Annotated in this window: 41 protein-coding genes and 2 tRNA genes (1 of these 43 cut by a window edge); 21 read left to right on the top strand and 22 right to left on the bottom strand. The window is 69.9% G+C overall.

The window, feature by feature from the left end; all coding sequences use genetic code 11:
- Window positions 1-536 precede the first annotated feature (536 nt).
- The gene (locus ACYVJJ_RS10485) at window positions 537-2,309 is read right to left on the bottom strand and encodes a 3-hydroxybutyrate oligomer hydrolase family protein (protein WP_460833325.1); all 1,773 of its coding nucleotides are present in this window, start codon (window positions 2,307-2,309) and stop codon (window positions 537-539) included.
- Between the two features lie 97 nt (window positions 2,310-2,406).
- On the opposite strand from ACYVJJ_RS10485, the gene ACYVJJ_RS10480 reads away from it, so the two are divergent.
- Window positions 2,407-3,171, top strand: coding sequence for a 3-hydroxybutyrate dehydrogenase (locus ACYVJJ_RS10480; protein ID WP_460833323.1), 765 nt, complete (start codon window positions 2,407-2,409; stop codon window positions 3,169-3,171).
- A gap of 3 nt (window positions 3,172-3,174) precedes the next feature.
- Window positions 3,175-3,840, top strand: a complete 666-nt coding sequence (locus tag ACYVJJ_RS10475; RefSeq protein WP_460833321.1) for a response regulator — start codon at window positions 3,175-3,177, stop codon at window positions 3,838-3,840.
- A 156-nt stretch (window positions 3,841-3,996) separates the two neighbouring features.
- Here ACYVJJ_RS10475 and ACYVJJ_RS10470 read toward each other — a convergent pair whose 3' ends face one another.
- Window positions 3,997-7,332, bottom strand: a complete 3,336-nt coding sequence (locus tag ACYVJJ_RS10470) for a hybrid sensor histidine kinase/response regulator (RefSeq protein ID WP_460833319.1) — start codon at window positions 7,330-7,332, stop codon at window positions 3,997-3,999.
- Between the two features lie 146 nt (window positions 7,333-7,478).
- Window positions 7,479-9,710, bottom strand: coding sequence for a TonB-dependent receptor (locus ACYVJJ_RS10465; RefSeq protein ID WP_460833317.1), 2,232 nt, complete (start codon window positions 9,708-9,710; stop codon window positions 7,479-7,481).
- A 170-nt stretch (window positions 9,711-9,880) separates the two neighbouring features.
- On the opposite strand from ACYVJJ_RS10465, the gene ACYVJJ_RS10460 reads away from it, so the two are divergent.
- Window positions 9,881-11,284 (top strand): GntP family permease, encoded by a 1,404-nt coding sequence (locus tag ACYVJJ_RS10460; protein WP_460833316.1) that lies wholly within the window; start codon window positions 9,881-9,883, stop codon window positions 11,282-11,284.
- A gap of 58 nt (window positions 11,285-11,342) precedes the next feature.
- On the opposite strand, the gene ACYVJJ_RS10455 is transcribed toward ACYVJJ_RS10460, so the two are convergent.
- On the bottom strand, window positions 11,343-12,170 hold the full coding sequence (locus tag ACYVJJ_RS10455; RefSeq protein ID WP_460833314.1) for an amidohydrolase: 828 nt from the start codon (window positions 12,168-12,170) through the stop codon (window positions 11,343-11,345).
- 7 nt (window positions 12,171-12,177) lie between these two features.
- On the bottom strand, window positions 12,178-13,326 hold the full coding sequence (locus ACYVJJ_RS10450; RefSeq protein ID WP_460833312.1) for a pyridoxal phosphate-dependent aminotransferase: 1,149 nt from the start codon (window positions 13,324-13,326) through the stop codon (window positions 12,178-12,180).
- 55 nt (window positions 13,327-13,381) lie between these two features.
- Here ACYVJJ_RS10450 and ACYVJJ_RS10445 point away from each other — a divergent pair, with 55 nt between their 5' ends.
- The 10 genes from ACYVJJ_RS10445 (at window position 13,382) to ACYVJJ_RS10400 (ending at window position 20,606) form a co-directional block, all read left to right on the top strand.
- Window positions 13,382-13,873 carry a DUF3293 domain-containing protein gene (locus tag ACYVJJ_RS10445; RefSeq protein WP_460833310.1) on the top strand — a complete coding sequence of 164 codons (492 nt, stop codon included), beginning with the start codon at window positions 13,382-13,384 and terminating at the stop codon, window positions 13,871-13,873.
- Between the two features lie 34 nt (window positions 13,874-13,907).
- The gene (gene ccmA, locus ACYVJJ_RS10440; protein ID WP_460833308.1) at window positions 13,908-14,552 is read left to right on the top strand and encodes a heme ABC exporter ATP-binding protein CcmA; all 645 of its coding nucleotides are present in this window, start codon (window positions 13,908-13,910) and stop codon (window positions 14,550-14,552) included.
- On the top strand, window positions 14,549-15,235 hold the full coding sequence (gene ccmB, locus ACYVJJ_RS10435) for a heme exporter protein CcmB (RefSeq protein WP_460833306.1): 687 nt from the start codon (window positions 14,549-14,551) through the stop codon (window positions 15,233-15,235). Before ccmA ends, ccmB begins: the two co-directional genes overlap by 4 nt.
- A 74-nt stretch (window positions 15,236-15,309) precedes the next feature.
- Window positions 15,310-16,059 carry a heme ABC transporter permease CcmC gene (ccmC, locus tag ACYVJJ_RS10430; RefSeq protein WP_460833304.1) on the top strand — a complete coding sequence of 250 codons (750 nt, stop codon included), beginning with the start codon at window positions 15,310-15,312 and terminating at the stop codon, window positions 16,057-16,059.
- Window positions 16,056-16,226: a heme exporter protein CcmD gene (ccmD, locus tag ACYVJJ_RS10425; protein WP_460833302.1), complete on the top strand. Its 171-nt coding sequence runs from the start codon at window positions 16,056-16,058 to the stop codon at window positions 16,224-16,226. The genes ccmC and ccmD overlap by 4 nt, the downstream gene beginning before the upstream one ends.
- Entirely contained in the window at window positions 16,223-16,711 is a 489-nt protein-coding gene (gene ccmE / locus ACYVJJ_RS10420; protein WP_460833301.1) for a cytochrome c maturation protein CcmE, read from the top strand. Before ccmD ends, ccmE begins: the two co-directional genes overlap by 4 nt.
- 8 nt (window positions 16,712-16,719) lie before the next feature.
- Window positions 16,720-18,645, top strand: a complete 1,926-nt coding sequence (locus ACYVJJ_RS10415) for a heme lyase CcmF/NrfE family subunit (RefSeq protein ID WP_460833299.1) — start codon at window positions 16,720-16,722, stop codon at window positions 18,643-18,645.
- Complete coding sequence (locus ACYVJJ_RS10410) at window positions 18,642-19,187, top strand: DsbE family thiol:disulfide interchange protein (protein ID WP_460833297.1); 546 nt, start codon at window positions 18,642-18,644, stop codon at window positions 19,185-19,187. The genes ACYVJJ_RS10415 and ACYVJJ_RS10410 overlap by 4 nt, the downstream gene beginning before the upstream one ends.
- Window positions 19,184-19,633: a cytochrome c-type biogenesis protein gene (locus ACYVJJ_RS10405; RefSeq protein ID WP_460833375.1), complete on the top strand. Its 450-nt coding sequence runs from the start codon at window positions 19,184-19,186 to the stop codon at window positions 19,631-19,633. The genes ACYVJJ_RS10410 and ACYVJJ_RS10405 overlap by 4 nt, the downstream gene beginning before the upstream one ends.
- 1 nt (window position 19,634) lies before the next feature.
- The gene (locus ACYVJJ_RS10400; RefSeq protein WP_460833295.1) at window positions 19,635-20,606 is read left to right on the top strand and encodes a tetratricopeptide repeat protein; all 972 of its coding nucleotides are present in this window, start codon (window positions 19,635-19,637) and stop codon (window positions 20,604-20,606) included.
- 71 nt (window positions 20,607-20,677) lie between these two features.
- On the opposite strand, the gene ppsA is transcribed toward ACYVJJ_RS10400, so the two are convergent.
- Window positions 20,678-23,050, bottom strand: a complete 2,373-nt coding sequence (gene ppsA / locus ACYVJJ_RS10395; protein ID WP_460833293.1) for a phosphoenolpyruvate synthase — start codon at window positions 23,048-23,050, stop codon at window positions 20,678-20,680.
- Window positions 23,051-23,180: 130 nt separating this feature from the next.
- On the opposite strand from ppsA, the gene ppsR reads away from it, so the two are divergent.
- From ppsR to ACYVJJ_RS10375, 4 genes are all read left to right on the top strand, one after another.
- A complete protein-coding gene (ppsR, locus tag ACYVJJ_RS10390; RefSeq protein ID WP_460833291.1) occupies window positions 23,181-24,002 on the top strand; it encodes a posphoenolpyruvate synthetase regulatory kinase/phosphorylase PpsR in 822 nt (273 codons plus the stop codon).
- An 87-nt stretch (window positions 24,003-24,089) separates the two neighbouring features.
- Window positions 24,090-24,596 (top strand): DUF1249 domain-containing protein, encoded by a 507-nt coding sequence (locus tag ACYVJJ_RS10385; protein ID WP_460833290.1) that lies wholly within the window; start codon window positions 24,090-24,092, stop codon window positions 24,594-24,596.
- A 43-nt stretch (window positions 24,597-24,639) separates the two neighbouring features.
- Window positions 24,640-24,715: transfer RNA gene (locus ACYVJJ_RS10380), tRNA-Ala, on the top strand.
- A gap of 27 nt (window positions 24,716-24,742) precedes the next feature.
- Window positions 24,743-24,818, top strand: a tRNA-Glu gene (locus ACYVJJ_RS10375).
- Between the two features lie 59 nt (window positions 24,819-24,877).
- Here the strand turns inward: ACYVJJ_RS10375 and ACYVJJ_RS10370 are convergent.
- Window positions 24,878-25,429, bottom strand: coding sequence for a hypothetical protein (locus ACYVJJ_RS10370; protein WP_460833288.1), 552 nt, complete (start codon window positions 25,427-25,429; stop codon window positions 24,878-24,880).
- Window positions 25,430-25,520: 91 nt separating this feature from the next.
- Window positions 25,521-26,093, bottom strand: coding sequence for an oligoribonuclease (gene orn, locus ACYVJJ_RS10365; protein WP_460833286.1), 573 nt, complete (start codon window positions 26,091-26,093; stop codon window positions 25,521-25,523).
- A 61-nt stretch (window positions 26,094-26,154) separates the two neighbouring features.
- Here orn and ACYVJJ_RS10360 point away from each other — a divergent pair, with 61 nt between their 5' ends.
- Complete coding sequence (locus tag ACYVJJ_RS10360) at window positions 26,155-26,610, top strand: DUF2721 domain-containing protein (protein WP_460833284.1); 456 nt, start codon at window positions 26,155-26,157, stop codon at window positions 26,608-26,610.
- A gap of 3 nt (window positions 26,611-26,613) precedes the next feature.
- On the opposite strand, the gene tadA is transcribed toward ACYVJJ_RS10360, so the two are convergent.
- The 13 genes from tadA to ndk all read right to left on the bottom strand — a co-directional run bounded on the left by tadA (window position 26,614) and on the right by ndk (window position 39,777).
- Window positions 26,614-27,117 (bottom strand): tRNA adenosine(34) deaminase TadA, encoded by a 504-nt coding sequence (tadA, locus tag ACYVJJ_RS10355; protein ID WP_460833282.1) that lies wholly within the window; start codon window positions 27,115-27,117, stop codon window positions 26,614-26,616.
- Between the two features lie 39 nt (window positions 27,118-27,156).
- On the bottom strand, window positions 27,157-27,726 hold the full coding sequence (locus ACYVJJ_RS10350) for a hypothetical protein (RefSeq protein WP_460833280.1): 570 nt from the start codon (window positions 27,724-27,726) through the stop codon (window positions 27,157-27,159).
- A gap of 4 nt (window positions 27,727-27,730) precedes the next feature.
- A complete protein-coding gene (gene guaA, locus ACYVJJ_RS10345) occupies window positions 27,731-29,296 on the bottom strand; it encodes a glutamine-hydrolyzing GMP synthase (protein WP_460833278.1) in 1,566 nt (521 codons plus the stop codon).
- 105 nt (window positions 29,297-29,401) lie between these two features.
- Window positions 29,402-30,859, bottom strand: a complete 1,458-nt coding sequence (gene guaB, locus ACYVJJ_RS10340; protein ID WP_460833373.1) for an IMP dehydrogenase — start codon at window positions 30,857-30,859, stop codon at window positions 29,402-29,404.
- A gap of 123 nt (window positions 30,860-30,982) precedes the next feature.
- Window positions 30,983-31,858: a bifunctional methylenetetrahydrofolate dehydrogenase/methenyltetrahydrofolate cyclohydrolase FolD gene (gene folD / locus ACYVJJ_RS10335; protein WP_460833277.1), complete on the bottom strand. Its 876-nt coding sequence runs from the start codon at window positions 31,856-31,858 to the stop codon at window positions 30,983-30,985.
- Between the two features lie 46 nt (window positions 31,859-31,904).
- Entirely contained in the window at window positions 31,905-33,080 is a 1,176-nt protein-coding gene (gene moeB / locus ACYVJJ_RS10330; RefSeq protein WP_460833275.1) for a molybdopterin-synthase adenylyltransferase MoeB, read from the bottom strand.
- A gap of 59 nt (window positions 33,081-33,139) precedes the next feature.
- On the bottom strand, window positions 33,140-34,537 hold the full coding sequence (gene der / locus ACYVJJ_RS10325; RefSeq protein WP_460833274.1) for a ribosome biogenesis GTPase Der: 1,398 nt from the start codon (window positions 34,535-34,537) through the stop codon (window positions 33,140-33,142).
- An 80-nt stretch (window positions 34,538-34,617) separates the two neighbouring features.
- Entirely contained in the window at window positions 34,618-35,781 is a 1,164-nt protein-coding gene (gene bamB, locus ACYVJJ_RS10320; RefSeq protein ID WP_460833372.1) for an outer membrane protein assembly factor BamB, read from the bottom strand.
- A 41-nt stretch (window positions 35,782-35,822) separates the two neighbouring features.
- On the bottom strand, window positions 35,823-36,446 hold the full coding sequence (locus ACYVJJ_RS10315) for a YfgM family protein (RefSeq protein WP_460833273.1): 624 nt from the start codon (window positions 36,444-36,446) through the stop codon (window positions 35,823-35,825).
- Window positions 36,447-36,530: 84 nt separating this feature from the next.
- Complete coding sequence (locus ACYVJJ_RS10310) at window positions 36,531-37,298, bottom strand: helix-turn-helix domain-containing protein (protein WP_460833271.1); 768 nt, start codon at window positions 37,296-37,298, stop codon at window positions 36,531-36,533.
- The gene (gene pilW, locus ACYVJJ_RS10305) at window positions 37,295-38,113 is read right to left on the bottom strand and encodes a type IV pilus biogenesis/stability protein PilW (RefSeq protein ID WP_460833270.1); all 819 of its coding nucleotides are present in this window, start codon (window positions 38,111-38,113) and stop codon (window positions 37,295-37,297) included. The genes ACYVJJ_RS10310 and pilW overlap by 4 nt, the downstream gene beginning before the upstream one ends.
- A complete protein-coding gene (gene rlmN / locus ACYVJJ_RS10300; protein ID WP_460833268.1) occupies window positions 38,100-39,341 on the bottom strand; it encodes a dual-specificity RNA methyltransferase RlmN in 1,242 nt (413 codons plus the stop codon). The genes pilW and rlmN overlap by 14 nt, the downstream gene beginning before the upstream one ends.
- A gap of 10 nt (window positions 39,342-39,351) precedes the next feature.
- Window positions 39,352-39,777, bottom strand: coding sequence for a nucleoside-diphosphate kinase (ndk, locus tag ACYVJJ_RS10295; protein ID WP_460833266.1), 426 nt, complete (start codon window positions 39,775-39,777; stop codon window positions 39,352-39,354).
- A 213-nt stretch (window positions 39,778-39,990) separates the two neighbouring features.
- Between ndk and ACYVJJ_RS10290 the strand changes: the two genes are divergently transcribed.
- The 3 genes from ACYVJJ_RS10290 to ACYVJJ_RS10280 are packed head-to-tail and all read left to right on the top strand — an operon-like array spanning window position 39,991 to window position 44,288.
- Window positions 39,991-40,629, top strand: a complete 639-nt coding sequence (locus tag ACYVJJ_RS10290; RefSeq protein WP_460833265.1) for a TetR/AcrR family transcriptional regulator — start codon at window positions 39,991-39,993, stop codon at window positions 40,627-40,629.
- Window positions 40,630-40,654: 25 nt separating this feature from the next.
- Window positions 40,655-43,024 carry a 3-hydroxyacyl-CoA dehydrogenase/enoyl-CoA hydratase family protein gene (locus tag ACYVJJ_RS10285; protein WP_460833263.1) on the top strand — a complete coding sequence of 790 codons (2,370 nt, stop codon included), beginning with the start codon at window positions 40,655-40,657 and terminating at the stop codon, window positions 43,022-43,024.
- A gap of 52 nt (window positions 43,025-43,076) precedes the next feature.
- A complete protein-coding gene (locus tag ACYVJJ_RS10280; RefSeq protein WP_460833261.1) occupies window positions 43,077-44,288 on the top strand; it encodes an acetyl-CoA C-acyltransferase in 1,212 nt (403 codons plus the stop codon).
- A 171-nt stretch (window positions 44,289-44,459) separates the two neighbouring features.
- Here ACYVJJ_RS10280 and ACYVJJ_RS10275 read toward each other — a convergent pair whose 3' ends face one another.
- Window positions 44,460-44,561: the final stretch of a tRNA-binding protein gene (locus ACYVJJ_RS10275; RefSeq protein ID WP_460833259.1), read on the bottom strand. It continues 234 nt past the right edge of the window; only the last 102 of its 336 coding nucleotides appear in the window; its start codon lies beyond the right edge, outside the window; the stop codon is at window positions 44,460-44,462.

Genomic DNA, 44,561 nt, shown 5'->3' with positions numbered 1-44,561 from the left:
GGGCGGTGGCCCGCGGCCCGGCGGCCGTCCGGGCGGCGGTGGACGTCCCGGCGGCGCAGGTGGCCCGGGGCGCCCGGGCGGCGGTCGACCCGGCGGTGGCGCGGGTCGTCCGGGCGGCGGTGCTCGTGGGCCGCGCGGCCCACGCGGCGGAGCCTGATGTCAGAGAGGGCGCCTTCGGGCGCCCTCTTCGCTTCTGTCGTCGGCGGATGGTCTGCAGGTCCCGGTCGTCGTTGCGACGGGCAGCGGCGCGTTGCGCCCCGATGTTCCGCACAGAGCGATCCCGCTGCTGTCTCGAATTCCTGTGCGTGGACTCTGGCCAGAGTTGAACTAGCTCGACACGATGACGCGTGCAGGCCCTCGCGCCACGTCGACGACGACCAAGCGAAGCGCGGCATGTTCTGGATCGTCCATCGGGCCGTCGCGTACATCACGAATGCGGCGCATCTCGGCGGGCTCTACCCGCGCAAGACCCTCACTCGGCGCGCGGGCGCCGGACCGCGCAGCCCATCACGCCGCCACCCGCGCGCGGCCCTCGGCTACGGTCGCGGCACCATGAGGTGCTTCGCGTCGAGCGCCGAATTGCTCCCGCGCGGCACGGTGCGCACCCTCGCGTCGGCGGGCATCGCGCCGCCGTCGAGATGTGCGGCCACCCGATCGAGCGCCGCATAGACATAGGGCAGCATCGGCACGTAGTGCGGGCCGACGGTCGGGAGCCCGAGAAACGCGTCGAAGTGCTGGGCGTGCTCGATCTCCCACAGGCGCACGTCGCGACCCCGCGCGCGCGCCGCCGCGACATAGGGCGCGCTCGTGAACATCGGCGGGATCAGGCCGTCGTCGAGGCCGTGCACGATCATCACCGGCAGTCCCGCCCGCGGGATCGACGCGCGCGTCTCGGTGATCCCCGCGCGCACGCGCGATGCGGCATCGCCGTCGCCCGTCCACAGGGCACGCAGGCAACGCAGCGCGTCGATGCGCGTCCCCGGCGGCGCAAGGAGCGATACCCCCGCGCCCGGCGGGATTCCGCTCGCATCGGACCACCACGCCGCACGTTCCGTGGCCGTCGCCGCCCGTGCCGCGCCGCTCGCGTCGACCGCGGCGTAGCGGTAGCCGCAGGGATGCTCGCCGGGGCCGAAGCGTCCGTAGGCCGAGGCATAAGCTGCGGCGATCGACTGCCACAGGTCGAACGCGACGTAGGTCGCGTTCGCGCGCAGGGTCTCGTCGGTCCAGCCCCTCGCACGGAGCGCATCGTAGGCAGCGCGTGGTGCGTCGGCGGCGGAGACGGCGCCGGGCACACCCGCGGCTGTGAGGTCGTCGCAGGACGGCATCGCCGTCGGCGGCAGGGCGACGCCGAGATGACGCAGTGCGCAGGGCATCAGCAGCGCGGCTTCCGTCGCGATGTCGTAGAGCGGCGGCGCGTCGGCGACGTGCACGTTGGGCTCGCCCGCGACGACAGCATCGAGCCAGTCGCCCTCGAGGCCTGCGGCCTGCAGAACCGCCCCGCCGCCGTTGGAGATCCCGACGGCGATCACGCGCGTGTCGTCGAAGGTATACGGCGCTTCCTCGGGGAATGCGCGGGTTAGTGCGGCAAGCCCGAATTCCGCCGCCTGGCGGACATGACGCCCCCAGTCGCGCTCCGGATTGTCGCCGGAGTGCGCGTGCTTGAACGCGATGCCCTGCCCGCCCGCCGACGGCGCGAAGGCGAGCGGCACGACGTCACCCCGCTGCACGATGCCGTCGAGCGAGACGCCGAGGCGCGCGTCGAGATCGTAGTAGTCGCTGCCCGCGCCGCGATCGGTGTACGCGATGGCGCAGCCGCGCGGCAGCGCCCACGGCGCCGCGACCGCAATCGCGCCATAGACCCCGCGCGAGCCCGACGAGGCGGCGACGACCAGGCAACGGCGATCGCGGTCGTAGGCGTCGGGTACCTGCGCGGCGACGCGATGCGGCTGGCGCGCCCCGGGCACGGTCGCGAATGCGTGGAACTCGCGGCCCGGCACGGCGGCGGTGCTGCCGTAGAGCCGGCCGTATCCGCCCGCCGGCGAGAGGTCCGCGATCCCGCGCCAGCTCGACCAGATCGCGCGGCGTCGCAGCTCGACGGCCGTCGGCGCGGCCGGGTCGGCAAAGGCGGGTGCGGCTCCACGGAGGCCCTCGAGCCCGAGCCCCGCCGTCAGCAGGTCGTCACCGTCGCGATGCTCGGTGGCGCGGATGTCGCCGAAGGCGTGCATGGTGCGGCTGCCGGTGGAGGTGGCGCAGCCGGCCAGCACGACCGGCAGCGCGAGCGCGAGAATGTAGCGGATCGGATTCGGCATGGCGGGACCATAGCAGCGCACTCCGCCGTCACCATCGTACGTTCGTACCACGCGGCCTGCGGGTCGCGTTGGTAGGCTGCCCCCACGGAGGACCTCCATGACCCCACGCACCATCCTCGTCACCGGCGCCGGCAGCGGCATCGGCGCCGGCATCGCCGCGGAACTCGCGCGCGCCGGCCACCACTTGGTCGTGACCGACCTCTCCCCCGACGCCGCACTGACCGTCGCCGACGCGATCCGCGCCGAGGGCGGTAGCGCCGAGGCGCACGTCCTCGACGTGACCTCGGACGCGAGCGTCGAGGCGATGCTCGCGGCGGTCTCGCGCCCCGTCGATGTCCTGGTGAACAACGCGGGCCTGCAGCACGTGGCGCGGCTCGAGGAATTCCCGATCGGGAAATGGGAGCTTCTTGTGCAGGTCATGCTGATCGGCGTGGCGCGGCTCACGCGCGCGCTGCTACCGGGCATGCGTGAGCGCGGCTTCGGGCGGATCGTGAACATCGGCTCGATCCATTCGCTGGTCGCGAGCCCGTTCAAGAGCGCCTACGTGGCCGCCAAGCACGGCCTGCTCGGGTTCTCGAAGGTGATCGCCCTCGAAACCGCCGACACCGACATCACGATCAACACGATCTGCCCGACGTACGTGAAGACCCCGCTCGTCGACAAGCAGATCGCCGACCAGGCGAAGACGCGCGGCATCCCGGAGTCGGAGGTCGTCAGCCAGGTGATGCTCAAGCCCATGCCGAAGGGCGTGTTCATCACCTTCGAGGAGCTCGCCGGCATCACCGCATTCCTGATATCGCCGCCGGCGCGCAACATCACCGGGCACACCATCGACGTGGACGGAGGCTGGACGGTCCAGTAGCCCATGCCCGCCCTGCTGATCGCCGACGACCATCCGCTGTTCCGCGCGGCGCTGCGCGGTGCCGCCGCGGATGCCGTGGCGGGGCTGGTGGTGCACGAGGCCGACTCGCTCGACGGCGTGCTTGCCACGCTCGAGCACGAGCCCGACATCGACCTCGTGCTGCTCGACCTGCACATGCCGGGCAACCATGGGCTCGCCGGGCTCGCCGCGGTGCGGGCGCAGTACCCGCACGTGGCCGTCGTGGTGGTCTCGGCGAACGACGATCCGCGCGTGGTACGTCGCGCGCTCGATCACGGCGCCGCGGGTTACCTGCCCAAGAGTTCGGGCCTCGACGAGCTGCGCGAAGCGATCCGCGCCGTGCTCGCCTGCGAGCAGTGGCTCCCGGGCGCATTGCGCGCGGCGGTCGCGCGGACGCAGAGCTCGAACAGCGATGCCGACCTCGCGGCGCGGCTGGCCAGCCTGTCGCCGCAGCAGTTCCGCGTGCTCACGCTCGTCGCGCAGGGCCTTCTGAACAAGCAGATCGCGGATCGGCTCGACGTGCAGGAGCGCACGGTGAAGGCACACCTGTCGGCGATCTTCGAGCGGCTCGGGGTGCGCAATCGTACCCAGGCGAGCGTCGTGCTGCGCGAGCTCGAGCTGAGCGATCCGGCGCGGGTGATCGACGGCTGAGGAGGTGACGCGCTGTCCGCGTCGCGGGTATCGAATGCTGCTACGAGTCGCCTTGGCGCGCTGCCTGCGCACGGTGGCGTCCTGCGCGTCTTCCGCACGGCCTACAGCGATTCATTCGCGCATGACACCCAAGTCGCCTGCCGCCTTACGGCGACCTCAATCCTGCGCCACCGCCATCCGCTCCGCCGCCAGCAGGCGATCGAGCGTCGACTTCAACGCGAGTGGCTTTAACGGCTTGGACAGCAGCTGCAGCCCCTGCTCCTGCACGAGCCCGCGGATTTCGCCCGTCGCGTCGGCGCTGACGATCAGAGTAGGACGCGCACCGAACTCGGCCGCGAGCGACGTCGCGACCGCCAGCCCGGTGTCGCCTGCGTCGAGGTGGTAGTCGAACAGCCACAGCGATGCCGGCGTGCCGGTGCAGGCCCTCCGCGCGTCCTCGCGATCGCGCACGGCGACGACCTCGCACCCCCAGCGTTCGAGGAGCGCGCGTACGGCATCGAGCGCGGTCGCGTCATTGTCGAGCGCGAGCATGCGCACGCCGGCGAGACCGGTCGCGCTGCGCGGGCCGGGCGCCACCGGGCGGGTCGCCGCGACGGTCACCGAGAAGGTCGTCCCACGCCCGCGCGTGCTGCGCAGCCCGATCGGCGTTCCGAGCAGGCCGGCGATGCGGTCGGCGATCGACAGCCCGAGGCCGAGCCCCTGCCCCGGCGCACCCTCCCCGCGCCGGAACTCCTCGAAGATGGTCGATTGCTGCGAGGGCTCGATCCCCGGGCCCGTATCGTGGACCTCGATGCGCAGTGCGCCGCTGTCGCGACGCACGCCGAGCAGCACGTCGCCCGATGCCGTATAGCGCACGGCATTGGCGAGGAAATTCTGTAGCACGCGCCGCAGCAGCTGCGGATCGGTCCGCACCCAGCCGCCGGTCGACCGGTAGCGGAAGCGCAGGCCGCGTGCCGCCGCGATCGCGCGGAACTCCGAGGCCAAGGGGTCCAGCACGTCCTTGAGGGCGAACGCACGCGGCTCCGGCACCAGACCGCCCGCTTCCAGCCGCGACATGTCGAGCAGCCCGGTCAGCAGGTCGCCGGTCGACTCGAGCGCACCGCGGATCTGCGTTGCGGTGGCGCGCTGCCGCGGGTCGTCGAGCTCGTCGGCGAGCGCGTCGGTGAAGAGCTGCGCGGCATGCAGCGGCTGCATCAGGTCGTGCCCGACCGCCGCCAGGAAGCGGCTCTTCGCATGATTCGCGCGCTCCGCCTCGCGCGTGGCGCGGTGCAGGTCGGCGGTGCGCTCGGCGACGCGGTGCTCCAGCGTCTCGTTGGCGAGGATCAGCGCACTCTCCGCGCGTCGGAATTCGGTGACGTCCGTGAACGTCGCGACGAAGCCGCCCCCCGGCATCGGATTGCCGCGGATCTCGACGATGCTGCCGTCTCCGAGCACGCGCTCGGCGAGATGTGGCGTGCCGGCACGCATGAACTCCAGCCGTCGTACGAGCGCATGTTCGACGTCGCCGTCGAAGCCTGTGACATGCATCGCCCAGCGCGCCAGGTCGGCAATCGGACGGCCGACCTGCAGGAGTTCGGGCGGGAAATCGAACATCTCCGCGTAACGGCGGTTCCAGGCGACGAGCCTGAGCTCGGCATCGACCACGCTGATGCCTTGGCTCATGTTCTGCAGCGCGGCTTCGAGCACGCGCTGGTTGAACCGCAGGTCCGCCGAGGCCTCGCCGACGATCGTCGCGACGGTGTCGAGGTCGCGCGATTCGCGCCGGGCGGCGTCGAGCAGCACGCGGGCGGAGGCGGAGCCGAGCACCGCGGCGAGGTCGCGCTCGACGCGCTCCTCCACCTCGGGCGCAACGGCGCCCGCACCCGGGACGCCGGCGAGCAGCTGCGCGACGCGCTCGCGCGGCAGGAAGCGCAGGCTCGCCGCGCGAAGGGTCGCGGCGTCCAGGCCCCGCGTCGACCGCCGCGGCGCGGCGCGCCACGACGCCGCGAGCAGGACGGTCGCGAGCGTGCCGAGGAACAGGCTCGACCCGACCGCGCGGCCCAGCGGCGTCCAGCCTGTCAGTCCGAAGAAGGCCTCCGGCGCGAGCCACGCGATTCCGAGGGGGCCGTCGAGCAGCCACGCGGGGCGCGCGCCGGTGGCTTCGACGAGCAGCGGAACCAGCAGGATCCACGCCCACGCCGCGAAGCCGATCGCGATGCCGGCCGTGGCTGCGCGCGGCGGCGTCTGCGGCCGCCAGACTGCGAAGCCGAGCGCCGGCGCGAGGGTGGCGAGCGCGGAGAACGAGACCGCGCCGACGTCGGCGAGTGCCGCGTTCCCTGCAATGACGCGGCTGTAGAACCAGGCGAACAGCATCACCCCGACGATGCCCACGCGGCGCAGCGCCAGCACACTGCCGCTCAGGTCCGAGCCGCCGCCGCGGGCCCAGGCCCCGCGCAGCAGGCCGGGCGCGAACCAGTGGTTGCCGATCATGAGGCTGAGGCTCAGCGTGCTGACGACGACCATGCCGGTCGCCGCGCTCAGCCCGCCGAGATACGCGAACAGCGCGAGCGCGTCGTGCCCCTGCGCGAGCGGAAGCGCGAGCAGGTAGAGGTCCGAAGGCACATCGTCGCCGAGGAGCCGTGCACCGGCCTGTGCGATCGGCAGCACCGGCAGCGCGATCAGCAGCAGGTAGAGCGGAAACTGCCAGCGCGCCGTATGCACGTGCTTCTCGTCGCGGCATTCCACCACCGCGACATGGAACTGGTGCGGCAGGATGAACATCGCGAACGCGCCGAGCACCACGAGCGGGACGAACCCGCCACCCGCTGCCGGGGGCGCAACCGTTGTGCGCGCGACGGGCGCCGACGCGCCGTCGATGCCGAACGCCACGAAGAGGCCGACGGCGAGCATCGCGGCGAGCTTGAGCGCCGATTCGAGCGCCATGGCGAGCACGAGCCCGCGGTTGTGCTCCGTCGCCTTCGCCCGGCGCGCGCCGAACAGGATCGCGAAGAGCGCCATTGCGACGGCGACCCAGAGAGCGCCGTCCTGCCAGGCGGGGCCGCCTGGCCCGCCCTTGCCGGCGAGCATCGAGACGCTCATCGCCACGGCCTTGAGCTGCAGCGCGATGTAGGGCACCAGCCCGAGCGCGATTACGAGCGTGACGATGGCGGCGAGCCACGCGTCCTTACCTAGTCGTGTCGCGATGAGATCGGCCAGGGAGGTCGCATTGCTGTCGCGCGCGAGGCGCACCAGGCGCAGCATCAGGCCGAAGCCGAGCACGTACAGGAGGATCGCGCCCACGAAAGTGGGCGGCAGCGGCCACCCGTAGCGCGCGGCCTGCGTCACCGTGCCGTAGAACGTCCATGAGGTGCAGTGCACCGCGAGCGAGAGCGCATAGATGTGCCGCCAGTGGCGCGCGCCCAGCATGGGACGGCGTTCGGCATGGAGCGCGGCGAGGAACATCACCCCGACCCAGAGCAGGCTGGCGGCGGTGACGACGGTGAGGTTCAGCATCGAGGCCTGCGCGCGGCGGGACGGCGTGGTGGTGCTTTGCCCCGAAGCTTAGCCGGTCTCTCGGCGACCCAGCGCTCCTCGTCTGCAAAAAAGCGACGGCGGGCCTCTAAGGCCCGCCGTCGTGCTCCGACCGCCTTCGGCGTCGGTCAGAAGTCGTATCGCACCGTCAGGGCGTACTGGCGCGGCGGGCCATAGAAGCCCGTGTAGACGCCCAGCGCCGCGTTCAGGTTGTAGCCCGTGGTGCGGTATTCCTTGTCGGTGAGGTTGCTGCCCTGGAGCGACACGGTCCACGGCCCGCCGTCCTTCCAGGTCACGCCCGCATTCACCAGCCCGTAGCCGTCCTGCGAGATCGGCAGCGCACCGGTGCGCACGATCTCGGTCGTGGCCACCACGTCGCTCTGGTAGGCATAGCCCACGCGCGCAGCGAGGTTCCCGCGACCCACGTCCATCCGGTACTCGACGTTCACCGCACCGGAGAAATCCGGCGCGTTGGTGAACTCCTGCTCGTTGGCGATGTTGACGCCCGCGTAGAGGAATTCGTCGTACTGCGCGTCGAGCCAGGCGAGGTTGCCCGAGACCAGCCAGCTGCGGCTGGGCAGCCACTGGTACTCGACCTCGAAGCCCTTCACCGTGCCCTTGCCTGCGTTCGTGAAGTCGCCGAAGAACGCGTCGTTCGTGCCGTCGCCGTTGCTGTCGTACGCGGTGAAGACCGACAGCTGGATGTCTTCGTACTTGTTGTGGAAGTAGGCGAGGTTGAGGAAGAACGTGTTGTCGGCGAAACCCATCTTGCTGCCGACCTCGAAGCTGTCGACCACCTCGTCGTCGAACGGCTCGGCCGAGCGCGGCACGGCCGTGGCCTGAGCGCGGATGTTGTACCCGCCCGACTTGAAACCGCGCGAGGCGAGTGCATACAGCAGGATGCCGTCGGTGGCCTGCCAGTCGATCGAGACCTTCGGCGACGTGTTCTTGAAGTTGATCGACTTGTCGAACTGCGCGGCGATCGGCGTCGGGTTGTTCGCCGCGCAACGGGTCGCCAGCACGGTGAAGGTCGCGTTCGTGTAGCAGCGATTGAGCACCACCGCGCGCTTGTCCTCGTCGGTGTAGCGCGCGCCCACGCTCACGGCGAGGGTGTTGGTCAGGTCGAAGGTCCAGTCCGCATAGGCCGCGATGCTGTCGGTGTAGACCGTGCCCTGCGTGTCACCGAACGACAGGCCGAAGAAGTTGTTCAGCACCTGGCCGCCGGCTTCGCCGTCGAAGGCGTAGAGGCCGGCCACGCCACGCAGTCGGCCGCCGCCGTCGTAGTTGAACTGCAGCTCGTGGCTGGTCTGCTCGTCGGCGTAGAACGCCTTGACGTCCGCGACGGTGGACGGCGTGGTGTCGAAGTCGATGTTCGTCTCGGTGTCCGACTCGCGCTTGGCGAAGACGTACTTGAGGCCGATCGCGTCGCTGACGTCGTAGTTGAAGGTGAGCGACGTGCCGCGCATCGAGGTGTCGTTGACGTTCGGCATGCCGTTGCGGACGTCGTAGCGATCGTTCAGGGGCGGATACTGCGGCGCGAAGCGATTCGGGCCCAGCATCTTCGCGCCGCGCACGCCCGACTGGTCGTCCATCCAGTCGAACGCGAACTGGATGTTGAAGTCGTCCGACAGGTAGGCGCCGAGCTGCAGGCGGGCGGCGAGGATCTCCTTGTCGCTGACCTCCTGGCCGGTGACGACGTTCTCGCCGAAGCCGTCGCGGTTCAGGCTCGCGACGGACAGGCGGCCTCGGAAGGCGTCGGAGCCGATCGGGCCGCCGACCGCGGCCTTGACGTCGAGCTGGTTGTAGTTGCCGACGGTGATCGAGCCGAAGCCGTCGAACGTCTTCGGCAGCCCGCGCGAGATGTACTTGATCGCGCCGCCGATGGTGTTCTTGCCGTACAGCGTGCCCTGCGGGCCACGGAGGACCTCGACGCGCTCCACGTCGAAGACGTCCAGCAGCGCGCCCTGCGGGCGGGCGATATAGACGTCGTCGAGGTACATGCCCACGCCCGGGTCCACGCCCCACAGTGGATCCGACTGGCCGACGCCGCGGATGTAGGCGGTGATCGTGCTGCTGGAGCCGCGCGCGGCGTACACGGTCAGGTTCGGCACCTGGGTGTCGAGGTCGCCGAGGTCGTCGATGGCGAGGCGGTCGAGCGCCTCGGCCGTGAAGGCGGTGACGGCGACCGGCACTTCCTGCAGCGTCTCCTCGCGCTTGCGCGCGGTGACCGTCACGCGGTCGAGGGCGCGCTCGCCGTCGGCGGTCTCCCCGGTTGCCGCGGCGTCGCCGGCTTCCTGCGACCACGCGGCCGGCGACATCAGCGCGCAGGCGATGGCGAGGCAGAGGTGGGTACGGCTCATGGTGTTGCGCATCGGAAAACTCCCCTGATGGACCGGAACGCGACGGCGGACTCTGCCGTGATGCCGGGCACATTAGGCGACGTCCACCGCAGGCGGCAGATGTACCTTCGGACAATGCCGGCCCCCTGCCCCGTCCGGATACTGGCGCGGTCAACCGGGGGTAGAGCCGCATGGCGTTCCTGATCGTCCTGGCCGCTCTGGCCTTCCTGATGTTCGTGGCCTATCGCGGCTACAGCGTGATCCTGTTCGCGCCGATCGCCGCACTCGGCGCGGTGCTGCTCACCGACCCCACGCTGGTCGCGCCGATGTTCACCGGCCTGTTCATGGACAAGATGGTGAACTTCCTCAAGTTGTATTTCCCCGTGTTCCTGCTCGGGGCGATCTTCGGCAAGCTGATCGAGGTGTCGGGGTTCTCCAAGGCGATCGTGGCCGCTGCGATCCGCGTGGTCGGCGCGCAGCGCGCGATCCTGTCGATCGTGCTCGTCTGCGCCCTGCTCACCTACGGCGGTGTCTCGCTGTTCGTCGTGGTGTTCGCGGTGTATCCGTTCGCGGCCGAGCTGTTCCGCCAGGGCGACATCCCCAAGCGCCTGATCCCGGGCACGATCGCGCTCGGCGCGTTCACCTTCACCATGGACGCGCTCCCCGGCACGCCGCAGATCCAGAACATCATCCCCACCACGTTCTTCGGCACGACGGCCTGGGCGGCGCCCGTGCTGGGCACGCTCGGTGGCCTCTTCATCCTGATCGTTGGGCTCGTGTATCTCGAGTGGCGCCGTCGAACGGCGGCCGCAGCCGGCGAAGGCTATGGCGACGCCGCGGCGCTGGTGAACGAGCCGGTCGCCTTCGCGGGCACGCGGCTCGCGCATCCGTTGATCGCGTTGCTGCCCCTCGTGCTCGTGGGCGTCTCGAACAAGCTCTTCACCACGGCGATCCCGGCGCTCTACGGCAAGGCGCACAGCTTCGACCCCGCGGTGATCGGCGACGCGGCACCCGTCGTGCAGGAAACGGCCAAGCTTGCGGCGATCTGGGCCGTCGAGGGTGCATTGCTCGTGGGCATTGCCGCGGTGCTCGTGCTCGCCTGGAAGACCGTGGTCGCGGGCTTCGCGGAGGGCACCAAGGCTGCCATCGGCGGCGCACTGCTCGCGTCGATGAACACGGCGTCCGAGTACGGCTTCGGCGCCGTGATCGCGGCGCTGCCGGGCTTCCTCGTGGTGGCGAACGCGCTCGCGGCCGTGCCGGATCCGCTGGTCAATACGGCGGTCACCGTGACGTCGCTGGCGGGAATCACAGGTTCCGCATCGGGCGGCATGAGCATCGCGCTCGCGGCGATGGCCGAGTCGTTCATCGCGAATGCCGCGGCCGCCGGGATCCCGATGGACGTGCTGCATCGCGTGGCCGCGATGGCCTCGGGCGGAATGGACACCCTGCCGCACAACGGCGCGGTGATCACCCTGCTCGCGGTCACCGGGCTGACGCATCGGCAGGCCTACAAGGACGTCTTCGCCGTCACTCTCATCAAGACGCTCGCGGTCTTCGTCGTGATCGCGATCTACTACGCCACCGGGCTGGTCTGACGCCCGCGCATGCGAAAAGGGCGCCCTGCGGCGCCCTCGTCCCCGACGCCGGCCGCGGTCATCGCAGTTCGAATCGATCCGCGTCGAGCATCGCGGGAAAGCGCTCGCGGTGCGCGCGCAACTCCTCGAGGAAGAGCGTCGTCGTCGACACGACTTCCATGTCCGTGCACTCGCTCACGGCATTGCCCAGGTAGTCGATGACCGCGCTTTCGCCATCGTAGGTCAGCCCATTGCCGTCCGTACCGACGCGATTGACGCCGACCACGTAGCAGAGGTTCTCCATCGCCCGCGCGCGCAGCAACGTGCGCCAGGCATGGGCCCGCGCCGCAGGCCAGTTCGCGACGTAGACGAGCAGGTCGTAGTCGAGGTCGCCGCTGCGCTCGACGTCATAGCGATTGCGGGAGAACACAGGAAAGCGCAGGTCGTAGCAAACCAGCGGGCAGATCCGCCAGCCGCGCCAGTCGATCGTGACGCGGTCGCGCCCGGCGCGATAGCGCTCGTGCTCGCCTGCATAGCGGAAGAGATGGCGCTTGTCGTAGAACTGCACATCCCCGTCGGGCGTGACGAACAGCAGGCGGTTGGCCACGCCGTCGTCGGTGCGCAACTGCACGCTGCCCATGATCGCCGCGTCGAGATCGCGCGCATGGCCGCGCATCCATTCCACGGTCGGGCCTTCGAGGGTCTCCGCGCGGTCGATCGCGTCGTTCGAAAAGCCGCTAGTGAATGTCTCCGGCAGCACGACGAGATCCGTGATCCCGTGCAGCGAGCCCACGAGCTCGCCATAGTAGGCGCGATTGCCCTCGGGATCGTGCCAGCGCGTCTCGCCCTGGACGATGCTCACCCGCAGCGGCGTGCGGATTTCGGTGACGGCGTATTCGGTCGACATGGGATCCTCAGAGCGCTTGGAGGCGTGCGATGGCGGCGTCGAGCGTGGCCTCGTTCTTCGCGAAGCACAGCCGCGCCAGGCGCTGGCCTGCGGGTGGCGTGCCGTAGAAGGGTGAAAGGGGAATCGCGACCACGCCGTGCTGGATCGTCAGCCAGCGGCAGAACTCGGCGTCGGGCAGGTCGCTCACGGCGGAATAGTCCACCAGCTGGAAGTACCCGCCCGGGACCGGCAGCGGCCGCAGCTTCGTGCCGACCAGCTGCTCGCGGAAACGGTCGCGCTTGGCCTCGTAGAACGCGCCCAGCGTCTCGTAGTGCTCCGGCTCGGCCTCGATCATCTCCGCAAAGGCGAACTGGGCCGGGGTGAAGGTGCAGAAGGTGTTGTACTGGTGGACCTTGCGGAATTCGGTCGACAGGGCCGGCGGCGCGATGCAGTAGCCCACCTTCCAGCCGGTGCAGTGATAGGTCTTGCCGAAGCTCGAGATCACGAAGGCGCGCTCGCGCAGCGCCGGATAGCGCAGCGCAGATTCGTGGCGTCGGCCGTCGAAGACGATGTGCTCGTAGACCTCGTCCGACAGAAGCAGGATGTCGGTCCCCGCGAGCAGCGCCTCGAGCTCGCGCATGTCCGCCTCGGTCCACATCGCGCCGGACGGGTTGTGCGGCGAGTTGATCATGATCATGCGCGTGCGTCCGGAGACGGCCGCACGGATCAGCGACCAGTCGGGCGCGAACGTCTCCGGATGCAGCGGCACGTGCACGGCGCGCGCGCCGGCGAGGTCGATTGCGGGCTCGTAGCAGTCGTAGCAGGGGTCGAGCACGATCACCTCGTCGCCCGGGCGCACCACGGCATGGATCGCGTCGAAGATCGCCTCGCTCGCGCCCGAGGTCACCGTCACTTCGGCATCAGCATCCGGGCGGTATCCGTAGCAGCGCTCGGTCTTGGCTGCGATCGCCTGTCGCAGTGGCGGCACGCCGGTCATGGGCGAGTACTGGTTGCGGCCCTCGCGCATCGCGCGGGCGAGCGCGTCGACCAGGCGCGCGGGCACGTCGAAATCCGGAAAGCCCTGCCCCAGGTTCACCGCGCCGTGCTCGACGGCGAGCTGCGACATCACGGTGAAGATCGTGGTGCCGACCTTCGGGAGCTTGGTCTCGGGCGTCATCGCGTGCTGCCGTGCGGAGGGCCCCCGAGTTTACGGAATGGAGATGCGAAAACCGATGAGCCACGACGGGACGATCGGGCACGCACCCCGCGACGACGCCTACACCCTCGCGCATGCGTTCGCGAGTGCACGCTACCGGGTCGAGTTTGACGACGGCCCGATCGAGTTCGGTGTCGGCGAGCGCGTGCCGGACATCGAGGCGGCCCTGCCGGCGACCCAGTACGCGTTCCTCACCGCCTGGAACCCGGATGCCGAGCGCAGCGACGACTCGCGGAACGAGCGGGCGGACGCGGCCCTCGCCCGCCGGATCGACGCCCAGGGTGCAGTCAGGCGACGCACCTGGGCACAGGACGCCCAGGGCGGTCACCGCGAAGCCGGCTGGCTGGTGGCGGGTCTTGCCGCCGATGCGATCCACGCCCTCGGGCGCGAGTTCCGCCAAGCCGGCGTCCTGGTCTGGCTGCGTGGTGCGCCGGTCCGCCTCCGCATGCTCGTCGAACGCCCCGACGGCGACCGTCGGGAGCTCCCGGAAGTCGACTGGGTAGAATGACGCCGCACGGCCGCCGGCCGTCCCCGACGTCGCGATGGCCGCCTCCCAGACTTCCCGCCCGCCGCTGCTGCAGGCCACCGGCCTGTGCTTCTCGCGCAACGACGAGCCCGTCTTCGGGCCGCTCGACGTGTCGGTCGACACCGGCGAGGCATTGCTCGTGCAGGGCCGCAACGGCGCTGGCAAGACGACGCTGCTGCGGGTGCTCGCGGGGCTGCTGTCGGCCGACTCGGGCGACGTACGCCTCCACGGCCGCCCCGCGGACGCGCACGAACGCGCCGGCACGGTCGGCTACCTCGGCCATCTCCCGGGGCTGAAGGGCGACCTGTCCTGCCTCGAGAACCTCGACATGCTCGCCGGACTCCACGGCCGCCGTCCCGAGCGGTCGCCCGAGGCCGCGCTCGACCTCGTCGGCCTCGCTGGCTATGACGACCAGCTCGGCCGGCAGCTCTCTGCGGGGCAGCGCAAGCGGCTTTCACTGGCGCGACTGTGGCTGTCGCCCGTCCCGCTCTGGCTGCTGGACGAGCCCTACGCGAACCTCGACCTGGACGGCATCGAGCTGGTGAACGGGCTGATCGAAGCGCATCTTGCCGACGGCGGCGCGACGCTGCTCACGACGCACGGCGCCTACGCCGCGCCGCCCGTCCGCACACGCCTGATCGAGCTGGGGCGGCGTCGATGACAGCGTCCCCCGGGCTTGCCGCCGCCGCGGCCGCGCTCGTCCGCCGCGACCTGCGCCTGCTCTGGCGCCGCCGCGGCGACGCGCTCCAGCCGGCCCTGTTCGCCGTCCTCGTCGTGTTGCTGTTCGCCCTGGCGCTCGGCACCGAGCAACGGCTGCTCGCACGTGCGGCGAGCGCGGTGCTGTGGCTCGCGAGCCTGCTCGCCGGCCTGCTGGCACTCGACGGCCTGTTCCGCTCGGATGCCGAGGACGGCTCCCTCGAGCAGTGGATGCTCTCGCCGGTGCCCCTCCCGTGGCTCGTGTTCGTGCGCACCGCGATGCACTGGGCGACCACCGCGCTGCCGCTGCTGATCGCCACACCTTTGCTCGGCGAGCTGCTCTACCTTCCGCGCGGGCAACTGCCGGTCCTGATGGTCTCGCTCGCCTTGGGTACACCGACGCTGAGCATGATCGGCGCGGTGGTCGCCGGGCTGACCGTGGGCATGAAGCGCTCCGGTATACTTGTCGCGTTGCTGGCGCTGCCGCTGTACGTGCCGGTCCTGGTCTTCGGCGCAGGGAGCGTCGTCGCCACTGCGCAGGGGCTGGATGCCACGGGAGCCCTCCTCCTGCTCGGCGCTGGACTCGTCGCGAGCCTGCTGCTCGCCCCGCTCGCCGCCGCGGCGGCCCTGCGGATCGCCCTGAACTAGTCCGGTACCGGCGGGTCCAACCGTCGGCCCGGCCCTGCCGAGCGGCCTCCGCGTCGCCCTCGAAGCCCGAACCGATGAATCCGCTGCTCCGCTGGTTCCACCAACTCGGCTCGCCGCCCACGTTCGACCGTTTCGCGGCGAAATGGTCGCCGAAGGCCTATGCGCTCGGCCTGCTGCTGATGCTGCCGGGGCTGTACGGTGCCCTGTTCCAGGTGCCCGCGGATTACCAGCAGGGCGACAGCTTCCGCATCCTCTACATCCACGTGCCCGCTGCGTGGATGAGCATGGCGGTGTATGCGGTGATGGCCGTGCAGGCCACGATCGCGCTGGCGTGGCGCATCAAGCTGTGCGAGATCCTCGCGATGGCCTGCGCGCCGATCGGCGCGGGCTTCACCCTGCTCACGCTCGTCACCGGCTCGATCTGGGGCCGCCCGATGTGGGGCACGTGGTGGGACTGGGATCCCCGCCTCACCACCGAGCTGGTCCTGCTCTTCGTCTATCTCGGCGTGATGGGCATCTACGCCTCGATCGACGACCGCCGCCTCGCCGCGCGCGCCGCCGCGTTCCTGGCGATCGTCGGCGTGGTGCTGCTGCCGATCATCCGGTACTCGGTGGTCTGGTGGAACTCGCTCCACCAGGGCTCGACCATCCGCCTGTTCGGCGAATCGACCATGGACGGCAGCATGATCGCGCCGCTCGTGTGGATGGTCGTCGCGACGAAGGTGTGGTTCGTCGGCGCGCTCCTCGCACGAGCGCGTGCCGACAACCTGCGACGCGAGGCCGGCAAGGCCTGGGTCGCCGATGCGGCCGGAGCACGCGGATGAATTACGCCGGCTATGTCGCCGCCGCATACGCCATGTTCTTCGCCTTCCTCGCGTGGGACTTCCTCGTGCCGTGGCTGCAGGTGCGCCGCGAGCTGCGCGCCGCCCGGCTGCGCGCCCGCCGCGCCGTCGGCGCGAACCCCGCCCCTGTTTCCGGTACCGATCGATGAATCCCGTCCGCCGTCGCCGCCTGCTCTGGATCCTCGCGCTCGTCGCCGGTGCCGCGCTCGCCGCGACACTCGTCGCCGCGGCGCTGCAGCGCAATGTGGCCTACCTCTACACGCCTGCCGAAGTCCTGGGGGGCGACGCCGGCCCGCGCGTGCGCACGGGCGAGGCGCGGTTCCGCCTTGGTGGCATGGTCGCGGCGAAATCGTTCCGACGCGAGACCGGCTCGATGGAGGCGCATTTCGACGTCATCGACGGCGACGCGCGCCTGCCTGTCGTCTACACCGGCATCCTTCCCGACCTGTTCCGCGAGAACCAGGCGGTGGTCGCGACCGGCCGGATGCGCGGCGATGTCTTCGTCGCCGAGGAAGTACTCGCCAAGCACGACGAGACCTACATGCCGAAGGAAGTCGCCGACAAGATGGGCAAGGCGCACCGCAAGCATGACGTCCCTGCCGGACCTTCTGCGCCGGCCGGCGCCGCGCGGTAGGCATCGCCATGCTTCCGGAGATCGGCCAGGTCTGCCTCGCGCTCGCGCTCGTGCTGGCGGTGCTGCAGACGGCACTCCCGCTGGTCGGCGCGCAGCGTGGCATCGGTGGCTGGATGGCGGCGGCACGGCCGCTCGCCTATGCGCAGCTGCTCGCCGTCGGGCTCGCGTTCGTCGTGCTCACGCATGCCTTCGTCACGCAGGACTTCTCCGTCCGCTACGTGCAGGCCAACAGCAATTCCCTGCTGCCCATGCCCTACCGCTTCTCCGCGGTCTGGGGCTCGCACGAGGGCTCCCTCCTGCTGTGGGCGCTGGTGCTCGCGCTGTGGACCGGCGCGGTCGCCCGTTTTTCGCGGGCGCTGCCGCCTCAGGTGGTCGCGCGCGTCATCGGCGTGATGGGCGTGGTGGCGATCGGTTTCCTCGCCTTCCTGATCTTCACGAGCAACCCGTTCGCCCGCGTGCTTCCCGCCGCGGCCGAGGGCCGTGACCTCAATCCGCTGCTGCAGGACCCGGGGCTGATCATCCATCCGCCGATGCTCTACGCGGGCTATGTCGGCTTCGCCGTGCCGTTCGCCTTCGCGATCGCCGCGTTGCTCGACGGCCGCATCGACACCCGCTGGCTGCGCTGGACGCGCCCGTGGACGAACATCGCCTGGGCCTTCCTCACCATCGGCATCGTGCTGGGCTCGTGGTGGGCCTACTACGAGCTCGGCTGGGGCGGGTGGTGGTTCTGGGACCCCGTGGAGAACGCCTCGTTCATGCCGTGGCTCGCGGGTGCGGCGCTGATCCATTCGCAGGCGGTCACGGAGAAGCGGGGCGGGTTCGCCGGCTGGACCCTGCTGCTGGCCATCGCGGCGTTCTCGCTCTCGCTGCTCGGCACGTTCCTGGTGCGTTCGGGCGTACTGACGAGTGTGCACGCCTTCGCCGCGGACCCATCGCGCGGCACGTTCGTGCTGATCTTCCTCGCGATCGTCGTCGGCGGGTCGCTCCTGCTCTACGCGCTCCGCGCGCCACAGTCGCAGCCCCGGCCTTTCGCGCTCTTCTCGCGCGACGCCCTCTTGCTCGCGAACAACGTGCTGCTCGCCACCGCCTGCGCGATGGTGCTGCTCGGCACGCTGTACCCGCTGCTCGCCGACGCGCTCGACCTCGGCAAGATCTCGGTGGGGCCTCCGTACTTCGCGACCCTGTTCGTGCTGCTCATGGCGCCGATGATCGCGCTGCTGCCGTTCGGGCCGCTCACGCGCTGGCAGGCCGAGGAGCCGCGCCTGCCGGTGCGCCTGCTGATGCCGTGGGCCGTCCTCGCGCTGGTCGCGGCCGCCGCGGCGTACGCGTTCGGGCCACCCGGCGGCTGGAAGGCACCCATCGGCGTTCTGGCGGCGGTGTGGGTCGCCGGAGGCACGCTGCGCTTCGTCGTCCGGCGCGTTCGCAACGGCGGTCGCTTGAGCGCCGAGATGCTCGGCATGGTCCTGGCGCATGCCGGCATCGCGATCTTCCTCTGCGGTGCGCTCCTGGTCGAAGGGCTCGCGTCGCAGAGAGAGGTCGCGCTGCACACGGGGCAGTCGGTCGACGTCGCGGGCCATGCCTTTCGTTTCGACGGCGTCGTCGCCGGCCGCGGGCCCAACTTCACGATGGACCGCGGCACGGTGACGATCCTTCGTGGCGACCGCGTGGTCGACGTGCTGCATCCCGAGAAGCGCGCCTACGCGAGCGGCGGGCAGGTGATGACCGAAGCCGCGATCCGCCCCGGGCTGACGCGCGACGTCTACGTCGCCCTCGGCGAGCCGCTGGGCGGCGGTGCATGGGCCGTGCGCGTGCACGTCAAGCCGTTCGTGCGCTGGATCTGGGCCGGCGGCCTGCTGATGGCGCTGGGTGGTCTGGTGTCGGCTTTCGATCGCCGGTTCAGGACGCCGGTACCGGCAGGTGGGGTGGCCGCATGAGTCGTAGCCGCTGGCTCCCCCTCGGCGTTTTCGGGTTGCTCGCGCTGTTGCTCACCGCCGGCGTGTGGATGAGCGGCCGCCGCGATCGCGATGCGATCCCGTCGCCGCTGATCGGCAAGCCGGCGCCTGCGTTCGCGCTTCCCGTGCTGCACGAGCCCGGCCGCGTACTGCGTGACAGCGACCTGCGCGGCCAGCCCTACGTGCTAAACGTCTGGGGCAGCTGGTGCCCCGCCTGCCGCGACGAGCACCCGGTGCTCACCCGCTTCGCCGAGACGCGACGCATCCGCCTGGTGGGCTACGACCTCAAGGACACGCGCCAGGACGCGCTCCGCTGGCTCGAGCAGTTCGGAAATCCCTACTGGGTGGTGATCGCCGACGAATCCGGCGATACCGCGCTCGACTGGGGCATCTACGGCGCGCCGGAGACGTTCCTGGTCGACGGCGCCGGGCGCGTGCGCTGGAAGCACGTGGGTCCGCTCACCGATGCGATCGTTCGCGACGAGTTGCTCCCGCGCATCGTGGACGTGGAGCGCGAGCGCTGATGCGCGCACTGCTGCTCGCCTTGTGCCTGCTCGCGACGAGCCTGAGCGCGTCGGCGCAGGTCGTCGACCGGCGCCCGATCGAATTCCGCGACAGGGTCGAGGAGCGACGGTTCCAGTCGCTCACGCACGAGTTGCGCTGCGTGATGTGCCAGAACCAGTCGATCGCCGATTCCGACGCGCTCATCGCCGTCGACCTGCGCCACGAGATCCTCGAGCTGATGCGCGACGGCCGCAGCGACCAGGAGATCCGCGACTACCTCGTCGCACGCTACGGCGAATTCGTGCTCTACCGCCCGCAGGTCGGGCCGGCGACCTGGGCGCTGTGGTTCGGGCCTCTCCTACTGCTTGCAGCGGGCGGCTGGCTGGTCTGGCGTCTCGCAGCCCGTTCGTCCGCGGGCGTTCCCTCCCCTGCCGCCGACGAAGACGCGCCGCCGGAGAACTGGTGACATGACTGTCTTCGTCGCGCTTGCCCTTACGCTTGCTCTGGCGGTTCTCGTGCTGGGCCTCGCACCGCTCCTGCGGCGTGGACGGGCACTCGGGCCAGTGCTCGTCATCTCCGCGCTGCTCGCCACCGCCGGCCTCTATCTCACGATCGGCACGCCCGCGGCACTCGATCCGTCCGTGCGTGAGGCGCCGAAGACGTTGGCGGGCGCGGTGTCGCGGCTCGAGGCGGAACTGGCGCGCGACCCGCGCCAGCCGGAAGGCTGGCAGCTGCTCGCCGACGGCTATCGCGCGCAGGGCCGTTCAGCCGACGCCGCACGCGCATACGACCAGGCTTTGCGCCACGGGCGTCGCACCCCCGACCTGCTCGCGCAGGCCGCGGAGGCGCGCGCGCTCGCGAGCGCGGAGCGACGGTTCGATGCAACCGCGACCGCGCTGCTCGACGAGGCGCTGCGCATCGATCCGATGCACGAGCGCTCCCGCTGGTTCCTCGGCGTTGCCTACCGGCAGGCCGGCAGGCCTGCGGACGCGGCAAGGACGTGGGAGCCCCTGCTCGCGCGTGTGCAACCCTCGACGGCCGCAGCACTGCGGCCACAGGTCGATGCCGCGCGCCGCGAGGCCGGCCTGCCCCCGCTGGCGGTGCCCGACGCGCCCGCCGGGCTCGAAGTCCGCGTCGCCATCGCGCCCTCGGTGCGCGCGAGGCTCTCGCCGGATGCCGTGGTATTCGTGGTGGCGCGCGAGCCGGGCCAGCGAATGCCGGTCGCCGTGGAGCGCCTCGCGGTCTCGGCATTGCCCGCCACCGTGGTGCTCGGCGACGACGACAGCCCGATGCCGACGCGGCGCCTCTCGCAGATCCGCAAGGTGGAGGTGGTCGCGCGCGTGTCCCGTGACGGCACGGCGAATGCGCGGGACGGCGACCCGCAGTCACCGCCGGCCGCCAGCGCGTCGCGCGGCCAGGTCACGGTCGAGATCCGATGAGCCCGGACCGGACACCTGCGGTCTGAATGAAAAAGCCCCGCATCGCGGGGCTTCCTGCCTGACCGGATCGATCAGGCCGACTTGGCTCTTGCAAGGCGCAGCCAGGTATCGACCACCGTGTCGGGGTTGAGCGATACCGACTCGATTCCCTGCTCCATCAGCCACTGCGCAAGGTCTGGGTGGTCGCTCGGGCCCTGCCCGCAGATGCCGATGTACTTGCCCTTCGCGCGCGCGGCGCTGATCGCCATCGACAGCATCTTCTTGACCGCCGGATCGCGCTCGTCGAACAGGCTCGCGACGATCGCCGAATCGCGGTCGAGGCCGAGCGTGAGCTGCGTGAGATCGTTCGAGCCGATCGAGAAGCCGTCGAAGATCTCCAGGAACTCGTCGGCCAGCAGCGCATTCGACGGCACCTCGCACATCATGATGATCTTCAGCCCGTCCTCGCCCTGTACGAGACCGTTCGCGCGAAGCACCTCGACGACCTTGCGGCCTTCGCCGAGCGTGCGTACGAACGGAATCATCACCCAGCAGTTCTTCAGGCCCATCTCGTTCCGGACCTTCAGCACCGCGCGGCACTCCAGCGCGAAGGCGTCGGCGAACGATGGATCGACGTAGCGGCTCGCGCCGCGGAAGCCGATCATCGGGTTCTCCTCGTGCGGCTCGTAGCGCGCGCCGCCGACGAGATTCGCGTACTCGTTCGACTTGAAGTCCGACAGGCGCACGATCACGGGGTTCGGCGCGACCGATGCGGTAATCGTCGCGATGCCCTCGGCCAGGCGCTCCACGTAGAAGTCGACCGGGCTCGAGTAGCCGGCCATCCGCGCGTCGATCTTCTTCTTGATGTCGGCGTCCTGGCGGTCGTACTCGAGCAACGCCTTCGGGTGCACGCCGATGTGGCTCGCGATGATCATTTCCAGGCGCGCCAGGCCGATGCCGGCGTTCGGCAGCATGGCGAAGTCGAAGGCGCGTTCCGGGTTCGCGACGTTCATCATCACCTTGAGCGGCGCGGGCGGCATGCGGTCTAGATCGGCCACATGGCGATCGAACGGAAGCTCCCCCTCGTAGATGAAGCCGGTATCGCCCTCGGCGCAGCTGATGGTGACCTGCTGGCCGTCATGGATCGTGTCGAGCGCATTCCCGGTGCCGACGACCGCCGGCACGCCGAGCTCACGCGCGATGATCGCGGCATGGCAGGTGCGCCCGCCACGATTGGTCACGATCGCGGCCGAGCGCTTCATCACGGGCTCCCAGTCGGGGTCCGTCATGTCGGCGACGAGCACGTCGCCCGGCTGCACCTTGTGCATGTCGTCGAGCGAGCGCACCACGCGGGCCACGCCCGTGCCGATCTTCTGGCCGATCGCACGCCCTTCGCAGACGATCCGGCCGCGCTGCGTGAGCTGGTAGCGCTCGATCTGCGTCGCCTTGGCGCGGGACTTCACCGTCTCCGGCCGCGCCTGCACGATGAAGAGCTTGCCGGACACGCCGTCCTTCGCCCATTCGATGTCCATCGGGCGGCCGTAATGCTGCTCGATCACGAGCGCCTGCTTGCTCAGCTCCTGCACGTCCTCGTCGGAGATGCAGAAACGGTTGCGCAGCTCGGCCGGCGTGTCCTCCGTGCGCACGCGCTCGCCGGGCACGTCGGAATAGACCATGCGCAGCTGCTTCGCGCCGAGCGTGCGGCGCAGGATCGCCTTCCTGCCGTCGCGGAGCGTGGGCTTGTAGACGTAGAACTCGTCGGGGTTGACCGCGCCCTGCACCACCATCTCGCCCAGGCCGTAGCTGGCCGTCACGAAGACCACGTCGCGGAAGCCGGATTCGGTGTCGAGGGTGAAGAGCACGCCGGACGAGCCGACGTCGGAACGCACCATCAGCTGCACGCCTGCGGACAGGAACACGTCCTCGTGCTTGAAGCCGTGATGCACGCGATAGGCGATCGCGCGATCGTTGTAGAGGCTCGCGAAGACTTCCTTGACCTTGCGGACCACGTCCTCCTCGCCGGTGACGTTGAGGAACGTCTCCTGCTGGCCCGCGAAGCTGGCGTCGGGCAGGTCCTCGGCCGTCGCCGAGGAGCGCACCGCGACCGCGACGTCGCCGCCGCCGTTCTCGCCGCAGAGCTGGCGGTAGGCCTCGCGGATCTCGCGATCGAGGTCGGGCTGCAGCGGTGCATCGATCACCCAGCCGCGGATCTCGCCGCCGGCCGCGGTGAGCGCCTGCACGTCCTCGACGTCGAGCGTCGCGAGGCGGTCGAAGATGCGCTGGTGCAGGTCGTTGTGCGCGATGAAGGCCTTGAAGGCCTCCGCCGTCGTCGCGAACCCACCCGGGACCGAGACACCGAGCCCGGCGAGGTTGCCGATCATCTCGCCCAGCGACGAATTCTTGCCGCCCACGCGCGCCAGGTCGGACAGGCGCAGCGCGTGCAACCAGAGGATGTTCTCGTTCAAGACGTTCTCCGAAGGATTCCAGGGCGCGGGCGCCGGCGAATAGCGGATATGATCGCCGCAGCGCCCCGCGCATACAAGCTTGATTCGACGGGGTTTTTCCTGTGCAGCCTGCCTTTCCGCGAGCTTTCCGATGAGCGACGTGCGCCCCGTCTTCTACGTGTCCGACGGCACCGGCATCACCGCCGAGACCATCGGGCACAGCGTGCTGACGCAGTTCACCGAGACCCGCTTCGAGAGCACGCGGATCTCGTTCGTCGACACGCTCGAGCGTGCGCAGGACACCGTCGCCCGCATCCGCGAGTCGGGCGCCCGGCATGGTGTACGACCCATCGTGATCAACTCGTGCGTGGACCCGGAGGTCAGCGCCGCGCTCGTCGAGAGCGGCGCGCTGATGCTCGATGTATTCGCGCCCTTCATCGAACCGCTCGAGCGCGAGCTCGGACAGATCCGCCAGCGGCACGTAGGCCGCGCCCACGGCATCGTCGACTTCGAGACCTATCACCGGCGCATCGACGCGATCAACTTCACGCTCACGCACGACGACGGCCAAAGCATCGACTACACCGACGCCGACCTCGTCCTCGTCGCCGTGTCGCGTGCCGGCAAGACGCCGACCTGCATCTACCTGGCGCTGCACTACGGCGTACGCGCGGCGAACTATCCGCTCACCGAGGAAGACCTCGAGCACGATCGCCTGCCCGCACGACTGCGGCCCTACCGCAACAAGCTCTTCGGCCTGACCATCGACCCGCTGCGCCTGCAGCAGATCCGCCAGGAGCGTCGCCCGGATTCGCGCTATGCGCGCCTGGAGACCTGCCGGCGGGAGGTCGCCGCGGCGGAGTCCATGTTCCGCGCCGAACGCATCCCCACGCTCAGCACCACGCACACCTCGATCGAGGAGATCGCGAGCAAGGTGATGACCACGCTGGGCATCCAGCGCGAGATGTTCTGAGACGGCTAGCACGGCCCCGCAGGGCGCCAGCTGAACGCGCAGGACGGCCATGCGCCGTGGCCGCCCGGCCGCGTGTAGCATCGATCCATGTCACATCTCGTCGCCCGCAAACGCCTCGTTCCGCGCCTCGGCCGCTTCGCCTGGCTGATGGCCCTGTACACCGAGAACCATGGCCGCATCGCGCGGATTTTCGACGTGCGCGAGCTCACCGAGGGCCGCTGGGTCTCCGACTGCGGCGACGGGTTGCCGCTGCGGCTCGACGTCATCGGCCAGCACCGCTACACGAGCGAGATCCGGCTGAGCTACACGATGGAAGACCCGGTCACCGGCGAGTCCGATCCGTCCGCCTATGTCCGCCTGTATCACGACGCGAGACAGGTCGAAGCCACGCACTGCTATGTCGGGCGCCGCTGGCAGGACGTGATCGGCGTCAATCCGACGCCCGAGCGGCTGCTCGGCCACCGGATGCGCATGAACACGTTCCTCGGCAAATGGCTGCAGTACCTGGGCGAGCGCGGGCACGCGACGGCGACGCTGCGCTACGAAGGCCCGATCCCTGCGCCGCAACGTGAAGAAATCGTCGACGAGGCTTGACGACCCCGCGAAGCGCCCCTATGATTTCGGGCTTCCAGCACGTGGGGCCATAGCTCAGCTGGGAGAGCGCTACAATGGCATTGTAGAGGTCGCCGGTTCGATCCCGGCTGGCTCCACCACTTTCAAAGACCCTCGCGGTCTCGGCTGTCCCCATCGTCTAGAGGCCTAGGACATTACCCTTTCACGGTAGCGACCGGGGTTCGAATCCCCGTGGGGACGCCAACTCTTTCAAGGCCCGCGCAAGCGGGCCTTGTCGTTTGCGGACTTCGGTCGGCCTCGACTCAGCGGCGCTCGAAGTCATCCTCGTCCGGCAGGCAGTCGGGCCTGCGCAGGCGCCGCTCGACCTCGTCGCATTTGCGCGGCGGGCCGCCGAAGAGCCCGAGCGCCCCGCGCACGATGGGCGAACGCCACGAAGCCGCGTCGAGCGCATTGCCGTCGGGTGCCCAGTTCTGCTCGAAGCGCGTCGCACGGGAAGGCAGGCGAACCGCGCGCTCGACAATGCCGCCCGGTGCAGGCGCAACCGTGAGGGGTGCGTCCGGAAGTCTCAGGTCCAGCGCGGCGGCTTCCATCGGCTCGCCTGCGACCGTCGCCCGACCCGCGGCAGTGCGGCTCGCTTCCGCAGAAGATGCCCGGCCGCGCACCTCGGGTTTGCGATCCCCGGCTATGGGCGACATCACGCCTCGCACTTCCGCTCGCACAGGTCGCTTGGGCACGATGAACTCGACGATCAAGGCGTCGTCGCGCGCATGGCTCGGAACATCGGAGACATGCAGGTTCCGCAGCCATCCGGCGATCGCGATGTGCACCGCGACAACGATCGACAGCGCGATCATCCGCTCGCGGCGTTCTTCCCTGTCCATCCGCATGTCCGCTCGGCTACTGCCGGATCCGACATCCGCACGCCGGAAAGGTTCCTCGACCCGTTCAGGCCGTGCCCTGCCCGCCCATCGTGCCCATCTGCCGACGGTAATGCCGCAGCTCGTCGATCGAATCGCGGACGTCGCTGAGTGCGGTATGCGCCGAGGTCTTGTTGAGCCCGGCGAGCACGCCCGGTGCCCAGCGCTTGGCGAGTTCCTTCAGCGTGCTGACGTCGAGGTTGCGATAGTGGAAATGCTTCTCCACGCGCGGCATCAGGCGGTGCAGGAAACGCCGGTCCTGACAGATCGAGTTGCCGCACATGGGCGACGTGCCCGCCGGCACCCACTCGGTGAGGAAGGCCACGGTGCGCGCCTCCGCCTCGGCCAACGCCACGCCCTGCGTGAGCACGCGGTCCCAGAGGCCCGAGCGACGATGCTGGTTGCGGTTCCATTCGTCCATCGCCTCGAGTTGCGCTACGGGATGCGCGATCGCGAGCTCCGGACCTTCGGCGAGTACGTTGAGCTCCGCGTCGGTCACGACCGTCGCGATCTCGAGGATCGAGTCGTTGTCGGTGTCGAGGCCGGTCATCTCGAGATCGATCCAGATGAGGCGGTGATCCTTCTGCGCTTCGTTCGTCATGCGGTCGCGGCCGGTCGGGGTCCGCAGGCATGATAGCGAGCCCTCCGCGACGACGCCCGCCATGCCCGAGCTCGCACCCGGCCACTACGCGATCCTCACCACGATGCTCGCGCCCGCATTGCTGATGGCGGCGACGGGCTCGCTGCTGGTGTCGGCGAACGCGCGGCTGGCACGCGTTGTGGACCGGCTGCGCGCCGTGATCCAGGACTGGAAGACCGACACGCCGGATACCGCGTGGCGCGACCTGCAGATCACGCGGCATCGCCGACGCGCCGCGCTGGTCCTGCGGGCCTGCCAGATGCTCTACGCGGCCCTCGGGAGCTTCGTGGGCACGAGCCTGGCCTTGGCGATCGATGCGCTCGCCGGCTTCCGTCTCGGTGTCGTGCCGACCGTACTCGCGATCCTCGGCGTCGGCTTCCTGCTCGGGGCGAGCCTGCTGCTGGGTATCGAGGTCAGCCTGTCCGTCCGGAGCTTCGACGAGGAGCTCGACCACGAGATCTCGCGTCGCGACCGCTAGCGCTCATGCGGCGCCCGACGGCCTCGCCCGCTTCGCGCGGAAATACGCGGTGAGCATTTCCCCCGCCTCCTCCGCCAGCACGCCCCCGAGCACCTGCACGCGATGGTTGTGGCGCGGATCGGCGAGCAGGTCGAAGACGCTGCCTGCGGCGCCGGTCTTCGGGTCGAATGCCCCGAAGACCACCCGCGATACGCGCGCATGGATCATCGCCATCGCGCACATCGCGCAGGGCTCCAGGCTCACGAAGAGCGTCGTGCCGAGCAGGCGGTGGTTGCCGACCGCGCGGCCGGCGTCCCGCAGGGCGACGATCTCCGCATGCGCGCTCGGATCGTGCTCGCCGATGTTGCGGTTCCAGCCGCGGCCGATCACGACGCCCTGCGCGTCCACGACGACGGCGCCGACCGGGATCTCGTCGTGGGTGTCGCGCGCGTACATCGCGAGCGCGAGCGCCTCGCGCATGAAGCCGACGTCGGCCGGATCGGCTGCCGGTGCATTTCCGATCGTCATCGCCAGGCGCCCGTCATCGCGATGTACCGCATCTGCCGCTCATGGATAGAACGGGATTCGCACCATGCGGAAGCGCCCGTCGCGGCCCGTTCGCGCGAAGACGCGCTGGTCGTCGATCTCGGGCGCGTCGAGCAGGACCTCCCCCTGCTGCAACGGGCCGTAGTCATCGCCGCCGTAGTGCCCCGAGCGGCGTACGAGGCGTGCGCGCAGCGCCTCGCGCACCCCGGGACCGAAGATCCGGGCGTAGCGGGCGAGAAATTCGCCTGCGTTGCGACTGGTGCGCTTGGCGTGGATTTCCGCGGCGCTGCATCCGTCGTCCGGGACATCGCAGGCGGTGCCCGCCGGTGGCGACACGTTGGCGAAGTCGCGGAACGGATAGGCCGTCATGCGGGCGACCGCCTGGCGATCATCCGTCAGCACGGCGTGGCGGAAGTCCTCGAAGAACGGGCGGAAGTCCGTATGGCGCTCGTAACGATAGACATGCGGCGTCTTCGCGACGGGCTCGGCCGCATCCGCCGGGACGGTCGCGGCCGGCAGCACGACCAGCATTGTCAGGACGAGCGTTGCCCATGCGACGACCGAACGCCCGCGCGTCAGTGCCCGATGCATCGCCTCACTCCCACTCGATGGTTGCGGGTGGCTTGCCGCTGATGTCGTAGACCACGCGCGACACGCCGCGCAGTTCGTTGATGATGCGGTTCGAGACGTGCCCCAGGAAGTCGTGCGGCAGGTGCGCCCAGTGCGCCGTCATGAAGTCGATGGTCTCGACCGCGCGGAGCGCGATGACCCACTCGTAGGCGCGCGCATCGCCGACGACACCCACCGAGCGGACCGGCAGGAACACGGCGAATGCCTGGCTGACCTTGTCGTACAGGTCGTGCCGGCGGAGTTCCTCGATGAAGATGTGGTCGGCCTTCGCCAGCAGTTCCGCATACTCCGGCCGCACCTCGCCGAGGATGCGCACCCCGAGCCCCGGGCCGGGGAAGGGATGGCGGTAGACCATGTGCGTCGGCAGGCCGAGCTCGACGCCCAGGCGCCGGACCTCGTCCTTGAACAGCTCGCGCAGAGGCTCGATGAGGCCGAGCTTCATCGTCTCCGGCAGGCCGCCGACGTTGTGGTGGCTCTTGATGACGTGGGCCTTGCCCGTCTTGCTGCCGGCCGACTCGATCACGTCGGGATAGATCGTGCCCTGCGCGAGCCACTTCGCATTGGTGAGCCGGGCGGACTCCTCGTCGAAGATTTCGATGAAGAGCCGGCCGATGATCTTGCGCTTCGCCTCGGGGTCGTTGACGCCTTCGAGCGCACGGAAATAGCGTTCGCGCGCGTTGACGCGCACCACGCGCACGCCCATGTGCTCGGCGAACATCGCCATGACCTGGTCGCCTTCCTGCCAGCGCAGCAGGCCGGTGTCGACGAACACGCACGTGAGCTGGTCGCCGATCGCGCGATGCAGCAGCGCGGCGACCACCGACGAATCCACGCCGCCGGAAAGGCCGAGTACCACCTCGTCGGAACCGACCTGCGCGCGTACGCGTGCGATCTGGTCCTCGATGATGCCGGCCGCGGTCCACAGCGTCGCGCAGCCGCAGACGTCGACCACGAAGCGGCGCAGCAGCGTCTGGCCCTGCTTCGTGTGGGTGACTTCCGGATGGAACTGCACGGCGTACCAGCGGCGCGACTCGTCGGCCATCGCCGCAACCGGGATGCGGTCCGTGCGCGCGGTGATCGCGAAGCCCGGCGGCACCGCGGCGACGTGGTCCCCGTGGCTCATCCAGACGTCGAGCAGTGGCGGGCCGTCGTGGTCGCTCAGTCCGGCGAAGAGCGCATCGGGCTGCACGATCTCGACCGTCGCATGGCCGAACTCGCGTGCGTCCGCGGCCTCGGTGGCGCCGCCGAGCTGGGCGGCCATGGTCTGCATGCCGTAGCAGATGCCGAGGATCGGCAACCCGGAATCGAAGACTTCCTGCGGTGCGCGGGGCGCGCCGGGCAGCGTAGTGGATTCCGGGCCGCCGGACAGGATGATCCCCTTCGGCGCGAACGCGGCGATCTCGGCCGGGTCGTGGTCCCAGGCCCAGATCTCGCAGTAGACGCCCAGCTCGCGGACGCGACGGGCGATCAGCTGCGTGTACTGCGCGCCGAAGTCGAGGATGAGGATCTTGTCGCTGTGGATGTCGTGCACGCGCTGCGTCTTCCGGTGCGTCCCGCGGGCGGGACGGTGTCTGTACCGACGGCGCGACGTCGCGGCCGTCGACATCAAGATGCGCCCTGAGCGGCGCGCCGCGAACTACGTGCGGTAGTTCGGCGGCTCTTTCGTGATCTGCACGTCGTGGACGTGGCTCTCGCGCGTGCCCGCGCTGGTGACGCGTACGAAGCTGGGCGTGGTACGCATCTGCTCGATCGTCGCGCAGCCGACGTAGCCCATCGTCGCGCGCAGGCCCCCGGCGAGCTGGTGGACCACGCCACGCAGCGCGCCGCGGTACGGCACGCGGCCCTCGATGCCCTCGGGTACGAGCTTGTCGGCGTCGGATGCGTCCTGGAAATAGCGGTCCTTCGAGCCCTTCTCCATCGCGCCGAGCGAGCCCATGCCCCGGTAGCTCTTGTAGCTGCGGCCCTGGAAGAGCTCGGTCTCGCCGGGCGATTCCTCGGTGCCGGCGAACAGGCCGCCGATCATCACGCTCGACGCGCCCGCGACGATCGCCTTGCCGATGTCGCCCGAATACCGAATGCCGCCGTCGGCGATGAGCGGGATGCGGTCCTGCAGCGCTTCGGCGACCATCGAGACCGCGGTGATCTGGGGGACACCCACGCCGGCGACGATCCGCGTGGTGCAGATCGAGCCGGGGCCGACCCCGACCTTCACCGCATCGGCGCCGTGGTCCATCAGCGCGAGCGCCGCATCACCGGTGACGATGTTGCCGCCGATCACCTGGCACTTCGGGAACCGCGTCTTGACCCACTTCACGCGGTCGAGCACGCCCTGCGAATGGCCGTGCGCGGTGTCGACCACGATCACATCGACGCCCGCCTCGATCAACGCTTCGACACGCGCTTCCGTGTCCCCGCCGACGCCCACCGCCGCGCCGACCAGCAGGCGTCCGCCGCTGTCATAGGCCGCGTTCGGGTTGTCGCGCTTCTTCTGGATGTCCTTGACCGTGATCAGCCCGCGCAGGGCGAAGTCGTCGTTGACGACGAGAACCTTCTCGATGCGGTTCTTGTGCAGCAGGCCGAGCACCTCGTCGTCCGGCGCGCCTTCGCGCACGGTCACGAGCCGATCCTTGCGCGTCATGATGTTGCGCACCGGATCGCCGAGCTGCGTCTCGAAGCGCATGTCGCGGCTGGTGACGATGCCGACGAGCTGGCCGCTCTCGTCGACGACCGGCACGCCGGAGATGTTGCGGGCGCGCGTGAGCTTGAGCACTTCCGCGATCGTGGTGTCGGGCCCCACGGTGAAGGGCTCGCGGATCACGCCCGCCTCGAAGTTCTTGACCTGCGCGACCTGCGCCGCCTGCTGCTCGAGCGTCATGTTCTTGTGCAGGATCGAGATCCCGCCGAGCTGCGCCATCGCGATCGCGAGGCGGGCTTCGGAGACGGTGTCCATCGCCGCCGAGACGATCGGCAGGCGGATGGTGAGGTCACGGGTGAGGCGGGTCGCGAGCGAGACGTCCTTGGGCAGGACCGTCGAGTGCGCGGGGACGAGCGAGACGTCGTCGAAGGTGAGCGCTTCAGCCTGGATGCGCAGCATGGGCGGCCCCGGGAGGATGAAGCGCGCCATTGTAACGCGCCGCGGCGGTCTTCAGGAACCGTCACGCTCGAAGGTGCCTGTCCCTGCCTGGGCGGGTCGCATGTGCGATCTGCCGTCGCGTTCTCAGGGATCGAGCGCTTCTGCCGCCTCGAGCGTGTTCTCCATGAGGGTCGCGACGGTCATCGGTCCCACGCCGCCAGGCACCGGCGTGATCCAGCTCGCGCGCTGCGCGGCCGCCGCGAAGCCGACATCCCCCACCAGCCGGCCGTCGTCGAGCCGATTGATGCCGACGTCGATGACCACCGCGCCCGGCTTGACCCACTCGCCCGGAATCAGCCCCGGGCGCCCTACCGCAACCACGAGGATGTCGGCACCGCGCACGGCGGCTTCGAGCGTGTCCGGCGGGGTGAAGCGGTGGCAGCACGTCACCGTGCAGCCGGCGATGAGCAGCTCCAGCGCCATCGGGCGGCCCACGTGGTTGCTCACGCCGACGATCGTGGCGCTCTGGCCGCGCACGGGGCGGTCCGTGTAGCCCAGGAGCGTGGTGATCCCGCGCGGCGTGCAGGGCCGAAGTCCGAACTCGCGCAGCACGAGGTGGCCGACGTTCTGCGGGTGGAAGCCGTCGACGTCCTTGCGCGGATCGATGCGGTTGATCAGCGCCGATGCGTCACGGCGGTCGGGCAGCGGCAGCTGCAGGAGGATGCCGTGCACGTCGGGGTCCGCATTCAGGCGGTCGACCAGCGCGAGCAGTTCGGCGTCGCCGGTGTCCGCGGGCAGGTCGTGGTCGATCGCGCGGATGCCGACCTTCTGCGCGGCGCGGCGCTTGTTGCGCACGTAGACCGCGGAGGCCGGGTCGTCCCCGACCAGGATCACCGCAAGTCCGGGTGGGCGCTTGCCTGCCGCGAGGCGCGTATCGACGCGGGCCTTCAGCTCGTCGAGCAGCGTCTCCGCGATGCGCTTGCCGTCGAGGATGCGGGCGGTGGGGCGATCGGGGGTCATCGGCTCGGCGGCGGCGCGGTCGGGCGCGCATTATCGCCGCTCGGGCTCATGCGCGGCAGAAGCGCTCGTAGTCGATGTAGCCGGCGAACTCGCGCCCGGGCGCGCAGACCGCGCAGTCCGGGTCCGGGGTGATGCGTGCCTCGCGGAATCGCAGGGCGAGCGCATCGAAATGCAGCAGCCGGCCCGCGAGCGATTCGCCGATGCCCAGGACGCACTTGAGGGCCTCCGTCGCCTGCAGGAGCCCGATCACGCCGGGCAGCACGCCGAGAACGCCGGCCTCCGCGCAATTCGGCGCCGCTTCCGGCGGCGGCGGCTCGGGAAACAGGCATCGGTAGCACGGCGCCTGGCCCCGGGCACGGCCGGCGTCGAACAGGCTGACCTGGCCCTCGAACCGGTGGACGGCACCGTAGACGAGCGGCAGCCGGTGCCGCACGCAAGCGTCGTTGAGCAGGTAGCGTGTGGCGAAGTTGTCGGCGCCATCGACCACGACATCCACGCCCTCGAGCACGCGGTCGACCTGCGATGCCTCGAGGCGCAGTTTCTCGGCCTCGATCGAGACGCGCGGATTCAGTGCGGACAGCGTCGCGGCCGCGGACTCGACCTTCGCCGTCCCGATGCGGGCATCGGTGTGCAGGATCTGGCGCTGCAGGTTGCTGCGGTCCACGACGTCGTCGTCGACCAGGCGCAGCCGCCCCACGCCTGCCGCGGCGAGGTAGTAGGCGATGGGCGAGCCCAGCCCACCGGCCCCGACGACGAGCACGCGGGCCGCGTCCAGGCGCCGCTGTCCGTCGATGCCCACCTCCGGCAGCCGCAGATGGCGCGAGTAGCGCTCCGCGAAGTCCGGGTCGATCGCGGGCGCCGTCATGGGCAACCCGTCCGCGCGCCAGCGGCGCGTGCCCCCGTCGACGGAGAAGATACGGCTGTAGCCCAGCGCGAGGAGCGCCTCGGCCGCGCGGAGCGAACGCACCCCGGACTCGCAGATCAGGCCGATCTCGCGGGTGCGATCGGTGATGGTGGCCGGCAGGTCGGCGGCGCGCGCCGCGAGCGTTCCCTCGGCCGCGCCCATCGCGCGCTCATGCGGCTCGCGCACGTCGACGAGCAAGGCGCCCGCCTGCTGGCGTGCGAGGGCTTCGGCGGGTGCGAGGATCGCGGGCTGCATCGCAGCACTCCGTTCAAAGGTCAGGGATCGCGGATGATGCGGCTGTCCGCGTGCACCCAGCATGCCGCTGCTGCCTGCGCGGAGGGTTGCATCGCCTGCAACCATGCGCTCCGCCGGCCGAACTATTTCCGCTTGACGTGGCGGATCAGGCGCCGCTTCTTGGCGACCTGCTTCTCGGTGAGCACGTTCTTCTTGCCTTCGTACGGATTGTTGCCTTCCTTGAAGACGAAGCGCACCGGCGTGCCGACGAGCTTGAAGCGCTTGCGGAAGAAGTTCTCGAGATACCGGCGGTACGTGTCGCTGAGCGTGCGCAGGCGGGTGCCGTGCACCACGAACGTCGGCGGATTGCTGCCGGCCGGATGCGCGAAGCGCAGCTTGGCGACATGGCCGCGCACCGTCGGCGGCGGATTGGTCTCGTAGGCGATCTCGACGGCGCGCGTGACGTCGCTCGTGCTGAATTCCTTCGTCGCCGACGCGTGGGCGCGATGCACGGCGGCGAAGAGTTCGCGGAGTCCCGAGCCGTGCTTGGCGCTGATGCGCACCGACTCCGCCCAGTCGACGAAGCCGAGCTTGCGCGCGAGCATCGTGGACGCCTGGTCGCGCTGGTAGTCGGTGAGCCCGTCCCACTTGTTGACCGCGATCACCAGCGCGCGGCCGGCGTCGAGCGCATAGCCGAGCACGGTCGCGTCCTGGTCGGTGATGCCTTCCGACGCGTCGAGCAGCACGACCGCGACCTGGCACTGCTCGATAGCCTGCAGCGTCTTGAACGCGGAGAACTTCTCGACCGCCTCGTCCACGCGCGAGCGCCGGCGCAGGCCGGCCGTGTCGATCAGGCGGTAGAGGCGCCCGTCGCGCTCCATGTCGATGGAGACGGCATCGCGCGTCGTGCCCGGCACCTCGGACGCGATCATGCGTTCCTCGCCGAGCAGGCGGTTCACCAGCGTCGACTTGCCGACGTTCGGGCGGCCGATGAAGGCGACGCGGATCCGGCCCGGATCGCTGTCGAGCACCTGTGCGGCGCCTTCCTCAGGCAGGTGGGCGTAGATCCGCGCGAGCAATGCGTCGACCCCATGCCGGTGCGAGGCGGCGACCGGCACCCGATCGCCGAGCCCGTAGCGCGCGAATTCGTTGAGCGACTGCTGCGAATCGATCCCGTCCGTCTTGTTCACGACCAGCACGGTCGGGCGACCGGTGCGGCGCAGCCAGCCGAGGATCTCGTCGTCGAGCGCCGAGGGGCCTTCGCGGCCGTCGACGACGAACAGCACGACGTCGGCTTCCTCCGCCGCGGCACGCGCCTGGCGCGCGGTCGCGCCGGCCAGCCCCTCGTCCGCGCCGGCGATGCCGCCGGTGTCGACCACGGCGAACGCCGGTCGGCCTTCGGGCCGAGCCACGCCGTAGTTGCGGTCACGGGTCACGCCGGGCTGGTCGTGCACCAGCGCATCGCGGGTGCGCGTGAGCACGTTGAACAGCGTGGACTTGCCGACGTTGGGACGGCCGACCAGGGCGACGAGCGGGAGCATTGCGCGACCTCGAAACGGGAAAGCGGAAACGATGCGGGCCGCAGGGCAGCCGGATGGCGCCCTGCGGCCCGCGGGAGTGCTTACTGCGCCGGCCGCAGCGCGACGACGTCGCCTTCGACGGTCTGAACGATCACCAGGCCGTCAGCGACCACCGGCGTGGCCTTCACGGCGCCGCCGACGCGCTGCCGCGCGGCGAACGCACCGGTGTCGAGGCGCAGCCAGTGCACGTAGCCCTCGAAGTCGGCAACGACCGCGTGCTCGCCGACGATGACCGGGGCGGTGACGCGGCGGCGCGCGAGGCACGGCTGCTGCCACATCGAGCCGCCCGACTGCTTCTCCAGCGCGTGCACGCCGCCCTCGGCATCGGTGACGACAACGCGATCGGTGCCCACCGCCGGGCGGCCCGGACCACCCTGCTCCGCCGACCAGATCGGGCGCCCGTTCGGCGCGTCGATCGCCACGGTGCGGCGCTTGAAGCTCGTCGCGACGAGCACGCCGCCCTCGAGCACGGGCGTGCCATCGACGTCGGCCATGCGGTCGAGCTCGGTCCGTCCCTCGGGCTCCGCCACCGGCAGCTCCCACAGCGGGCGACCGTCCGCCACCGCGAGCATCGCGACGGTGCCGTCGTCGTTGCCGACGAATACGACGCCCGGGCCGACCGTGACGGCATCATTGCCTCGCGCCGTCAGGGCAGGCATGTCGTGGTTCCAGAACCAGCGACGCTCGCCTGTGGCGGCGTCGAACGCGGTCACGCGGCCGTCGTTCGCGCGCACGAAAACGCGGCCCTGGCCGATCGCCGGCGCGGCGATGACTTCGTTGCCGACCTTCGCGCGCCACTTCTCCGCGCCGCTGGCCTGGTCGAGCGCGATGACCTCGCCCTCCAGCCCGCCGACCACGACGAGCCCGTCGCCGACGCCGGGGCCGCTGCTGAGGCGCACGCCTTCGAGAGGCGTCTGCCACGCCGCGCGGCCGCCCTGCAGGTCGAGCGCACGCACCCCGCCCCTGACGTCCGCGACGAAAACGCGGCCGCCGTCGACGGCAGGACCCTGGCGCAGCCCGAGATCCGCCTCGCCCTTGCCGATGCCCGCCTTCCAGGCGGTCGCGACCGCGAAGGCCGAGGGGATCTCCTTCAGAGCGGTCGGCGCACTCGCGGCTTCCTCGTCGTCGGTGAACCAGTTGCGGACGGTGGTGCAGCCGGTCATCGCACCGAGGCACGCGGCGACGAGCATTCCGCGGACGAACATCGGGCCGGCGGCGCGGGGGGAAGTCTTGGTCATGCGGAGCCTCATGGCGTCTTCGGCCGCACCGGGGTGCCACCGAGCTGGTTGTACTTGAGTTCGACGAGACGGCGCTGCGGCGAGCCTTCATCGAGGCCGGTGAGCGCCTTGCGGTAGCTCTCGCGCGCTTCGTCGGCGCGCCCCAGTGCGACCTGCGCGTCGCCGCGGAGTTCCATCGAGAGGGCGTCGGTACCGGTCAGCGCCTTGAGCGCGTCGGCGGCGCGGCCGCTGTCGATCTGGAGGCGCGCGATGCGACGTTCGAAGATCGCGCGCAACGCGGCATCGTCGGGACGCGAGCCCTGCAGGGTCGTGATCGCATCGGCGGGCTTGCCGGCATCGGCCTGCGTCTTCGCGAGGCTGAGCGCCGCGAGCGACCGGTGCAGGCCCGCCGGCATCGACTGGACCTGGCCCGCCGCCTGCACGCCACGCGTGCCGATCGCATCGACGACTGCCGCGTAGCGGTCCGCCTCGCCCATCGCCTTGGAGGCCTGCTGCTGCTGCCACCACTTCCAGCCGTAAACCGCGGCCAGCCCGAGGAGGACGCCGCCGATGAGGCCCGCGCTGTTGCGACGCAGCCATTCCTGGACGCGTCGGCTCTGTTCGTGTTCGTCGAGAAGTTCGTCGATCGCCATGCTGTCTCGCCCTGCGCTGTGCAGGAGCCGCTGAGGTGGGGACCTCGCGCGGAGACGGCCGAGTCATCCGGCCGGAGGGCGGGATCAGGGCGCGATCGGCGCGAGGGAACCGTCAGAGGATAGCGTAAAGCGCGCGACGTTCGCTTGGGTATAAGGCGCGAGGTCGAGCGCACGGCTGCCGGACTGCATCGAGACCGCGGTGGCATTGCCGAGCACCACACGGCCGACATCGGCCACCCTGAGCTCGCGCCGCTCGCCCGCGCGGAGCAGGCCGCGCTCGACGACGCTGCCGTCGCGACCGAACACCTGGACCCAGCTTTCACCGGTGAACTGCAGGGTCAGCGACGCGGCAGGCGCCTCGCGCGTCGGCGCAGGAATCGGCGCGATCGACGCGACGACGGGCTCACGCGGGGTGGCGCCGGGGGCGACGTCGAGCGTGGCGACCGTCGGCGAATCACTGGCGCCGTTGCTGCGCGTGGCGAGCCAGACCGGCACGACCAGCGCCACCGTCATCACCACGTAGACCGCGCGCCGCACCAGGTTCTCGGCGACGTGGCGGTAGCGCGGCACATGCGAGTGGCTGACGAGGCTCGGGATCTGGGTCGTCGTGAACGGGCTGGGCAGCGCGCCGTCGTCGAGGTCGATGCACAGCGCGCGCGCATAGGCGCGGGCCTGGCCTCGCACGAAGACGGGGGCGCCGAGGCGGTCCCACTCGCCGGACTCGAGCGTTTCGAGGACTCTGAGAGGCAGCCGCGTACGCGCCGCCATCTCCGCCAATGGCAGGCCTGCGGCCTCACGGGCCTGCTTCAGGCGCTCACCGGCAGCAGGGTCCGCCGTGTGCGTGTCGTTCATGGATTCCCGCCTTCCTGTGCGGAACCGGAGCGTCGGGGGAACTCGGTTCGCAGTCTCTGACCGTAGCGCCCGGCGGCCGCCGTGTCGCCAAGTTCTTGCTCAATCTGTGACGCCAACTGCAACGATTCGGGATCCGCCGGCGCCGCGGCCAGCCTCCGCTCGATGAAAGCGCGCGCCTCGAGCCACCGGCGCGTGTCGGCCATGCGGCGCGCAAGGGTCATCAGGGCGGTCGGCTGCGCGGCATCGGCCGTCAGCACCCGGCGCGCGTCGCGCTCGGCACGTTCTCCCTGCCCGGCGCGCAGCGCGCACATCGATGCATTCGCCAACGCATCGACCGGGGTTTCGTACCCGGGCGCGGCGACCGCGCGTTCGAACCAGGCGAGCGACTCCGCCGCCTTCCCCGCCGTGCACAGCCAGCTGCCGTAATTGTTCAGCAGGCTGCCGCGCGTCGGGGCGAGCTCGGCAGCCTGCCGATGGTGCGGGCCGGCACGGGCAGCGTCGCCGAGCGCATCGAGGGCAAGCCCGAGAAGGCTATGGGCGTCGGGCGAACGGGGATCGAGCTTCACGGCCCGCTCGGCTGCGTCGCGGGCCGCTTCGGCGTCACCGCCCACCAGCCGCGTCTGCGCGACCTGGAGCGACGCGAGGAGCGCGCTGCGCGTCTTTACATCCGAGCGGATCTCGACCTCCGGGGTAGTACGCCGGAAGTCGCCACGTTCGGCATTGGGTCGGACGAACGAGAGGCGACTGCAGGCCGATGACAGCAACACGACAAGCAGCAGGCCAAGACGAAGCCACCGCACGTCAGGCTGCGGCATCGCCCTGCCCCTGCTGCGCGAGCCTGCGCTTGAAGTCCGCCTGCCGGCGCGTGCGATCCATCACCTGGCCCTTGAGCTGGCCGCAGGCGGCGTCGATGTCGTCGCCGCGGGTGCGGCGCACCGGCGCGATCATGCCGGCTTCGTTGAGCAGCTTCTGGAAGGCGCGGATGGCCTGGTCCGTCGGGCGTTCAAAGCGCGTACCCGGGAACGGGTTGAACGGAATGAGGTTGATCTTCGCCGCGCCCTTCATCTGCACGGCGCGGTCGAACGACTTCAGAAGGCGGACGAGCTCGCGCGCATGCGCCGGCTGGTCGTTGACGCCCTTCATGAGCGTGTACTCGAATGTCACCGACGTGCCCGGCTTGCGCAGCGCATAGCGCACGCACGACTCCATCAGCTGCTCGATCGGGTACTTCTTGTTGAGCGGCACCAGCTCGCTGCGCAGCTCGTCGTTCGGCGCATGCAGCGAGACGGCGAGCGAGACATCGCTGAGCTCGCCCAGCTTGTCGATCTGCGGGACCATGCCGGCGGTCGACAGTGTGACGCGCTTGTTCGCGAGGCCGTAGCCGAGGTCGTCGCGCATGATGCTCATGGCACGTACGACATTGTCGAAATTCGCCAGCGGCTCGCCCATGCCCATCATCACGACGTTCGTGAGCTTGCGCTGCTGGTGCGGGACGTTGCCGAGGTGGCGCGCCGCGACCCAGACCTGGCCGATGATCTCGGCGGTCGACAGGTTGCGGTTGAAGCCCTGCGTGGCGGTGGAGCAGAACTGGCAGTTGAGTGCGCAGCCCACCTGCGACGACACGCACAGCGTGCCACGGCCCTTGTCCGGGATGTAGACCGTCTCGATGGCGTTCTTCGGGTCCATGCCGAGCAGCCACTTGTGCGTGCCGTCTTCGGAGGCCTTGTCGAACACCACCATGGGTGCATGCACGTGGGCATGCTGCTCGAGCTTGGCGCGCAGCGCCTTGCCGAGGTCGGTCATCTGGTCGAACTCGGTGACGTAGCGGTGGTGGATCCACTTCATCACCTGGTGCGCGCGGTAGCGCTTCTCGCCGAGCACCTGCTCGAAGAAGTCCTCGAGCTGCACGCGCTCGAGGTCGAAGAGGTTGGTCCTCTTCGCCTCGACCTTCGTGGCGGGCACGTCCACGCGCGCGGCCGCGTCCGCCGCCACGGCGGGTGCCGTGTCGATCAGCGTGGCGTCGATGTCGCGGGACGTGCTCATCACTTCTCTCTTATCGCGCGTAGACGTCGGTCTGCGGGAAGAAGTACGCGATCTCGATCGCGGCGTTCTCCTGGCTGTCCGAACCGTGCACGGCATTGGCGTCGATGGAATCGGCGAAGTCGGCGCGGATCGTGCCCTTTGCTGCGTCCTTCGGGTTGGTGGCGCCCATCAGCTCGCGATTCTTGAGCACCGCGTTCTCGCCCTCGAGCACCTGGATCATCACCGGGCCGGAGATCATGAAGTCGACCAGCGCGTTGAAGAACGGGCGCTCGCGGTGGACGGCGTAGAAGCCTTCGGCTTCCTGGCGCGAGAGCTGCTTCATGCGGGCCGCGACCACCTTCAGGCCGGCCTGCTCGAAGCGGGTGTAGATCTGGCCGATCACGTTCTTGGCGACCGCGTCGGGCTTGATGATCGAAATCGTGCGCTCCAGCGCCATGTGAATCTCTCCGGGTTGGCGGGCGCGGTGCGTCTCAGCGCCCAAGATAACAAGAAAAACCCGCGTAGTTACGCGGGTTTAGCCGAACTGGCAGCGGGGAATTCTACGCGTTCAGCGGGGGTCGATGAAAGCGGCCGCATTGGACCGCCGCTGGACCATTGACCCCCGTATGGTCCGGGTCTACCATCAAACAAGCGTTTGATTAGGCGACCCATGTCCAGCCCTGCCCCGTTCTCGACCAAGGACCGCATCCTCGGCGCCGCCGAGGAGCTCTTCGCGCAGCACGGCTTCGCCGGGACCTCGCTCCGGCAGGTCACCAGCCGCGCCGACGTGAACATCGCCGCGGTGAACTACCACTTCGGCAGCAAGGAGAACCTCGTCAACGAGGTCTTCCGCCGCCGCATGGACGAGATGACGGACAGGCGGCTGTCGGCCTTGCGCGAGGCCGTCCAGCGCGAGCCCGGCCAGCTCGAGCCCATCCTCGCGGCGTTCGTCGAGCCGGCACTGGCGATCGCGCAGGATCGCCACGGCGGCGCCTCGTTCGTCCGCGTGCTCGCCCGTGCCTATGCCGAAAAGAACGATGCGCTGCGCAAATTCCTGTCCGACCACTACGGCCACGTGCTGCGCGAGTTCGCGAAGGCAATCGGCGCTGTCGTGCCGGGGCTCAGCAAGGAGGCGCTCTATTGGCGGCTGGACTTCCTGTCCGGCGCCCTCACCTACGCGATGTCCGACTTCGGCCTGATCAAGCGGCCGACCGGCTCGTCCGAAGCCGCGCACCGCGCGCGCGCCGCGCGCGAGCTCATCCGTTTCGCCGCCGCGGGCATCCAGTGCCCGTCGGCGGACCCTGCCTGACCCACTTTCCGGGACCGATAACGACATGTCGAAGAAACTGCTCGTCCGCCGCGCCGCCGTGCTGGGCGCCGGCGTCATGGGGGCGCAGATCGCCGCCCACCTGACCAATGCCGGCGTCGATACCGTGCTGTTCGACCTTCCCGCGAAGGAAGGCGATCCGAACGGGGTGGTCACGAAGGCGATCGCGAACCTCGCGAAGCTCTCCCCCGCCCCGCTGGCCGACAAGGCGCTTGGCGAGCGCATCACGCCCGCGAACTACGAGACCGGCCTGGAACTGCTGCGCGATTGCGACCTGGTGATCGAGGCCATCGCCGAGCGGATGGACTGGAAGCAGGACCTGTATCGCAAGATCGCGCCGTTCGTGCCCGCGCACGCGGTGCTGGCGAGCAACACGTCGGGCCTGGGCATCAATGCGCTGGCCGACGTGCTGCCCGAGGAGCTGCGCCACCGCTTCCTCGGCGTGCATTTCTTCAACCCGCCGCGCTACATGCACCTCGCCGAGCTCATCCCGGCGAGCACGACGGACCGCGAGGTCCTCGAGGGGCTGGAAACGTTCCTCACCACGACGCTCGGCAAGGGCGTCGTGATCGCCAAGGACACGCCCAACTTCATCGGCAACCGCATCGGCGTGTTCTCGATGCTGGCCGCCATGCACCACACCGAGCGGCTCGGCCTCGGCTTCGACACGGTCGATTCGCTGACCGGTCCGGCGATTGGTCGGCCGAAGTCGGCGACGTACCGCACCGCGGACGTCGTCGGCCTCGACACCATGGCGCACGTGATCAAGACGATGGCGGACACGCTCCCGGCCGACCCGTGGCACGCCTACTTCAAGTCGCCAGCGTGGCTCAGCGGCCTCGTCGAGAAGGGCGCGCTCGGCCAGAAGTCCGGCGCGGGCTTCTACACCAAGCGCGGCAAGGACATCCTCGTGCTCGATGTCGCCGCACGGGACTACCGCGCGATGGCGGGCGAGCTCGACGCCGACGTCGCCGCAATCCTCAAGGAGCGCGATCCGGCGAAGAAGTTCGCCGCCTTGCGCGCCAGCGGGCATCCGCAGGCCCAGTTCCTCTGGTCCGTGTTCCGCGACACGTTCCACTACTCGGCCTTCCACCTGCAGGACATCGCCGACACCGCGCGCGACGTCGACTTCGCCATGCGGTGGGGCTACGGCTGGTCGCAGGGTCCGTTCGAGACCTGGCAGTCCGCGGGCTGGCAGCAGGTGGCGCAGTGGATCGCCGAGGACGTCGCCGCAGGGAAGACGATGGCGAATGCGCCGCTCCCCGGCTGGGTCGACAGCCGAGATGGCGTGCACGAGGCGGCCGGGAGCTTCAGCCCGGCGAAGGGCGGCGCGGTCACCCGCTCGGCAAACCCGGTATACGCGCGTCAGCGCTTCCCCGATCCGCTCGTGGGCGAGCAGTTCGCGCCCGGTCGCACGGTCTTCGAGAACGACGGACTGCGCCTCTGGGCCGATGAGGACGAGATCGCCGTCGTCAGCTTCAAGACCAAGCTGCACACCGTCTCCGACAAGGTCCTCGACGGCCTGCAGGAGGCGATCTCGATCGCCGAGCGCGACTTCGCCGGCCTCGTGATCTGGCAGCCGAAGGAGCCCTTCTCCGCCGGTGCCGATCTCGCGGGCGCGCTCGGCCTGCTTCAGGCCGGCAACGTCGCCGGCTTCGAGGCGATGGTCGAGAACTTCCAGCGCACGAGCCAGCGAATCAAGTACTCGCTCGTCCCGGTTGTCGCGGCCGTTCGTGGCCTTGCACTCGGTGGCGGCTGCGAGTTCCAGATGCATGCGGCTCGCACCGTGTTCGGGCTGGAGAGCTACGTCGGCCTCGTCGAGGCGGGCGTCGGCCTGCTGCCCGCCGGTGGTGGCCTGAAGGAGTTCGCGGTGCGGGCCTCGCAGGCGGCGGGTCCGGGGGGCGACGTATTCGCGCACCTCAAGTCCGCATTCGAGAGCGTGGCGATGGCGAAGGTCTCGACCTCGGCCTTCGAGGCGAAGTCGCTCAAGCTCGCCCGCGAGAGCGACGTCGTGACGTTCAACACCCATGAGCTCCTGCACGTCGCGAAGGCGAATGCTCGTGCTCTGGCCGAGGGCGGCTACCGCCCCCCGCTGCCGGCGCGCAACATCACGGTAGCGGGCGACGTCGGCGTCGCGTCGCTGCAGATGATGCTGATCAACATGCTCGAAGGCATGTTCATCTCGCCGCACGACTACGAGATCGCCACTCGCATCGCGACCGTGATGTGCGGCGGCATGGTCGACCGCGGCTCCGTGGTCGACGAGGAATGGCTGCTCAAGCTCGAGCGCCAGCACTTCGTCGAGCTCGCGCAGATGCCGAAGACGCAGGAACGCATCGCGCACATGCTCAAGACCGGCAAGCCGCTCCGCAACTGAGGTTCGAAGGCCCGACCTTTCGAATCCCCTTCGACCTCACGAGAGAAACGACATGACCAAGCACGTCCAGGACGCCTATATCGTCGCCGCCACCCGCACGCCAGTGGGCAAGGCGCCGCGCGGCTTTTTCCGCAACACCCGCCCCGACGACATGCTCGCGCATGTGCTGCGCAGCGTGGTCGCGCAGGCGCCGGGCATCGACCCCGAGCGCATCGACGACGCGATCATCGGCTGCGCGATGCCCGAGGCCGAGCAGGGCATGAACGTGGCGCGTATCGGTGTGCTGCTCGCCGGCCTTCCGCACGGCGTCGCCGCGCAGACCATCAACCGCTTCTGTTCGTCAGGCCTGCAGGCGGTTGCGCTCGCGGCCGACCAGGTGCGGCTCGGCAATTGCGACCTGATCCTCGCGGGCGGCACCGAGTCGATGTCCATGGTGCCGATGATGGGCCACAAGATCGCGCTGAACCCGCGCGTCTTCGGCAAGGACGAGGACCACATCGCGATCGCGTACGGCATGGGCATCACCGCCGAGAACGTCGCGAAGGACTGGGGCATCTCGCGCGAGCAGCAGGACGAGTTCGCCGTCGCTTCCCACCGCAAGGCGCTCGCGGCGATCCAGGCCGGCGAGTTCCGCGACGAGATCACGCCGTACGAGGTCGTCTCGCACGTGCCCGACGTCGCAGGCAACGCGATCCAACTCCGCAAGCGCCTTGTCGACACCGACGAGGGCCCGCGCGCGGACACGTCGATCGAGGGACTTGCCAAGCTGCGGCCTGTTTTCAAGAACGGCCAGTTCGGCGGCTCGGTCACGGCCGGCAACGCCTCGCAGATGAGTGACGGCGCCGCGGCAGTGCTGATCGCCTCGGAGCAGGCGATCAAGGACTACGGCCTCACCCCTCTCGCCCGCTTCGTGAGCTTTTCGGTCGCCGGCGTGCCGCCGCACATCATGGGCATCGGTCCGAACGCGGCGATCCCCAAGGCGCTCAAGCAGGCGGGCCTGACGCGCGACCAGCTCGACTGGATCGAGCTCAACGAGGCCTTTGCCGCGCAGGCGCTCGCGGTCATCAAGGACTCGGAGCTCGACCCGTCGAAGGTCAACCCACTTGGCGGCGCGATCGCGCTCGGTCACCCGCTCGGCGCGACCGGCGCGATCCGCACCGCGACCATCGTCCATGGCATGCGTCGCCGCCAGCAGAAGTACGGCATGGTCACGATGTGCATCGGCACCGGCATGGGCGCCGCGGGCATCCTCGAAGCGCTCTGAACATTGCGCCAGGATGATCCGGAAAGGGGCCTTCGGGCCCCTTTTCCTTTGGCCGCCTGTTGCGCACTCCGGGGTTTGGCACGTCGCGTGTCGCATCCGCGCTATAGAGCGCGCGAGGCGGCGATCACATCGGCGTGCGCCGTGGCGCAGCCCTTCGTACCGATCGCCCGGTCAGGCGAGCCGAGCACCGTTCGGAACCGGACGTTCCACCGTGGTGATGACGACGCCCTCCTCGGTGTGGAAGCCCGTGAGCAGGAATTCCGACAGGAACGG

Source organism: Lysobacter humi (ex Lee et al. 2017) (assembly GCF_054781815.1).
This window is presented reverse-complemented; position numbering and strand designations above follow the sequence as displayed.

What these genes read in the sequence shown, in the direction of transcription:
- tadA (WP_460833282.1), bottom strand. Translation starts at nt 27,117, where the DNA reads ATGACGATCGGAAATGCACCGGCAGCCGATCCGGCCGACGTCGGCTTC.
- bamB (WP_460833372.1), bottom strand. Translation starts at nt 35,781, where the DNA reads ATGTTCGTCCGCGGAATGCTCGTCGCCGCGTGCCTCGGTGCGATGACC.
- ACYVJJ_RS10470 (WP_460833319.1), bottom strand. Translation starts at nt 7,332, where the DNA reads ATGCTGAACCTCACCGTCGTCACCGCCGCCAGCCTGCTCTGGGTCGGG.
- ppsR (WP_460833291.1), top strand. Translation starts at nt 23,181, where the DNA reads ATGAGCGACGTGCGCCCCGTCTTCTACGTGTCCGACGGCACCGGCATC.
- moeB (WP_460833275.1), bottom strand. Translation starts at nt 33,080, where the DNA reads ATGCTGGGTGCACGCGGACAGCCGCATCATCCGCGATCCCTGACCTTT.
- ACYVJJ_RS10285 (WP_460833263.1), top strand. Translation starts at nt 40,655, where the DNA reads ATGTCGAAGAAACTGCTCGTCCGCCGCGCCGCCGTGCTGGGCGCCGGC.
- ccmD (WP_460833302.1), top strand. Translation starts at nt 16,056, where the DNA reads ATGAATTACGCCGGCTATGTCGCCGCCGCATACGCCATGTTCTTCGCC.
- ACYVJJ_RS10480 (WP_460833323.1), top strand. Translation starts at nt 2,407, where the DNA reads ATGACCCCACGCACCATCCTCGTCACCGGCGCCGGCAGCGGCATCGGC.
- ccmE (WP_460833301.1), top strand. Translation starts at nt 16,223, where the DNA reads ATGAATCCCGTCCGCCGTCGCCGCCTGCTCTGGATCCTCGCGCTCGTC.
- ACYVJJ_RS10445 (WP_460833310.1), top strand. Translation starts at nt 13,382, where the DNA reads ATGAGCCACGACGGGACGATCGGGCACGCACCCCGCGACGACGCCTAC.
- ACYVJJ_RS10315 (WP_460833273.1), bottom strand. Translation starts at nt 36,446, where the DNA reads ATGGCGATCGACGAACTTCTCGACGAACACGAACAGAGCCGACGCGTC.
- ACYVJJ_RS10360 (WP_460833284.1), top strand. Translation starts at nt 26,155, where the DNA reads ATGCCCGAGCTCGCACCCGGCCACTACGCGATCCTCACCACGATGCTC.
- ACYVJJ_RS10290 (WP_460833265.1), top strand. Translation starts at nt 39,991, where the DNA reads ATGTCCAGCCCTGCCCCGTTCTCGACCAAGGACCGCATCCTCGGCGCC.
- der (WP_460833274.1), bottom strand. Translation starts at nt 34,537, where the DNA reads ATGCTCCCGCTCGTCGCCCTGGTCGGCCGTCCCAACGTCGGCAAGTCC.
- ACYVJJ_RS10410 (WP_460833297.1), top strand. Translation starts at nt 18,642, where the DNA reads ATGAGTCGTAGCCGCTGGCTCCCCCTCGGCGTTTTCGGGTTGCTCGCG.
- ACYVJJ_RS10370 (WP_460833288.1), bottom strand. Translation starts at nt 25,429, where the DNA reads ATGATCGCGCTGTCGATCGTTGTCGCGGTGCACATCGCGATCGCCGGA.
- folD (WP_460833277.1), bottom strand. Translation starts at nt 31,858, where the DNA reads ATGACCCCCGATCGCCCCACCGCCCGCATCCTCGACGGCAAGCGCATC.
- ACYVJJ_RS10385 (WP_460833290.1), top strand. Translation starts at nt 24,090, where the DNA reads ATGTCACATCTCGTCGCCCGCAAACGCCTCGTTCCGCGCCTCGGCCGC.
- ACYVJJ_RS10450 (WP_460833312.1), bottom strand. Translation starts at nt 13,326, where the DNA reads ATGACGCCCGAGACCAAGCTCCCGAAGGTCGGCACCACGATCTTCACC.
- ACYVJJ_RS10475 (WP_460833321.1), top strand. Translation starts at nt 3,175, where the DNA reads ATGCCCGCCCTGCTGATCGCCGACGACCATCCGCTGTTCCGCGCGGCG.
- orn (WP_460833286.1), bottom strand. Translation starts at nt 26,093, where the DNA reads ATGACGAACGAAGCGCAGAAGGATCACCGCCTCATCTGGATCGATCTC.
- guaB (WP_460833373.1), bottom strand. Translation starts at nt 30,859, where the DNA reads ATGCTGCGCATCCAGGCTGAAGCGCTCACCTTCGACGACGTCTCGCTC.
- rlmN (WP_460833268.1), bottom strand. Translation starts at nt 39,341, where the DNA reads ATGAGCACGTCCCGCGACATCGACGCCACGCTGATCGACACGGCACCC.
- ACYVJJ_RS10455 (WP_460833314.1), bottom strand. Translation starts at nt 12,170, where the DNA reads ATGTCGACCGAATACGCCGTCACCGAAATCCGCACGCCGCTGCGGGTG.
- ccmC (WP_460833304.1), top strand. Translation starts at nt 15,310, where the DNA reads ATGAATCCGCTGCTCCGCTGGTTCCACCAACTCGGCTCGCCGCCCACG.
- ccmB (WP_460833306.1), top strand. Translation starts at nt 14,549, where the DNA reads ATGACAGCGTCCCCCGGGCTTGCCGCCGCCGCGGCCGCGCTCGTCCGC.
- ndk (WP_460833266.1), bottom strand. Translation starts at nt 39,777, where the DNA reads ATGGCGCTGGAGCGCACGATTTCGATCATCAAGCCCGACGCGGTCGCC.
- ACYVJJ_RS10460 (WP_460833316.1), top strand. Translation starts at nt 9,881, where the DNA reads ATGGCGTTCCTGATCGTCCTGGCCGCTCTGGCCTTCCTGATGTTCGTG.
- pilW (WP_460833270.1), bottom strand. Translation starts at nt 38,113, where the DNA reads ATGCCGCAGCCTGACGTGCGGTGGCTTCGTCTTGGCCTGCTGCTTGTC.
- ACYVJJ_RS10415 (WP_460833299.1), top strand. Translation starts at nt 16,720, where the DNA reads ATGCTTCCGGAGATCGGCCAGGTCTGCCTCGCGCTCGCGCTCGTGCTG.
- ACYVJJ_RS10485 (WP_460833325.1), bottom strand. Translation starts at nt 2,309, where the DNA reads ATGCCGAATCCGATCCGCTACATTCTCGCGCTCGCGCTGCCGGTCGTG.
- ccmA (WP_460833308.1), top strand. Translation starts at nt 13,908, where the DNA reads ATGGCCGCCTCCCAGACTTCCCGCCCGCCGCTGCTGCAGGCCACCGGC.
- ACYVJJ_RS10280 (WP_460833261.1), top strand. Translation starts at nt 43,077, where the DNA reads ATGACCAAGCACGTCCAGGACGCCTATATCGTCGCCGCCACCCGCACG.
- ACYVJJ_RS10400 (WP_460833295.1), top strand. Translation starts at nt 19,635, where the DNA reads ATGACTGTCTTCGTCGCGCTTGCCCTTACGCTTGCTCTGGCGGTTCTC.
- ACYVJJ_RS10350 (WP_460833280.1), bottom strand. Translation starts at nt 27,726, where the DNA reads ATGCATCGGGCACTGACGCGCGGGCGTTCGGTCGTCGCATGGGCAACG.
- ACYVJJ_RS10465 (WP_460833317.1), bottom strand. Translation starts at nt 9,710, where the DNA reads ATGAGCCGTACCCACCTCTGCCTCGCCATCGCCTGCGCGCTGATGTCG.
- ACYVJJ_RS10310 (WP_460833271.1), bottom strand. Translation starts at nt 37,298, where the DNA reads ATGAACGACACGCACACGGCGGACCCTGCTGCCGGTGAGCGCCTGAAG.